The 56,431-nt window shown below is 71.7% G+C and carries 54 protein-coding genes (2 of these 54 running past the window's edge); 19 read left to right on the top strand and 35 right to left on the bottom strand.

The features are described from left to right. The 3 genes in view from ACIQPR_RS31375 to ACIQPR_RS31365 are tightly spaced (at most 39 nt apart) and all read right to left on the bottom strand, a layout consistent with a single transcriptional unit that may run on beyond the window. Positions 1-832: the 5' portion of an acetyl-CoA C-acetyltransferase gene (locus ACIQPR_RS31375; RefSeq protein ID WP_403655111.1), read on the bottom strand. It extends 326 nt beyond the left edge of the window; only the first 832 of its 1,158 coding nucleotides appear in the window; the start codon lies at positions 830-832; the stop codon falls past the left edge of the window. Between the two features lie 26 nt (positions 833-858). Next, positions 859-1,470, bottom strand: coding sequence for a TetR/AcrR family transcriptional regulator (locus ACIQPR_RS31370; RefSeq protein ID WP_403655109.1), 612 nt, complete (start codon positions 1,468-1,470; stop codon positions 859-861). 39 nt (positions 1,471-1,509) lie between these two features. Next, a complete protein-coding gene (locus ACIQPR_RS31365) occupies positions 1,510-2,298 on the bottom strand; it encodes an SDR family oxidoreductase (protein ID WP_403655107.1) in 789 nt (262 codons plus the stop codon). Between the two features lie 48 nt (positions 2,299-2,346). On the opposite strand from ACIQPR_RS31365, the gene ACIQPR_RS31360 reads away from it, so the two are divergent. Together ACIQPR_RS31360 and ACIQPR_RS31355 are read left to right on the top strand one after the other, a co-directional pair. Then, positions 2,347-3,486 carry an acyl-CoA dehydrogenase family protein gene (locus tag ACIQPR_RS31360; protein ID WP_403655105.1) on the top strand — a complete coding sequence of 380 codons (1,140 nt, stop codon included), beginning with the start codon at positions 2,347-2,349 and terminating at the stop codon, positions 3,484-3,486. After that, the gene (locus ACIQPR_RS31355) at positions 3,486-4,457 is read left to right on the top strand and encodes an acyl-CoA dehydrogenase family protein (protein WP_403655103.1); all 972 of its coding nucleotides are present in this window, start codon (positions 3,486-3,488) and stop codon (positions 4,455-4,457) included. Before ACIQPR_RS31360 ends, ACIQPR_RS31355 begins: the two co-directional genes overlap by 1 nt. Here the strand turns inward: ACIQPR_RS31355 and ACIQPR_RS31350 are convergent. Genes ACIQPR_RS31350 through ACIQPR_RS31340 form a run of 3 tightly spaced genes read right to left on the bottom strand, consistent with a single transcriptional unit; the run spans position 4,432 to position 7,410 of the window. Next, the gene (locus ACIQPR_RS31350; protein ID WP_403655101.1) at positions 4,432-6,081 is read right to left on the bottom strand and encodes a cytochrome bc complex cytochrome b subunit; all 1,650 of its coding nucleotides are present in this window, start codon (positions 6,079-6,081) and stop codon (positions 4,432-4,434) included. The genes ACIQPR_RS31355 and ACIQPR_RS31350 overlap by 26 nt on opposite strands. A gap of 52 nt (positions 6,082-6,133) precedes the next feature. Then, entirely contained in the window at positions 6,134-6,694 is a 561-nt protein-coding gene (locus tag ACIQPR_RS31345) for a HutD family protein (RefSeq protein WP_403655099.1), read from the bottom strand. Beyond that, the gene (locus ACIQPR_RS31340; protein WP_403655097.1) at positions 6,691-7,410 is read right to left on the bottom strand and encodes a vWA domain-containing protein; all 720 of its coding nucleotides are present in this window, start codon (positions 7,408-7,410) and stop codon (positions 6,691-6,693) included. Before ACIQPR_RS31340 ends, ACIQPR_RS31345 begins: the two co-directional genes overlap by 4 nt. A 115-nt stretch (positions 7,411-7,525) precedes the next feature. Here ACIQPR_RS31340 and ACIQPR_RS31335 point away from each other — a divergent pair, with 115 nt between their 5' ends. Further along, complete coding sequence (locus ACIQPR_RS31335; RefSeq protein ID WP_403655095.1) at positions 7,526-8,362, top strand: chitosanase; 837 nt, start codon at positions 7,526-7,528, stop codon at positions 8,360-8,362. Positions 8,363-8,457: 95 nt separating this feature from the next. On the opposite strand, the gene ACIQPR_RS31330 is transcribed toward ACIQPR_RS31335, so the two are convergent. From ACIQPR_RS31330 to ACIQPR_RS31320, 3 genes are all read right to left on the bottom strand, one after another. Beyond that, entirely contained in the window at positions 8,458-9,921 is a 1,464-nt protein-coding gene (locus tag ACIQPR_RS31330; RefSeq protein ID WP_403655093.1) for a glutamate synthase subunit beta, read from the bottom strand. Beyond that, a complete protein-coding gene (gene gltB, locus ACIQPR_RS31325; protein ID WP_403655091.1) occupies positions 9,914-14,509 on the bottom strand; it encodes a glutamate synthase large subunit in 4,596 nt (1,531 codons plus the stop codon). Before gltB ends, ACIQPR_RS31330 begins: the two co-directional genes overlap by 8 nt. A 366-nt stretch (positions 14,510-14,875) precedes the next feature. Further along, the gene (locus tag ACIQPR_RS31320; protein ID WP_403655089.1) at positions 14,876-15,607 is read right to left on the bottom strand and encodes a VIT1/CCC1 transporter family protein; all 732 of its coding nucleotides are present in this window, start codon (positions 15,605-15,607) and stop codon (positions 14,876-14,878) included. Positions 15,608-15,889: 282 nt separating this feature from the next. Between ACIQPR_RS31320 and ACIQPR_RS31315 the strand changes: the two genes are divergently transcribed. From ACIQPR_RS31315 to ACIQPR_RS31285, 7 genes are read left to right on the top strand one after another with little or no spacing between them, the layout of a single operon-like run. Further along, a complete protein-coding gene (locus tag ACIQPR_RS31315) occupies positions 15,890-16,939 on the top strand; it encodes an ADP-ribosylglycohydrolase family protein (protein WP_403655087.1) in 1,050 nt (349 codons plus the stop codon). Continuing rightward, positions 16,936-18,216 carry an ADP-ribosylglycohydrolase family protein gene (locus tag ACIQPR_RS31310; protein ID WP_403655085.1) on the top strand — a complete coding sequence of 427 codons (1,281 nt, stop codon included), beginning with the start codon at positions 16,936-16,938 and terminating at the stop codon, positions 18,214-18,216. Before ACIQPR_RS31315 ends, ACIQPR_RS31310 begins: the two co-directional genes overlap by 4 nt. Before the next feature lie 8 nt (positions 18,217-18,224). Then, positions 18,225-19,391: an ADP-ribosylglycohydrolase family protein gene (locus tag ACIQPR_RS31305; protein ID WP_403655083.1), complete on the top strand. Its 1,167-nt coding sequence runs from the start codon at positions 18,225-18,227 to the stop codon at positions 19,389-19,391. Beyond that, on the top strand, positions 19,379-20,740 hold the full coding sequence (locus ACIQPR_RS31300) for an ADP-ribosylglycohydrolase family protein (protein ID WP_403655081.1): 1,362 nt from the start codon (positions 19,379-19,381) through the stop codon (positions 20,738-20,740). Before ACIQPR_RS31305 ends, ACIQPR_RS31300 begins: the two co-directional genes overlap by 13 nt. Beyond that, complete coding sequence (gene rbsK, locus ACIQPR_RS31295; protein ID WP_403655079.1) at positions 20,737-21,630, top strand: ribokinase; 894 nt, start codon at positions 20,737-20,739, stop codon at positions 21,628-21,630. The genes ACIQPR_RS31300 and rbsK overlap by 4 nt, the downstream gene beginning before the upstream one ends. Continuing rightward, complete coding sequence (locus ACIQPR_RS31290) at positions 21,627-22,826, top strand: CaiB/BaiF CoA transferase family protein (protein WP_403655077.1); 1,200 nt, start codon at positions 21,627-21,629, stop codon at positions 22,824-22,826. Before rbsK ends, ACIQPR_RS31290 begins: the two co-directional genes overlap by 4 nt. Continuing rightward, positions 22,823-23,635: an HpcH/HpaI aldolase/citrate lyase family protein gene (locus ACIQPR_RS31285; RefSeq protein WP_403655075.1), complete on the top strand. Its 813-nt coding sequence runs from the start codon at positions 22,823-22,825 to the stop codon at positions 23,633-23,635. Before ACIQPR_RS31290 ends, ACIQPR_RS31285 begins: the two co-directional genes overlap by 4 nt. A gap of 58 nt (positions 23,636-23,693) precedes the next feature. Here ACIQPR_RS31285 and lgt read toward each other — a convergent pair whose 3' ends face one another. From lgt to hisI, 11 genes are all read right to left on the bottom strand, one after another. Next, a complete protein-coding gene (lgt, locus tag ACIQPR_RS31280) occupies positions 23,694-24,668 on the bottom strand; it encodes a prolipoprotein diacylglyceryl transferase (RefSeq protein WP_403655073.1) in 975 nt (324 codons plus the stop codon). A 103-nt stretch (positions 24,669-24,771) separates the two neighbouring features. Further along, positions 24,772-25,551, bottom strand: a complete 780-nt coding sequence (locus ACIQPR_RS31275; RefSeq protein ID WP_403655071.1) for a DsbA family protein — start codon at positions 25,549-25,551, stop codon at positions 24,772-24,774. Positions 25,552-25,673: 122 nt separating this feature from the next. Next, entirely contained in the window at positions 25,674-26,489 is an 816-nt protein-coding gene (gene trpA / locus ACIQPR_RS31270; protein WP_403655069.1) for a tryptophan synthase subunit alpha, read from the bottom strand. Continuing rightward, a complete protein-coding gene (gene trpB, locus ACIQPR_RS31265) occupies positions 26,486-27,775 on the bottom strand; it encodes a tryptophan synthase subunit beta (RefSeq protein ID WP_403655067.1) in 1,290 nt (429 codons plus the stop codon). The genes trpA and trpB overlap by 4 nt, the downstream gene beginning before the upstream one ends. Before the next feature lie 58 nt (positions 27,776-27,833). Next, complete coding sequence (gene trpM, locus ACIQPR_RS31260; protein ID WP_403655065.1) at positions 27,834-28,076, bottom strand: tryptophan biosynthesis modulator TrpM; 243 nt, start codon at positions 28,074-28,076, stop codon at positions 27,834-27,836. Positions 28,077-28,098: 22 nt separating this feature from the next. Continuing rightward, positions 28,099-28,908: an indole-3-glycerol phosphate synthase TrpC gene (trpC, locus tag ACIQPR_RS31255; RefSeq protein WP_352183724.1), complete on the bottom strand. Its 810-nt coding sequence runs from the start codon at positions 28,906-28,908 to the stop codon at positions 28,099-28,101. A gap of 126 nt (positions 28,909-29,034) precedes the next feature. Beyond that, a complete protein-coding gene (locus ACIQPR_RS31250; protein ID WP_403655063.1) occupies positions 29,035-29,490 on the bottom strand; it encodes a DUF2752 domain-containing protein in 456 nt (151 codons plus the stop codon). 100 nt (positions 29,491-29,590) lie between these two features. Further along, positions 29,591-29,839 (bottom strand): HGxxPAAW family protein, encoded by a 249-nt coding sequence (locus tag ACIQPR_RS31245; RefSeq protein WP_403655061.1) that lies wholly within the window; start codon positions 29,837-29,839, stop codon positions 29,591-29,593. Between the two features lie 133 nt (positions 29,840-29,972). Then, on the bottom strand, positions 29,973-30,614 hold the full coding sequence (locus ACIQPR_RS31240; RefSeq protein WP_403655059.1) for a TIGR02234 family membrane protein: 642 nt from the start codon (positions 30,612-30,614) through the stop codon (positions 29,973-29,975). A gap of 52 nt (positions 30,615-30,666) precedes the next feature. After that, positions 30,667-32,145 carry an anthranilate synthase component I gene (locus ACIQPR_RS31235; protein ID WP_403655057.1) on the bottom strand — a complete coding sequence of 493 codons (1,479 nt, stop codon included), beginning with the start codon at positions 32,143-32,145 and terminating at the stop codon, positions 30,667-30,669. Positions 32,146-32,156: 11 nt separating this feature from the next. After that, positions 32,157-32,567 (bottom strand): phosphoribosyl-AMP cyclohydrolase, encoded by a 411-nt coding sequence (gene hisI / locus ACIQPR_RS31230; protein WP_403655055.1) that lies wholly within the window; start codon positions 32,565-32,567, stop codon positions 32,157-32,159. An 82-nt stretch (positions 32,568-32,649) separates the two neighbouring features. On the opposite strand from hisI, the gene ACIQPR_RS31225 reads away from it, so the two are divergent. After that, positions 32,650-33,285: a TIGR03085 family metal-binding protein gene (locus ACIQPR_RS31225; RefSeq protein WP_317887796.1), complete on the top strand. Its 636-nt coding sequence runs from the start codon at positions 32,650-32,652 to the stop codon at positions 33,283-33,285. A 6-nt stretch (positions 33,286-33,291) separates the two neighbouring features. Here the strand turns inward: ACIQPR_RS31225 and ACIQPR_RS31220 are convergent, their stop codons facing one another. The 10 genes from ACIQPR_RS31220 to hisD form a co-directional block, all read right to left on the bottom strand. After that, complete coding sequence (locus tag ACIQPR_RS31220) at positions 33,292-34,530, bottom strand: MFS transporter (RefSeq protein ID WP_403655053.1); 1,239 nt, start codon at positions 34,528-34,530, stop codon at positions 33,292-33,294. 22 nt (positions 34,531-34,552) lie between these two features. Continuing rightward, positions 34,553-35,158, bottom strand: coding sequence for an ArsR/SmtB family transcription factor (locus tag ACIQPR_RS31215; protein ID WP_403655051.1), 606 nt, complete (start codon positions 35,156-35,158; stop codon positions 34,553-34,555). 125 nt (positions 35,159-35,283) lie between these two features. Further along, positions 35,284-36,039, bottom strand: coding sequence for an imidazole glycerol phosphate synthase subunit HisF (gene hisF / locus ACIQPR_RS31210; RefSeq protein ID WP_403655049.1), 756 nt, complete (start codon positions 36,037-36,039; stop codon positions 35,284-35,286). Further along, positions 36,036-36,434 carry a RidA family protein gene (locus ACIQPR_RS31205; protein WP_403655047.1) on the bottom strand — a complete coding sequence of 133 codons (399 nt, stop codon included), beginning with the start codon at positions 36,432-36,434 and terminating at the stop codon, positions 36,036-36,038. The genes hisF and ACIQPR_RS31205 overlap by 4 nt, the downstream gene beginning before the upstream one ends. Next, positions 36,431-37,156, bottom strand: a complete 726-nt coding sequence (priA, locus tag ACIQPR_RS31200; protein ID WP_403655045.1) for a bifunctional 1-(5-phosphoribosyl)-5-((5-phosphoribosylamino)methylideneamino)imidazole-4-carboxamide isomerase/phosphoribosylanthranilate isomerase PriA — start codon at positions 37,154-37,156, stop codon at positions 36,431-36,433. The genes ACIQPR_RS31205 and priA overlap by 4 nt, the downstream gene beginning before the upstream one ends. A gap of 3 nt (positions 37,157-37,159) precedes the next feature. Further along, complete coding sequence (gene hisH / locus ACIQPR_RS31195; protein WP_403655043.1) at positions 37,160-37,807, bottom strand: imidazole glycerol phosphate synthase subunit HisH; 648 nt, start codon at positions 37,805-37,807, stop codon at positions 37,160-37,162. Then, positions 37,798-37,962: a hypothetical protein gene (locus ACIQPR_RS31190; protein ID WP_403655041.1), complete on the bottom strand. Its 165-nt coding sequence runs from the start codon at positions 37,960-37,962 to the stop codon at positions 37,798-37,800. Before ACIQPR_RS31190 ends, hisH begins: the two co-directional genes overlap by 10 nt. Then, the gene (gene hisB / locus ACIQPR_RS31185; RefSeq protein ID WP_043675308.1) at positions 37,959-38,552 is read right to left on the bottom strand and encodes an imidazoleglycerol-phosphate dehydratase HisB; all 594 of its coding nucleotides are present in this window, start codon (positions 38,550-38,552) and stop codon (positions 37,959-37,961) included. Before hisB ends, ACIQPR_RS31190 begins: the two co-directional genes overlap by 4 nt. After that, on the bottom strand, positions 38,549-39,658 hold the full coding sequence (locus ACIQPR_RS31180; RefSeq protein WP_403655039.1) for a histidinol-phosphate transaminase: 1,110 nt from the start codon (positions 39,656-39,658) through the stop codon (positions 38,549-38,551). The genes hisB and ACIQPR_RS31180 overlap by 4 nt, the downstream gene beginning before the upstream one ends. Then, positions 39,655-40,977: a histidinol dehydrogenase gene (gene hisD / locus ACIQPR_RS31175; protein ID WP_403655037.1), complete on the bottom strand. Its 1,323-nt coding sequence runs from the start codon at positions 40,975-40,977 to the stop codon at positions 39,655-39,657. The genes ACIQPR_RS31180 and hisD overlap by 4 nt, the downstream gene beginning before the upstream one ends. A gap of 171 nt (positions 40,978-41,148) precedes the next feature. Between hisD and ACIQPR_RS31170 the strand changes: the two genes are divergently transcribed. From ACIQPR_RS31170 to ybaK, 4 genes are all read left to right on the top strand, one after another. Continuing rightward, positions 41,149-42,726 carry an oxidoreductase gene (locus ACIQPR_RS31170; RefSeq protein WP_403655035.1) on the top strand — a complete coding sequence of 526 codons (1,578 nt, stop codon included), beginning with the start codon at positions 41,149-41,151 and terminating at the stop codon, positions 42,724-42,726. Positions 42,727-42,865: 139 nt separating this feature from the next. Further along, the gene (locus ACIQPR_RS31165) at positions 42,866-43,987 is read left to right on the top strand and encodes a hypothetical protein (protein WP_403655033.1); all 1,122 of its coding nucleotides are present in this window, start codon (positions 42,866-42,868) and stop codon (positions 43,985-43,987) included. An 11-nt stretch (positions 43,988-43,998) separates the two neighbouring features. Then, a complete protein-coding gene (locus ACIQPR_RS31160; RefSeq protein ID WP_403655031.1) occupies positions 43,999-44,742 on the top strand; it encodes an LON peptidase substrate-binding domain-containing protein in 744 nt (247 codons plus the stop codon). A gap of 8 nt (positions 44,743-44,750) precedes the next feature. Beyond that, the gene (gene ybaK, locus ACIQPR_RS31155; RefSeq protein ID WP_403655029.1) at positions 44,751-45,257 is read left to right on the top strand and encodes a Cys-tRNA(Pro) deacylase; all 507 of its coding nucleotides are present in this window, start codon (positions 44,751-44,753) and stop codon (positions 45,255-45,257) included. Positions 45,258-45,510: 253 nt separating this feature from the next. Here ybaK and ACIQPR_RS31150 read toward each other — a convergent pair whose 3' ends face one another. The 4 genes from ACIQPR_RS31150 to ACIQPR_RS31135 all read right to left on the bottom strand — a co-directional run bounded on the left by ACIQPR_RS31150 (position 45,511) and on the right by ACIQPR_RS31135 (position 49,461). Beyond that, positions 45,511-46,215 (bottom strand): DUF2567 domain-containing protein, encoded by a 705-nt coding sequence (locus ACIQPR_RS31150; protein WP_403655027.1) that lies wholly within the window; start codon positions 46,213-46,215, stop codon positions 45,511-45,513. 34 nt (positions 46,216-46,249) lie between these two features. Beyond that, positions 46,250-47,077 (bottom strand): ABC transporter permease, encoded by an 828-nt coding sequence (locus tag ACIQPR_RS31145; RefSeq protein WP_403655025.1) that lies wholly within the window; start codon positions 47,075-47,077, stop codon positions 46,250-46,252. A 64-nt stretch (positions 47,078-47,141) separates the two neighbouring features. After that, entirely contained in the window at positions 47,142-48,113 is a 972-nt protein-coding gene (locus ACIQPR_RS31140; protein WP_403655634.1) for an ABC transporter ATP-binding protein, read from the bottom strand. A gap of 124 nt (positions 48,114-48,237) precedes the next feature. Further along, a complete protein-coding gene (locus ACIQPR_RS31135) occupies positions 48,238-49,461 on the bottom strand; it encodes an NYN domain-containing protein (RefSeq protein WP_403655023.1) in 1,224 nt (407 codons plus the stop codon). A gap of 225 nt (positions 49,462-49,686) precedes the next feature. Between ACIQPR_RS31135 and ACIQPR_RS31130 the strand changes: the two genes are divergently transcribed. Beyond that, a complete protein-coding gene (locus ACIQPR_RS31130; RefSeq protein WP_355912577.1) occupies positions 49,687-49,851 on the top strand; it encodes a hypothetical protein in 165 nt (54 codons plus the stop codon). An 84-nt stretch (positions 49,852-49,935) separates the two neighbouring features. Here ACIQPR_RS31130 and dnaE read toward each other — a convergent pair whose 3' ends face one another. Beyond that, the gene (dnaE, locus tag ACIQPR_RS31125) at positions 49,936-53,475 is read right to left on the bottom strand and encodes a DNA polymerase III subunit alpha (RefSeq protein ID WP_403655021.1); all 3,540 of its coding nucleotides are present in this window, start codon (positions 53,473-53,475) and stop codon (positions 49,936-49,938) included. 178 nt (positions 53,476-53,653) lie between these two features. On the opposite strand from dnaE, the gene ACIQPR_RS31120 reads away from it, so the two are divergent. From ACIQPR_RS31120 to ACIQPR_RS31110, 3 genes are all read left to right on the top strand, one after another. Beyond that, a complete protein-coding gene (locus ACIQPR_RS31120) occupies positions 53,654-54,979 on the top strand; it encodes a DUF2252 domain-containing protein (RefSeq protein ID WP_403655019.1) in 1,326 nt (441 codons plus the stop codon). A gap of 67 nt (positions 54,980-55,046) precedes the next feature. Next, entirely contained in the window at positions 55,047-55,736 is a 690-nt protein-coding gene (locus ACIQPR_RS31115; RefSeq protein WP_403655017.1) for a hypothetical protein, read from the top strand. Positions 55,737-55,832: 96 nt separating this feature from the next. Next, positions 55,833-56,431 carry the 5' portion of a DsbA family protein gene (locus ACIQPR_RS31110; RefSeq protein ID WP_403655016.1) on the top strand. 220 nt of this gene lie beyond the right edge of the window, so the window shows 599 of its 819 coding nt (coding positions 1-599); the start codon lies at positions 55,833-55,835; the stop codon falls past the right edge of the window.

Here is a 56,431-nt window from a genome sequence, read left to right as displayed (position 1 = left end):
GGTCCTCGCCCCGGACCGAGAGGTGGTGGATGCGGGCGCGGGGCGTCAACCCGTGCTCGCGCACGGCCCGTTCGGAGGCGAGCAGCAGGGCCGCCGCGCCGTCGGAGACCTGGGAGGAGCAGGCGGCGGTGATGGTGCCGCCCTCGACGACCGGTTTCAGAGCGGCCATCTTCTCCAGCGAGGTGTCCCGGCGCGGGCCCTCGTCGACCGCGACCGGGCCGTAGGCGACCGTCTCGCGTTCGAAGCGGCCCTCGTCGATGGCGCGCAGGGCCCGCCGGTGGGAGCGCAGTGCGAACTCCTCCTGGTCCTGCCGGCTGATCCCCCACTTCGCGGCGATCATCTCGGCCCCGGCGAACTGGTTGACGGGCTGGGTGCCGTAGCGGGCGCGCCAGCCCTCGCTGCCCGCGAAGGGGCCGTCCGTGAGGCCGAGCGGGAGGGCGGCCTGCCGGGAGGCGAAGGCGATGGGGATGAGCGACATGTTCTGGGCCCCGCCCGCGACGACCAGGTCCTGGGTGCCGGAGAGCACGCCCTGGGCCGCGAAGTGCACGGCCTGCTGGGAGGACCCGCACTGCCGGTCCACCGTCACGCCCGGCACCTCCTCGGGCAGCCCGGCCGCCAGCCAGGCGGTCCGCGCGATGTCCCCGGCCTGCGGCCCCACCGCGTCCAGACACCCGAAGACGACGTCCTCGACGGCGGCGGGGTCGATCCCCGAGCGGGCGACCAGCTCCGTGAGCACATGCGCTCCGAGGTCGGCCGGATGGACCCCGCTCAGCCCTCCCTTGCGCCGCCCGACGGGTGTCCGGACCGCTTCGACGATGTAGGCCTCGGCCATGCCAACTCCCCAGACTCACGCTTCGGTTACGTGCGTACGGCGATCCCGTCCAGCACCATCGACAGGTACTGCCGGGCGATCTCCTCGGCGCTGTGCTGTCCGCCGGGCCGGTACCAGGACGCGGCGACCCACACCGTGTCGCGGACGAACCGGTAGGTGAGCCGGACGTCGAGGTCGGCCCGGAAGACCTGGGCGGCGACCCCGCGCTCCAGCGTGGACAGCCACGCCTTCTCGAACTTGCGCTGCGACTCGGCGAGGAACGCGAACCGCTCCTGCGCGACCAGGTGCTTGCTCTCCTTCTGGTAGATCGCGACGGCGGCGCGGTGCCGGTCGATCTCCCGGAACGACTCGGTGACCAGGGCCTCCAGGGTCTCGCGCGGCCCGAACCCGGCGTCCAGGACGGTGTCGTAGCCGCCCCAGAGCTCGTCGAGGAAGGTGCGCAGGATCTCCTCCAGCATCGATTCCTTGGAGTCGAAGTGGTAGTAGAGGCTGCCCGCGAGCATGCCCGCGTGGTCGGCGATCTTCCGTACGGTGGTGGCGTTGTAGCCCTGCTCGGCGAAGACCTCGGCCGCCGTGTCGAGGAGTTCACGGCGGCGGGCCGGGGCGGCGGTCACCGGGGGTTTCTTCTTGGTCGGCACGGATCCATTGTCGGGCCCCTCGGGCGGCTTCCTTCGCCGCTACGCACGCTGGCTGCTCACGGAGACGACCTCGCCGGTCATGTACGAGGAGTAGTCCGAGGCCAGGAACACGATCACGTTGGCCACCTCCCAGGGCTCCGCGTACCGCCCGAAGGCCTCGCGCGCGGTGAGGTCCGCGAGCAGTTCGGGGGTCGTCACCTTCACCAGGTGCGGGTGCATGGCGAGGCTCGGCGCGACCGCGTTGACCCGCACGCCGTACTCGGCGGCCTCGATCGCCGCGCACCGGGTCAGCGCCATCACGCCCGCCTTGGCCGCCGCGTAGTGCGCCTGTCCGGCCTGGGCGCGCCAGCCGACGACGGAGGCGTTGTTGACGATCACCCCGCCGCCCGCTCCGCGCATCGCGCGCAGGGCCGCCCGGGTGCAGCGGAAGGTGCCGTTCAACGTCACGTCCAGCACCTTCGACCACTGCTCGTCCGTCATGTCGACGAGGTCCGAAGTGCCGCCCAGACCGGCGTTGTTGACGACGACGTCCAGCCGTCCGTGGGCCGCGACGGCCGCGTCGAACAGCGCCCGCACCTGCGCCTCGTCGGTGACGTCGCACGGCAGCGCGGCGACCGCGTCCGCGCCGAACTCCCCGGCCAGCTCGGCCTCGTACTCCTTGAGCCGGCGCGCGTGCGCGTCGCTGATCAGCACGCGGGCGCCCTCCTGGAGGAAGCGGCGCGCGGTGGCGCCGCCGATCCCCGCGCCCGCGGCGGCGGTGACGACGGCGGTGCGCCCCGTCAGCAGCCCGTGCCCGGGGACGTATACCGGACTCTCGACGCCTGTCATACGGCCACGCTAACCTACCAAACACTTGTTAGGGAAGGACGGTTGCCGATGGACCTCGACTTCACTCCCGCCGAGGAGGCGTTCCGCGCCGAGGCCCGCGCCTGGCTGCGCGCGCAGGTGCCGGCCGTGCCGCTCCCCTCCCTGGAGACGAAGGAGGGCTTCGCCGCGCACCGCGCGTGGGAGGCGCGACTCGCCGCGGAGCGCTGGTCGGTGGTGTCCTGGCCCGAGGAGTACGGCGGGCGGGGCGCGGACATCGTGCGGTGGCTGCTGTTCGAGGAGGAGTACTACGCGGCGGGCGCGCCGGGCCGGGTCGGGCAGAACGGCATCAACCTGCTCGCCCCGACCCTCTTCGACCACGGCACACGGGAGCAACGCGCGCGCGTGCTGCCGGAGATGGCGACCGGCGAGGTGGTGTGGGCGCAGGCCTGGTCGGAGCCGGAGGCGGGTTCGGATCTGGCGTCGCTGACCTCGCGGGCGGTGCGCACGGGCGGGGGCTGGCTGCTGAGCGGGCAGAAGACCTGGTCCTCGCGGGCGGCCTTCGCGGACCGCGCGTTCGGCCTGTTCCGCAGCGAGCCGGACACCCCGAAGCCCCATCAGGGCCTGACCTACCTGATGTTCGACCTGCGCGCACCGGGCGTCACGGTCCGCCCGATCGGCCGCCTCGACGGCAGACCGGCCTTCGCGGAACTCTTCCTGGACGAGGTGTTCGTCCCCGACGAGGACGTGATCGGCGAACCGGGCCAGGGCTGGCGGGTGGCCATGTCGACCGCCGGAAACGAACGCGGTCTCACCCTCCGCTCCCCCGGCCGCTTCCTCGCCGCCGCCGACCGCCTCCTCAACCTCTGGCGGGCACAGGGCGGTTCACCGTCGACCCGGGACCGGGTGGCGGACGCGCTGATCGGGGCCCGCGCCTATCAGTTGTTCACCTACGCCAACGCGTCCCGTTTCCTCGACGGCGAGTCCATCGGCCCGGAGTCCAGCCCGAACAAGGTCTTCTGGTCCGAGTACGACATCGCCCTGCACGAGACGGCCCTCGAACTGCTCGGCCCGGACGGCGAGTCGGCGGACACCGACTGGGCCGAGGGATACGTCTTCGCCCTCGCGGGGCCCATCTACGCCGGTACGAACGAGATCCAGCGCGACATCATCGCCGAGCGCCTGCTCGGCCTGCCGAAGGGCCGCCGCTGATGCGTTTCCTCCTCGACCCCGAACAGCGGGCGTTCGCCGCCTCGTTGAACGCCATGCTGACCGCCGCGGACACCCCGTCGGTCGTACGGTCCTGGAGCCGCGGCGAGCACACGGGCGGGCGCGCGCTGTGGCGCCGTATCGCGGGGGCCGGGGTGTTCGCGCTCGCGGTGCCCGAAGCGTACGAGGGACTCGGTCCCCGGCCGGTCGAACTCGCCGTCGCGTTCGTGGAGTTGGGGCGGCACGCGGTCCCGGGACCGCTGGTGGAGACGGTGGCGGCAGCCGCGCTGCTGGGCGAACCCGGCCCGGCCAAGCGCCTGTTGCCCGCGCTGGCGGCGGGCGGGGCGATGGCCACGGCGGCGCCCGCCGGGTCGTACGCGCTGGACGGGGACGTGGCGACGGTCCGGCTGAGCTGGGACGGTGACGGGCTGCGGCTGGCGCCCGGCCACGACGGACCGGTACGGGCCTCCCTCGACCCCGCGCGCCGCCTCACCCGGCTGCTCCCCGGCGGTGAACTCCTCACCCCCGAGCCGCCGTTGGCGCACGCCCTCGTCTGGGCGCGGCTGGCCACCGCCGCCCAGGCCCTCGGTGTGGGCCTGGCACTGCTCGACAAGACCGTCGCCTACGTCAAGCAGCGGACCCAGTTCGGCGTGCCCATAGGCTCGTTCCAGGCCGTGAAGCACCAACTGGCCGACGCGAAGATCGCGTTGGAGTTCGCGCGTCCGCTGGTCCTCGGTGCCGCGCTGACCATGACGGAGGCGGACGTGGCCGCCGCGAAGGTCGCCGCGTGCGAGGCGGCGTACGCGACGGCCCGTACGGCGCTCCAGCTGCACGGCGCGATCGGCTACACCGCGGAGTACGACCTGTCCCTGTGGCTGACCAAGGCCCGTTGCCTGCTGGCGAGTTGGGGCGACCCGGGCGAGTGCCGGGCCGCCGTGCTCGCGGGGTTCAGTGGTGGTGATCGCCGCTGGTGAGTTCCCGGTACTCCTCCACCGTCGGTTTCGGGATGCGGGTCTCGGGGCCGAACATCGCCCTGGCGAGCCGGGCCCGCACCCGCTGACCGCCCTTGACCTGGCGCCGCACCCCGTTCCCGTCGACGAGCGGACCGATGGAGTACGGCGGTTCCTGCTCGTGCTGGGTGAGCCTGAACAGCTCGTCCCGCGCGAGGGGTTCGTGGACCTCGACGTACTCGCCGTGCGGCAGCATCTTGATGAGGCCGGACTCGCGGCCGTGCAGCACCTTGTCCCGGTCGCGGCGCTGGAGTCCCATGCAGACGCGTTTGGTGACGAGGAACGCGACCACCGGCATCACGAAGAACGAGATCCGTACGAACCACGTGATCGCGTTGATCGAGAGATGGAGGTGGGTGGCGACCACGTCGTTGCCGCCGCCGATCAGCAGCACGCCGTACAGGCTCAGCCAGGCCACGCCGAGTCCGGTGCGCACGGGCATGTTGCGCGGCCGGTCCAGGATGTGGTGTTCGCGCTTGTCGTCGGTGATCCACGCCTCGATGAACGGGTAGGCGCCGATGGCGGCGAGGATCAGCGGGAAGAGCGTGAAGGGGATGAAGACGCCCAACTCCAGTGTGTGGCCCCAGGCGTTGATCTCCCATCCCGGCATCACGCGGACGAGCCCCTCGGAGAAGCCGAGATACCAGTCGGGCTGCGCGCCGGTCGTCACCAGGTCGGGCCGGTACGGTCCGAAGGCCCACACGGGGTTGATGCTGGCGATCCCGCCCATGATGGCGAGCACCCCGAAGACGAGGAAGAAGAAGCCGCCCGCCTTGGCCATGTAGACGGGCAGGAAGGGCATGCCGACCACGGTCTTCTGGTCGCGGCCGGGCCCGGGGTACTGCGTGTGCTTGTGGTAGAAGACCAGGATCAGATGCGCGACGACCAGTCCCAGCATGATCCCCGGCAGCAGCAGGACATGGACGGGGAAGAGCCGCGAGATGATGTCGTGGCCCGGGAACTCCCCGCCGAACAGGAACATCGAGAGGTACGTCCCGACGATCGGCACGGACAGGATCGCGCCGTCCGCGAAGCGGATGCCGGTGCCGGACAGCAGGTCGTCTGGGAGCGAGTAGCCGGTCAGACCGGTGATGATGCCGAGGAACAACAGGGTCCAGCCGAACACCCAGTTGAGCTCGCGCGGCTTGCGGTAGGCGCCGGTGAAGAACACCCGCATCATGTGGATGAGCATGCCCGCGATGAAGACCACGGCCGCCCAGTGGTGGATCTGCCGGATCAGCAGTCCACCGCGCACGTCGAAGCTGATGTCGAGCGTGGACTCGAACGCCCGGGTCATCGGGATGCCGTTCAACGGCGTGTACGAGCCGTGGTAGATGACCTCGACACCGCTCGGCTCGAAGAACAGGGTGAGATAGATGCCGGTGAGGATCAGGACGATGAAGCTGTAGAGACAGATCTCCCCCAGCATGAAGGACCAGTGGTCCGGGAAGACCTTGCGCATATTGGCCTTGGCCAGCCCGTACAGGCCGAGCCGTCCGTCCGCCCAGTCGGCGAGCTTCTCTCCCTTGCCGGCCTCGCGCGGCCGTCCGGTGCCCACCGCTCCGTTCACCGATCGTGCGCCGTCCATATGGTGGCCGCCCTCCCGTCGGATCACCCAACAGGGTGTCACGGGGGCCGGGTTAAGCCAACGGTGCGTCAGCGGACGGCGACCATCCGATCACGGCGGCGCGGCCCCGGGCGTGCAGCACGGCCTCCTCGCCCAGCCACAGGGCGTCGTACGGCCCGAGGGTCGCTCCGGCCAGCTCCGCGGTTCCGTCCAGGGCCACGACCAGGGTGTCCGGGCGCAGCGGCAGCCGGCCCCGGACGACGGCGACCGTGGGGGCGGCGGCGACCGCGCCCCTGCGCCACATGACGTTGAGGTTGATGACCGGGCCGTCCAGCAGCCGGCAGTCGGTCGGCACATCGCCTCTGAAGTCCCGTGGCGCGTAACGGGTGTCGACGAGCTGCCGGGTGCCGTCGACGGTGAGGTCCATGCCCGCGCCCTCGACCACGGTCAAGGTCCGGTCGACGTCGGGGAAGGCGGAGAACGGCCCGTCCGCGCCGACCTCGGCGAGGCTCACCCGCCAGGCGAAGTCGTCCATGCCCGAGCCCTCGGGCCGGGCGGCGATCTCGCGCGTCACACCGCCACCGTTCTTCCAGGGCACGGCGGTTCGGGCCGAGGCGGGCAGCGGACGGGTCACTGGACGATCCCCCGCTCGCGGGCCGCCGACAGCCACTGCGGGAACTCGCCCACGAGCCGGTCGTAGAGTTCCGCGTCGGACATCCGCAGCGGGTCCGAACCGGCGTGGAAGAAGCCCGCGTTGTCGACCGCCCGCTTCTGCGGCACCGCCAACTCGTCGAGTTTGCGAAGGAATTCGAACTGCTTGCTCCTGGCGTCGCCGAACCCGACGAACTGCCAGAACATCGGCAGCCTCGCGGCCTTGCACACATACCGTTCCGCGGCGAGCTTGTTGATCGGGCCGCCGTCCGTCTGGAAGACGACGAGCGCGGGCGCCTTGGAGCCGCTGTCGAGGTAGTGGTCGATGACCGCGTCCATGGCCAGGTGGTAACTCGTCTTGCCCATGTGCCCAAGTCCCGCCACCACGCGGTCGATCCGGCCCGCGTGGTCGGCGAGGGCGATGTCCGTGACGGCGTCGACCTCGGTCGAGAAGAACACCACCGGCACGGTCCCGTCGTCGTCCAGGTGCGCCGACAGGCCGAGCACCCGGTCGGCGAGGGCCTGCACGCTGCCGTCCTTGTAGTACGGCTTCATGGAGCCCGAGTAGTCCACGACCAGATAGACGGCCGCCCGCTGCCCGTCCAGCCCGTGCTTGCGGAGCGAGACCCCGGCGCTCTTGTACAGGCTGACCAGCGCGGGCGCGGTCTCCTCGACCTTGCTGAGCGAGATCGCGGCCACAGGGACTCCCTTCGGATCACGGCGAAAGGACCGAGATTACGCCACGGAGGTCCGGCAGGTTCAATGTCCCCCCAACCCCCGGAATATCGGACGTAACCGCCCCTACTCTGGCCCCATGAAACGCGCCGGCGTCCTGATGCTCGCCGCCGTACCCGTCGCCATCGCCGCGACGGCCTACGGCTCCTCACTCACCGCCCACACCGAACCGCGGCCCGCGCGCCCGTCCGCCGCGACCCACCCCAGAACACCCGAGGGACTGGCCGCGCCGGCCATGAAGAACCTCGCGCAGGAGCTGGTGGCCAGCGCCGAGAACTCGACGCTCGACTGGCGCAGCGCGTACGGATATGTGCAGGACATCGGTGACGGCCAGGGCTACACGGCGGGCATCATCGGCTTCTGCACCGGCACCCACGACCTGCTCGTCCTCGTCGAGCGCTACACCGCCGAACACCCCGGCAACGGCCTCGCCCGCTACCTCACGGCCCTGCGCAAGGTCGACGGCACCGACTCCCACCAGGGCCTGGACCCGGGCTTCCCGGCCGCCTGGCGCGCCGAGGCCAAGGTCCCCGCCTTCCAGGCGGCCCAGGACGCGGAACGCGACCGGGTCTACTTCGACCCGGCGGTCGACGCGGCCAAACGCGACGGCCTGGGCCCGCTCGGGCAGTTCATCTACTACGACGCGATGGTCTTCCACGGTCCGGGCACGGACGGCTTCTACGGCATCCGGGAGCGCGCGCTGCGACAGGCCCGGCCCCCGGCCCAAGGCGGCGACGAGAAAGCCTACTTGAGCGTCTTCCTCGACATCCGCCGCGCCGCGATGCGGACCATGCACCCCGGCATCGACACCTCCCGCGTCGACACGGCCCAGCGAAAGTTCCTGGACGAGGGGAACCTGGAGCTGCGGACACCGCTGGTGTGGAAGGTGTACGGCGAGACGTACCGGGTGCCGTGACAGTGCTGCGGCGCCTGCCCGGGTCCGGTCGGGGACGGGGCAGGCGCCGCGATGTGTTCCGTACGCCTTTGTACGGGACGCTTATTGATGAACCGTCAGACCAGCAGGGAACGGTCCGTCGGGCGGATCGGGGCCGGGAGTTCGCTGGCGCCCGTGAGGAAGCGGTCGACGCCGCGGGCGGCCGAGCGGCCCTCGGCGATGGCCCACACGATGAGGGACTGGCCGCGGCCCGCGTCACCGGCGACGAACACGCCGGGGACGTTGGTGTGGAAGTCGGCGTCGCGGGCGATGTTGCCGCGCTCGTCGAGGTCCAGGGCGAACTGGTCGACCAGGCCGTTCTCGCGGTCGGTGCCGGTGAACCCCATGGCCAGGGTGACCAGTTGGGCGGGGATCTTGCGCTCGGTGCCCGGCTTCTGGGTCAGCTTGCCCTCGACGAACTCGACCTCGACGAGGTGCAGCCACTGGACGTTGCCGTCCTCGTCGCCCTCGAAGTGGGTGGTGTTGACGGAGTAGACCCGCTCACCGCCCTCCTCGTGCGCGGAGGTCACCTTGTAGAGCATCGGGAAGGTCGGCCAGGGCTGGGAGACCGGGTTCCGCTCGTCGCCGGGGCGCGGCATGATCTCCAACTGCGTGACGGAGGCGGCGCCCTGGCGGTGGGCCGTACCGACGCAGTCCGCGCCGGTGTCGCCGCCGCCGATCACGACGACGTGCTTGCCCGCGGCCGAGACCGGGGCGGTGACGTAGTCGCCCTCCTGCACCTTGTTGGACAGGGGCAGGTACTCCATCGCCTGGTAGACACCGGTCAACTCCCGCCCGGGGACGGGGAGATCGCGGGCGGTGGTGGCACCGGCGGCGATGACGACCGCGTCGTAGCGCTTGCGCAGGTCGGTGGCCTTGAGGTCGACGCCGATCTCGATGCCGGTGCGGAAGCGGGTACCCTCCGCGCGCATCTGCTCGATGCGGCGGTTGATGTGCCGCTTCTCCATCTTGAACTCGGGGATGCCGTAGCGCAGGAGGCCGCCGATGCGGTCCGCGCGCTCGTAGACGGCGACCGTGTGGCCGGCCCGGGTCAGCTGCTGGGCGGCGGCCAGGCCCGCCGGGCCCGAGCCGACGACCGCGACGGTCTTGCCGGAGAGGCGCTCCGGGGCCTGCGGGGCGACGTCGCCCGTCTCCCAGGCCTTGTCGATGATGGAGACCTCGACGTTCTTGATGGTCACCGGCGGCTGGTTGATGCCCAGCACGCACGCCGACTCGCAGGGAGCCGGGCACAACCGGCCCGTGAACTCGGGGAAGTTGTTCGTCGCGTGCAGGCGCTCGGAGGCGGCCGTCCAGTCGCCCCGGTAGGCGTAGTCGTTCCACTCGGGGATCAGGTTCCCCAGCGGACAGCCGTTGTGGCAGAACGGGATGCCGCAGTCCATGCAGCGGCCGGCCTGCTTGCCGATGATCGGGAGCAGCGAACCGGGGACGTAGACCTCGTTCCAGTCCTTCAACCGGACGTCCACGGGACGGGACTTGGCGACCTCGCGCCCGTGGTTCAGAAAGCCCTTCGGGTCAGCCATTGGTCGCCGCCTCCATCATCTTCTCGGTGATCTCGGTCTCGGAGAGACCCGCTCGCTCGGCGGCGTCCTTGGCGGCGAGCACTGCCTTGTAGGCACTGGGGATGATCTTGCTGAAGCGGTCCACGGCGACGGCCCACTCGGCGAGCAGCTTCTCGGCGACCGTGGAGCCGGTCTCCTCGGCGTGGCGGCGCACCACGTCGTGCAGCCACTGCTTGTCGGTGTCGTCCAACTCCTCGACGGCGCCCACGTTTCCGACGTTCACGTTGTCGGGGTTCAGGTCGACGACGTAGGCGATGCCGCCGGACATGCCCGCCGCGAAGTTGCGGCCGGTCTCGCCGAGCACGACGGCCCGGCCGCCGGTCATGTACTCGCAGCCGTGGTCGCCCACGCCCTCGGAGACCACGGTGGCACCGGAGTTGCGGACGCAGAAGCGCTCACCGGTCCGGCCGCGCAGGAACAGTTCGCCGCCGGTCGCGCCGTAGGCGATCGTGTTGCCCGCGATGGTGGAGTACTCGGCGAGGTGGTCGGCGCCCCGGTCGGGGCGGACGATCACCCGGCCGCCCGAAAGGCCCTTGCCGACATAGTCGTTGGCGTCGCCCTCCAGGCGCAGGGTGACTCCGCGCGGGAGGAAGGCGCCGAAGGACTGGCCGGCCGAGCCGGTGAAGGTGATGTCGATGGTGTCGTCGGGCAGGCCCGCGCCACCGAACTTCTTCGTCACCTCGTGGCCGAGCATGGTGCCGACCGTGCGGTTGATGTTGCGGATCGCGATCTGGGCGCGGACCGGCTGGGCGTCGGTGGCGCTGGACGCGGCGAGGGCGTCGGCGGCGAGCTTGATCAGCTCGTTGTCGAGCGCCTTCTCCAGGCCGTGGTCCTGCACGATGACCTGGTGGCGGGCGGCGCCCTCGGGGAGTTCGGGCACGTGGAAGAGCGGGGCCAGGTCCAGGCCCTGTGCCTTCCAGTGGTCCACCGCGCGCTCGACGTCGAGCGTGCCGGCCTGGCCGACGGCCTCCTCGATGGTGCGGAAGCCCAGCTCGGCGAGGATCTCGCGGACCTCCTCGGCGATGAACTGGAAGAAGTTCACGACGTATTCGGCCTTGCCCGCGAACCGGTCGCGCAGCACCGGGTTCTGGGTGGCGATGCCGACCGGGCAGGTGTCGAGGTGGCAGACGCGCATCATGACGCAGCCGGAGACGACGAGCGGCGCGGTCGCGAAACCGAACTCCTCGGCGCCGAGCAGCGCGGCGATGACGACGTCACGGCCGGTCTTGAGCTGGCCGTCGGTCTGGACGACGATCCGGTCCCGAAGTCCGTTGAGCAGCAAGGTCTGCTGGGTCTCGGCGAGGCCCAACTCCCAAGGTCCACCCGCGTGCTTGAGGGAGGTGAGCGGCGAAGCACCCGTACCGCCGTCGTGGCCGGAGATGAGGACGACGTCCGCGTGCGCCTTGGACACACCGGCGGCGACCGTGCCGACGCCGACCTCGGAGACCAGCTTCACGTGGATACGTGCCGCCGGGTTGGCGTTCTTGAGGTCGTGGATCAGCTGAGCCAGGTCCTCGATGGAGTAGATGTCGTGGTGCGGCGGCGGGGAGATCAGACCGACACCGGGGGTGCTGTGCCGGGTCTTGGCGACCCACGGGTAGACCTTGTGGCCGGGCAGCTGGCCGCCCTCGCCGGGCTTGGCGCCCTGGGCCATCTTGATCTGGATGTCGTCCGCGTTGACCAGGTACTCGCTCGTCACGCCGAAGCGGCCGGAGGCGACCTGCTTGATGGCGGACCGCCGCGCGGGGTCGTAGAGCCGGTCCGGGTCCTCGCCGCCCTCACCGGTGTTGGACTTGCCGCCCAGCTGGTTCATGGCGATGGCGAGGGTCTCGTGCGCCTCCAGGGAGATGGAGCCGTACGACATGGCGCCGGTGGAGAAGCGCTTGACGATCTCGGAGACGGGCTCGACCTCGTCGATGGAGATCGACGGGCGGTCCGACTTGAAGCCGAAGAGCCCGCGCAGCGTCATCAGGCGCTCGGACTGCTCGTTCACGCGGTCCGTGTACTTCTTGAAGATGTCGTAGCGCTTGGTGCGGGTGGAGTGCTGGAGGCGGAAGACCGTCTCCGGGTCAAACAGGTGCGGCTCGCCCTCGCGGCGCCACTGGTACTCGCCGCCTATGTCGAGGGCGCGGTGGGCGGGCGCGATGCCGGAGGCGGGGTACGCCTTGGCGTGCCGGGCGGCGACCTCCTTGGCGATGACGTCGATGCCGACGCCGCCGATCTTGGTGGCCGTGCCGCTGAAGTAGGCGCCCACGAACCGCTCGTCCAGGCCGACCGCTTCGAAGACCTGGGCGCCCCGGTAGGAGGCGACCGTCGAGATGCCCATCTTGGACATGACCTTGAGGACGCCCTTGCCGAGCGCGTAGATCAGGTTGCGGATGGCCTGCTCGGCCTCGATGCCGGTGAGGAAGGTGCCCGCGCGGACGAGGTCCTCGACGGACTCCATCGCCAGGTACGGGTTGACGGCGGCGGCGCCGAAGCCGATGAGCAGGGCGACGTGGTGGACCTCGCGGACGTCACCGGCCTCGACCAGCAGGCCCACCTGGGTGCGCTGCTTGGTGCGGATGAGGTGGTGGTGGACGGCGGCGGTGAGCAGCAGCGAGGGGATCGGCGCGTGCTCGGCGTCGGAGTGCCGGTCCGAGAGGACGATCAGCCGGGCGCCGTTCTCGATGGCCGCGTCGGCCTCGGCGCAGATCTCGGTGAGGCGGGCGGCGAGGGCGTCGCCGCCGCCGGAGACCCGGTACAGGCCGGAGAGGGTCGCGGCCTTCATGCCGGGCATGTCGCCGTCGGCGTTGATGTGGATGAGCTTGGCCAGCTCGTCGTTGTCGATCACCGGGAAGGGCAGGGTGACGCTACGACAGGACGCGGCCGTCGGCTCCAGCAGGTTGCTCGCCGGGCCGAGCGAGGAACGGAGGCTGGTGACCAGCTCCTCGCGGATCGCGTCCAGCGGCGGGTTGGTGACCTGCGCGAACAGCTGCGTGAAGTAGTCGAAGAGCAGTCGCGGGCGCGAGGACAGCGCGGCGATCGGCGAGTCGGTGCCCATCGAACCGATCGGCTCGGCACCGGCCTTGGCCATCGGCGCGAGGATGACGCGCAGCTCCTCCTCGGTGTAGCCGAAGGTCTGCTGGCGGCGGGTGACCGAGGCGTGGGTGTGCACGATGTGCTCGCGCTCGGGCAGGTCGGACAGCTCGATCTCGCCGGCTTCCAGCCATTCCGCGTACGGCTTCTCGGCGGCGAGGGCGGCCTTGATCTCGTCGTCCTCGATGATGCGGTGCTCGGCGGTGTCCACGAGGAACATCCGGCCGGGCTGGAGGCGGCCCTTGCGGACGACCTTCGCGGGGTCGATGTCGAGGACGCCGACCTCGGAGCCGAGGACGACGAGGCCGTCGTCGGTGACCCAGTAGCGGCCGGGGCGCAGGCCGTTGCGGTCGAGGACCGCGCCGACCTGGGTGCCGTCGGTGAAGGTGACGCAGGCCGGGCCGTCCCAGGGCTCCATCATCGTGGAGTGGAACTGGTAGAAGGCGCGCCGGGCCGGGTCCATGGAGTCGTGGTTCTCCCACGCCTCCGGGATCATCATCAGCACCGAGTGCGGCAGCGAACGCCCGCCGAGGTGGAGGAGTTCCAGCACCTCGTCGAAGGACGCGGAGTCGGAGGCGTCGGGCGTGCAGATCGGGAAGACGCGGTCGAGCTTGTCCTGGTCGCCGAAGAGGTCGGAGACGAGCTGGGACTCGCGGGCCGCCATCCAGTTGCGGTTGCCCTTGACCGTGTTGATCTCGCCGTTGTGCGCGACGAAGCGGTACGGGTGGGCCAGCGGCCACGACGGGAAGGTGTTGGTGGAGAACCGGGAGTGCACGAGGGAGATCGCGGAGGCGAAGCGCCGGTCGGACAGGTCCGGGAAGAAGGGCTCCAGCTGACCGGTGGTGAGCATGCCCTTGTAGACGATGGTCCGCGCGGACAGCGACGGGAAGTAGACGCCGGCCTCGCGCTCGGCGCGCTTGCGCAGCGCGAAGGCCTTGCGGTCGAGGTCGATGCCCTGGGTCTCGCCGTCGCTCACGAAGACCTGCCGGAAGAGCGGCATGGTGGAGCGGGCGGTGGCGCCGAGGAGTTCGGGGGCGACCGGGACCTCGCGCCAGCCGAGGACGGTGAGGCCCTCGTCGGCGGCGATCGTCTCGATCTGTGAGACGGCGGAGTCGGTGCCGTCCTTCGGCAGGAAGGCGATGCCGACCGCGTATCCACCGGCGGCGGGGAGGTCGAATCCGGCCACCTCACGGAAGAAGGCGTCCGGCACCTGGGACAGGATGCCCGCGCCGTCGCCCGAGTCGGGCTCGGCACCGGTCGCACCGCGGTGCTCCAGGTTGCGCAGCACCGTGAGCGCCTGCTCGACCAGCGCGTGGCTCGCCTCGCCGGTGAGGGTGGCCACGAAGCCGACGCCACAGGCGTCGTGCTCGTTGCGGGGGTCGTACATACCCTGCGCGGCAGGGCGAGCATCCATGAAGGACCAGTTCTGGCCATTCGTGGGCTGCTGGGACGGCTGGCGCGGCGTACGCATCGGCTCTCCCGTCGTCGTCGTGGCATATGCAAGTGCATAGGGACGACGTTGGCCCTCTGCGGGGTAAGCGCAAAATTTCGTGCAGGTTACATGATGGAGCGGCTCTCGGGAACCGGATACTCCGTTCCAACATGCGGACGCCGCAGGGTGGCGGCGCGGCACCGCACAGGCGGTGGAGGTCAAGGGGACCGAAGCGGACAGATCGGTGTCCACCGGTCCAGGGCAGAGGGAGCGTCGTCGCCCGTCCCGCGGGTGCGCCCCAGGCGTCATTGCCTGCGGCGCTTACGGCTCATGCCCAGTGGTTAAGCGTTCGAAACCAGCGAGTAACGGCTACTTATGCAGACCTCCGCATAAGTGCGCGTCGAGCTATCCTACGACCGTTCCGAACAGGGTGCCCAGGGCGTACGTCACACCGGCCGCCGCACCGCCCAGCGCGAGCTGCCGCAGCCCGCTGAACCACCAGGTCCGCGCGGTCACCCGGGCCACCACCGCACCGCAGCCGAACAGCCCGAGGAACGCGAGCAGCAGCGCCGGCAACAGCGCGGTCGCCCCGAGCAGGAACGGCAGCACGGGAAGCAGCGCGCCCAGCGCGAACGAGCCGAAGGACGACACGGCGGCCACGAGCGGCGAGGGCAGGTCGCCCGGGTCGATCCCCAGCTCCTCCCGGGCATGTATCTCCAGGGCCTGCTCGGGATCGCGCGAGAGCTGCCGGGCGACCTCACGGGCCAGATCGGCCTCGACCCCGCGACTTTCGTAGAGGGCGGCCAGCTCGCCCTCCTCGTCCTCCGGGTGCTTGCGCAACTCCCGCCGCTCGACGTCGAGTTCGGCCTCGACCAGCTCGCGCTGGGAGGCGACGGAGGTGTACTCGCCGGCCGCCATGGAGAAGGCGCCGGCGGCGAGTCCGGCCAGTCCGGTGATGACGACGGTCTGATGACCCACGGCGCCGCCGACGACTCCGGTCATCAGGGCGAGGTTGGAGACGAGACCGTCCATCGCGCCGAACACCGCGGGGCGCAGCCAGCCGCCGTTCACATCGCGGTGGGTGTGGTTGTCGCGGTGCGCCTCGTGGAGCGTCGCCCCGGTCTCGATGACGGCCATGCGGTGATCCCCCAGAAAGCTAAGGCTAGGCTAAGTTTAGACAGATTCCATTGTTCGACAACACCGAACATACGCCTTTCATTTCCCGCCCACCAGCAAGGAAAGGCTGGGCTAACCTGCACGTTTACCCTCGAACGCTCATCCGAGCCAGCTACCCATCAGATGTCGACCGGGTGATGCTGCGCTCCGTCAGGCTCTGCCGAAGGCCTCCCGTGGCAGACATCCGCAAAGGGTTCCGCGCCCCGAGGCGCTCTGAGGGAACCCCGTAGGGAGAGGCCGCGCATGGCATCGATCGCCCGCATTCCCCCGGTCCCGGCGCCCGAGAAGGCCACCGCACTCCGCGAACGGGCGCGCGGCGCGCTGCTCGGCCTCGCGGTCGGGGACGCCCTGGGGGCACCCGCCGAGAACATGAAGCCCTCGGAGATCCGCGCCCGCTGGGGCCGCATCGAGGGATACGTGGCGGAGCACCCGGCGGGCACGGACGACACCGAGTACGCGATCTTCTCCGGCCTGCTCCTGGCCCGCCACGGTTCGGCCCTGACGCCCTCCCATGTGGAAGCGGCCTGGCACGAGTGGATCGCGGACCGCGACGAGGGCCCCTTCCGGGGCGCGGGCTTCAGCGAACGCGGCACCCTGGAGAACCTCCGCCGGGGCCTCGCCGCCCCCATCTCCGCCCAGCACCGGCACGCCTGGAGCGACGGCCTGGCCATGCGGGCGGCCCCCTTCGGCGTCTTCGCGGCCGGCCGCCCCGCCGAGGCCGCCCGCCTGGTCGCGATCGACGGTTCGGTCAGCCACGACGGCGAGGGCATCTACGGCGGCCAGGCGGTCGCGGCGGGAGTGGCCGCGGCGATGGCGGGAGCGCCGACGATCGCGGTGGTCGCCTCGGCACTCGCGGTCGTCCCGGACGACTCCTGGACGGCCCGCTCGCTGCGCCGGGCGGTGGCGGTCGCCCACCGCGGCGAACGCGCGGTCCGCTCCGCGGTCGTCATCGGCGGGTACCCCTGGACCGACCTGGCCCCCGAGGCGGTCGCCCTGGCCTTCGGCGCGTACGCGGCGGCGGACGGCGACTTCGTGGACTCCGTCCTCACGGCGGTCAACATGGGCCGCGACGCGGACACGACGGCGGCGGTGGCCGGCGCGCTGGCGGGCGCCACGCGAGGCGTCTCCTCGATCCCCGCCGACTGGGCGTCGGCGATCGGCCCGGCCCGGGGCAGCTGCCTGCCGGCGATGGCGGGCCATCACGTCCTGGACATCGCGGAGTTGCTGGTACCGGGAGAGGACACCAAGTGGGGTGGCGCGGTGCGACGCGACCAGGACGAGGTGCGGGTATGAGGACGGCCCACGGCGACGGGCTCGCCGCCGGGGACGCGAACACCCCGCAGTATCCGGTGGACACGGAAGCGGGAGGGGACCTGAGCATGGGAGGGAACGTGGGCGTGGGAGCGGCCGAGCGCGGTCGCCCGGCGGCGGGGCCGCTCGCCGCCGTCGAGGGCGAGGTGCGCCGGGTGGAGGGGCTGCTGCTCGGGCTCGCCGCGGGGGATGCCGCCGGCTGGCCCGCCGCACGGCACCGCGCCGCCCGGATGCCGGAGTGGACCCGCCGGCTGACCCGGGAACTCGACACCTTCGCCGAGCAGAACGCGACCACGACACTCCCCGTCCCCATCGCCCTGAACCAACCGCCCGAGCCGCTCCGCCTGGGCCCCTCCGACGACGCCGAGTGGGCGGCGTTCACCGCGGAGGCCGTACTGCGGGCCGGCGACGACACCGTCCTCGGCGACCTCAGCAGGGAACGCCGGACCCGCGCCGCCATCGACCTCGGCTGGAACGCCGTGGCCAGCGAAGTGGCCGCGGCGGCTGACCGCGCCCCCGAGGTCGAGTCCGCCGTGCTCCCCCTGCGCGCCCGTATCTCGGTACGCGCCGGGCTCGGCAACCTCGCCGCCGGTCTGCGGCCACCCGCCACCGGCCACGACAACCCCCACTACTTCGACGACGCGGCCTGCGTCAGGGCCTGCGTGCTGGCCGTGGCCCACCCCGGCGACCCCCAACGCGCCGCCGCCCTCGCCGAGTTCGACGCCCGCTACACCCAGGACGGCGACGGGGTGCACGGCGCGCGAGCCATGGCGGCGGCCCTCGCCCTCGCGCTCGTCGGCGCGACCGTGGACGACTGCGCGGCGGCGGCCCTGGCCGAACTGCCCGAAGCCACCGAGATCGGCCGCAACGCACGCCACGCACTGGAGTTGGCCCGGGGCTGCGACAACGCGTTCGCGCTGATCCCCCTCTTGGAACACCAGATCGTGGACCACGTCTACAGCTACGGCATCGCCGCCGCCGAAACCGTCCCGGTCGCCCTCGCGCTCGCCATCGCGGCCCGGGGCCGTATCGCGGAAGCGGTCCCCGCCGCTGCCTGTCTCTCCCGCGTCGCCGACTCCGCGCCCGCCCTCGCGGGCGCTCTCACCGGCGCGTTGAGCGGCGGCCGGGCGATCCCGTCCGCCTGGCGGGACGCCTGCCGCACCCTCTCCGGCTGCGCCCTCCCCCGCCTCACCGGCACCGACCTGGTGGAACTCGCCGAACTCCTGGTAGCGACACAACCGCCCCCGCCAGGAGGATGATTCGGTGCATGACGCCCAAAGAACCAGAAAGCAGCCTTGAGGAGAGGATCGCCGGAGCCCTCGTGGGCGCCGCGGTCGGCGACGCCCTCGGCGGTCCCGTCGAGGGCTACTCCCCCGACCAGATCCTCGAACGCCACGGCGGTCGTGTGCACGGCGTCGTCGGCCCCTGGAACGGCGACGCGTGGCGCACCGCCCGCCCCATCGCGCCGTACCACAAGGGCGACGGCCACGTCACCGACGACACCTTGATGACCCATGCTCTGGTACGGGTCTACGCGACCGTCCGCGACCACCTCGACGCCTACTCCGTCGCCGACCACCTGGTCCCCGACCTGATCACGAACCCGCGCTGGATCCCGGAGTTGGAGGCGGAGGCCATCCCGCTCCAGCGGATCTTCCTGGCCGAGAAGTGGCTCGCGACCCGGCTCCACTACGGCCATGTCGACCCCCGCGAGGCCGGCGTCGGCAACATCGTCAACTGCGGTGCCGCGATGTACATGGCGCCGGTCGGCCTGGTCAACGCGGCGCATCCCGCCGGGGCTTACGCCGAGGCCATCGACATCGCGGGCGCCCACCAGTCGTCGTACGGCCGTGAGGCGGCCGGTGTCTTTGCGGCGGCCGTCGCCGCGGCCTGCGCACCGGGCGCGACCCCCGACTCGGTGGTGACGGCCTGTCTCGCCCTGGCGAAGGACGGCACCCGCACCGCCATCGAGAAGGTCTGCGAAGTGGCCGCCCGGTACTCGGACTTCGAGTCGGCGCTGGCTCCGCTGCGGGAGGCGGTCGCGCCGTACGACACGGTGGGCCCCGTCTACCGCTCCCCCTCCCTGGACGCCCGCCGCCCGTCCCGCACCCGGGCGATCGAGGAACTCCCGGTCGCGCTGGGCATGTTGGTGGTCTCCGGCGGCGACTACCGGCACGCGGTGCTGGGTTCGGTGAACTACGGCCGGGACTGCGACTCGATCGCGACGATGGCGGGCGCGGTGGCCGGGGCCCTCGGTTCGCCGGTTCCACAGGACTGGTCGAAGACGGTCGCCGAGGCCAGCCGCCTGGACCTGTGGGAACCCGCGGCCACGCTCACCGCCGTGACCCGCGAGGTGTTCGCACGCGACGTCCGCCGACGCCGGGCGCACGAGGCCGCGTTCACCGGGATCGGAGGGGAGCGGTGCTCCGACTGACCTGGGTCCAGCCGGAGGACCTGCTCGGCCACGAACTGCGCCAGGCCGTCCAGGACGGGCGCGAGCCCTCGGCCATCGCGGCCCGCTGGCGGGCGGCGGGCGGTGCGCAGGCCCCGGACCGGACCGGCGCGTCCGCGCGACCGGCCTCCCGCTACCTCCGGCTGCTCGCCGAGGACCTGCTCGACGAACTCGCCGACCTGCCCAGCCGGTTGGCGGACCAGGAGCCGACGGACCTCGCGAGGATCAGGGCCCTGTGCCCCGACTGGCCCGCCCCGCAGGCCGCTTCCCCGCCCCGCCCGGCCACCCTTCAGGCCGCCTGGCTGGGCCGGGCCGTGGGCTGTCTCCTCGGCAAACCGGTCGAGAAGATCACCCTGGACGGCATCCGCCGACTCGCCCAGGTGACGGGCAACTGGCCCCTGGACGGCTACTTCACCGCCCGGGGCGTCCCCGCCGAACTCCTCGCCGCCCACCCCTGGAACCGCCGCTCCGCCCCCACCTCCCTCGCCGAGAACATCGACGGCATGCCCGAGGACGACGACCTCAACTACCCTTTACTGAACCTTCTGTTGCTGCAACGCCACGGCAAGGACTTCACCACCGACGACGTGGCGAAGCTCTGGCTGGACGAACTCCCCGCGGGCCGCACCTTCACCGCCGAACGCGTCGCCTACCGCAATCTGCTCTCCGGCCTCGAACCCCCGCGAACGGCCCGCCACCGCAACCCGTTCCGCGAGTGGATCGGCGCCCTGATCCGCGCCGACGTGCACGGCTGGACCAACCCCGGGGACCCGGGCGCGGCGGCCGAACAGGCCCACCGCGACGCCACCCTCACCCACACCGCGAACGGCGTCTACGCGGCGATGTTCACGGCGGCCGTCATCGCGGTCGCGGCCACCGGCACCCAGGACGTCCACGGCTGTCTGCGCACCGGCCTGACGGTCGTACCGCCCGCCTCCCGCCTCGCCGGGGCCGTCCGGCACGCCCTCCAACTGGCCCGGAGACACCGGGACTTCGACACCGTCGTGGACGAACTGCACGCCACCCACGCCCGCACCCACCACTGGGTCCACGCGATCCCCAACACCGCGCTGATCGTCGCCGCCCTCACCCACGCGGACGGCGACTTCACCGGCTCCGTCTGCCGTGCGGTCTCCGGCGGCCTCGACACCGACTCCAACGGCGCCACGGCCGGCTCGGTCTCCGCCCTGCTCGCGGGCACCCCGGCCGCGCTCCCCGACCGCTGGACGGCCCCCCTCAAGAACCGACTCGCCACCTCCGTAGGCGACTTCAACGGCATCGGCTTCGACACCCTCGCCCGGCTCACCCACCAGGAGACCGCCCGCCCATGACCCTCATCGCCGTGCTCGGCAGCACGAACATGGACCTCGTCGCCTACGTCACGAAGGCCCCGGGGCGCGGAGAGACCGTGACGGGACGGGAGTTCCGCACGATCCCCGGCGGCAAGGGCGCCAACCAGGCCATCGCCGCGGCCCACGCGGGCGCCGACGTGACCATCGTCGGAGCGGTCGGCGACGACGCCTACGGGGCACAACTCCGGTCCACCTTCGAGCACTCCGGCGTCGACACCGACCATCTGCGCACCGTCCGGGGCCCGTCCGGGACCGCGCACATCGTGGTGGACGACGAGGGCGGCAACGCGATCGTGGTGATCCCCGCCGCCAACGGCACCGTCGACCATCTCGCCCCCGGCGACGAGGCCCTGATCGCCTCCGCCGACGCCCTCCTCCTCCAACTGGAGATCCCCCTCGCCGCGGTCGTCGCGGGCGCCGAGGCGGCCCGCCGGCACGGTGTGCGGACCATCCTCACCCCCGCACCCGCGCAACCCCTGCCACCCGAACTCCTCGCCGCCACCGACCTGTTGGTGCCCAACGAGCACGAGGCCCGCGCCCTCACCGGCCGCGCCGACCCGCGCGAGGCGGCGGCCGTCCTGCTCGGCCAGGTGCCCGAGGTGATCGTCACCCTGGGCGCGGCGGGCAGTCTGTACGCGGCCCGGGGCGCCGAGCCGTTCACCGTCCCCGCGCCGCGGGTGACCGCCGTGGACTCGACGGGCGCGGGCGACACCTTCGTCGGCGCGCTCGCGGTCGCCCTCGCCGAGGGGCGCCCGACACGGGACGCGCTGGGCTGGGCGGCAGCGGCGGCGGCCCTCTCCGTCCAGCGGCCGGGGGCGACGGCCTCGATGCCCTACCGCGCGGAGATCGACAAGCAGTACGCCTCATGACCGAGCCGACCACAACTCCCCTGTCCGGCCTGCGCGTTCTCGACCTGGCGACACTCTTCGCCGGGCCGCTGGCCGCCACCATGCTCGGCGACTTCGGCGCCGAGGTCATCAAGGTCGAGCACCCGGCGAAGCCCGACCCGTCCCGGGGCCACGGCCCCTCCAAGGACGGTGTCGGCCTGTGGTGGAAGCTGCTGGGCCGCAACAAGCGGGCCATCACGCTCGATCTGTCGAAGCCGGGCGGGCGCGCCACCCTGCTCCGCCTCGCGGCCACCGCCGACGTCGTCATCGAGAACTTCCGTCCCGGCACCCTGGAGAAATGGGACCTCGGCTGGGCCGAACTCTCCGCCGCCAACCCGAGGTTGGTGCTCGCCCGGGTCACCGCGTTCGGCCAGTTCGGGCCCTACGCGCATCGTCCCGGCTTCGGCACCCTCGCCGAGGCGATGAGCGGCTTCGCCGCGATCACCGGCGAACCGGACACACCCCCGACGCTCCCGCCGTTCGGCCTCGCCGACTCGATCGCGGGCCTGGCGACGGCGTACGCGGTGATGACGGCCCTCGCGGCCCGGGACCGCACGGGCGAAGGCCAGGTGGTGGACATGGCGATCATCGAGCCCATCCTGACCGCGCTCGGCCCCCAGCCCCTCTGGTACGACCAGCTCGGTCACGTCCAGCCGCGCACCGGCAACCGCTCGCAGAACAACGCCCCGCGCAACACCTACCGTACGGCGGACGGCAGTTGGGTCGCCGTCTCCACCTCGGCGCAGTCGATCGCCGAGCGCGTGATGCGCCTGGTGGGCCGCCCGGAGCTGATCGACGAACCGTGGTTCGCGACGGGCGCGGACCGGGCCCGGCACGCCGACGTCCTCGACGCGGCGGTCGGGGACTGGATCGCACGGCACACCCGCGCGGAGGTCCTGGCCGCCTTCGAGAAGGCGGAGGCGGCCGTGGCCCCGATCCAGGACGTACGGGACGTGATGACGGACCCGCAGTACCAGGCCCTGGACACGATCACCACCGTCGACGACCCCGAACTCGGCCCGCTGCGCATGCAGAACGTCCTCTTCCGTCTCTCCGCCACCCCCGGCGCCATTCGCTGGCCGGGCCGTCCGCACGGCGCCGACACGGACACCGTGCTGACCGAACTCGGCCTGACCGAGGCCGAGTTGACCGCTCTGCGAGAGGCGGGCGCCCTGTGACTCCGTACCCGCTGACCTGGCTGTACGTCCCCGGCGACCGGCCTCAGGTGGTCGCCAAGGCCCTCGTCGCGGGCGCCGACGTGGTCGTGATCGACCTGGAGGACGCCGTCGCCCCCGGCCGCAAGGAGTACGCCCGCGCGGCCACCGCCGAGCTGCTGTCGGAGCCCCGGCCCGGTGTCCACGTCCGCGTGAACGCCCCGGACAGCCCCTGGGCGGCGGACGACCTCAAGGCCCTGACCCCCCTCCCGGGCGTGTCCGGCCTGCGACTGCCGAAGGTGACGTCCGCCGAGGAGGTCGCGGCCGTGGCGGAGAGCACGGGCGGCCTCCCCCTGTTCGCCCTCCTGGAGACGGCCCTCGGCATCGAACGGGCCTTCTCGATCGCCTCCGCGCACCCCGCCCTGCGCGGCATCTCGCTCGGCGAGGCGGATCTACGGGCCGACCTGGGCGTGCGCGAGGACGCGGGGCTCGACTGGTCCCGGTCGCGGGTGGTCGTCGCCGCGCGGGCGGCCGGGCTGGCCCCGCCGCCCCAGTCGGTCCACCCGGACATCCGCGACCTGGAGGGGCTGGCCGCCTCCTGCGCGCACGGCCGGGCCCTGGGCTTCCTGGGGCGGGCGGCGATCCATCCCCGTCAACTCCCGGTCATCGAGCGCGCGTTCCTGCCGACCGACCGTGAACTCGAAGAGGCCGAGACGATCGTCGAGGCGGCCGTGCGGGAGGAGGGCGCCCAGGCGCTGCCGTGCGGGCGGTTCGTCGACGCGGCGATCGTGGCCGCGGCGCGGCGCACGCTCACGTCGGCCCGCCGGACCTGACACACGGCGAGGGCGCCCCGTCGAGCCCGGGGCGCCCTCGTCGTCGTAGAACCGGTCGTCAGCTCTTCTTCGCCGACTCGGGCTCGTCCTTCTTCGTGTCCGCGACCGCCTCTTCGGTTTCCGGGGCGTCTTCCTCGGTCTCCGGGGCGTCGGCCTTGTCGGTCTTCGGGGCCTCCGCCGTGGCCGAGTCGTCGCCGTCGTCCGTGTCCGTCGGCGCTTCCGGCTCGACGACCTCCTCGCGGCCCGGGCGCTTCTTCGCCGAGATGACCATGTAGACCACCGCGAGGACGAAGACGATCATCGCGGTCCAGTCGTTCAACCGCAGGCCCAGGAAGTGGTGGGCGTCGTCGACGCGCATGTACTCGATCCAGCCGCGGCCCACGCAGTACGAGGCGACGTAGAGCGCGAACGCCCGGCCGTGGCCCAGCGTGAAGCGGCGGTCGGCCCAGATGACGAGGAAGCCGACACCGACGCACCACAAAGACTCGTACAGGAAGGTCGGGTGGTAGTAGCCCGGGACCCGGCCGTCCGTCGAGGACGTGATGTGCAGCGCCCAGGGGAGGTGGGTCTCGCGGCCGTACAACTCCTGGTTGAACCAGTTGCCCCAGCGGCCGATGGCCTGGGCGAAGGCGATGCCCGGGGCGAGGGCGTCGGCCCAGGCGGGCAGCGGGATGCCACGGCGGCGGCAGCCGATCCACGCGCCCACCGCGCCGAGCGCGATGGCGCCCCAGATGCCGAGGCCGCCCTGCCACACCTTGAAGGCGTCCACCCAGTCGCGGCCCTCGCTGAAGTACAGCTCGTAGTCCGTGATCACGTGGTACAGGCGACCGCCGACGAGGCCGAACGGCACGGCCCAGACAGCGATGTCGGCCACCGTCCCGACCCTGCCGCCGCGGGCGACCCAGCGTTTGTTGCCGAGCCAGACGGCGACGAAGACGCCGATGATGATGCAGAAGGCGTAGCCGCGCAGCGGAATGGGACCGAGGTGGATCACTCCGCGCGAAGGGCTGGGAATGTAGGCAAGTGTTTCCATGGCAGGGTCGACGCTACCGTGCCGGACCGTGACCGCGGCAAGCGGCCCGGCTACGGCTCCATAACGGGCCGGTGTGAAAACCGGCCCGCCCGCTTACCCCCTGTCATCCCTTGTCGGCGGCCTGGACCAGTTGCTTCAGCTTCGCGGGGGTCATCGTCTGGTCCGCGTAGATGTTCTTGCCGTCGAAGAGGACGGTCGGGGTGCCGGTGAAGCCGCCGGCCGAGAACGCGGCGGCGGACTTGGTGACCCAGCTGTCGTGCGTACCGCTGTTGACGCACTTCTGGAAGGCGGGCGTGTCGAGGCCGCTCACCTTGCCCGCCAGCTCGATCAGCTTGGCGTTGCTGGAGTAGGCGTCGTTGGTCTCCTCGGGCTGGTTCTCGTACAGCACGTCGTGGAAGTCGCGGAACTTTCCGGCGTCCTGGGCGCAGGCCGCCGCGTTGGCCGCGCGCTTGGAGCCGGTGCCGCCGAGGTTGCCGTCGATGATCGTGACCAGGTGGTACTGCACCTTGAGCTGCCCGGAGTCGGTCAGCTCGTGGAGCGTGGAGCGGTACGCCGTCTCGAAGGCCTGGCAGGCCGGGCAGCGGAAGTCCTCCCACACCGTGAGCGTCGGCTTGGCGCTGTCCTTGCCGACCTGGATCGCCAGGCTGTCCTTGCCGGTCGCCCCGGAGGGGGCCACGACCGGGCCCGCGGTCTTGCTGCCGCTGTCGTCCTTGCCGTGGTTCGCGGCGAGCACGCCGATCACCGAGGCCAGGCCCAGCACGCAGACGACGCTCGCGGCCACGATCAGCGTGCGCCGCCGCCGCTCCGCGGACTTCTGCTTCTCACGCTCTGCCGCCAGCCGCTCGCGGGCGGTGCGCTTTCCGTCACGGTTCTTCTCGCTCACACCCCGCAGAACGAACCGGGGAGGCGCAGCGCGCCTCCCCGGTCCCAGGTCCACCCATACGAGGGACGGTTGTTCCTTTGCCCGACTGTTCCTTTGCCCGACTGTTCCTTCGCGCCGGTGCGCTACGCCTGGCCGCGCACGCCCTTCGCCAGCTCGCCCGCGAGGGCGCGGACCGCCTCGACCCCGGCCGCGTCGTCGGGCGCGTCCAGCATCCGCTTGACGAAGGCCGAGCCGACGATCACGCCGTCCGCGAAGCGGGCCACCTCGGCGGCCTGCCGGGCGTCGGAGACACCGAGGCCGACGCACACGGGCGTGTCGGTGGTGGCCCGGGTACGCTCGACGAGGTCCTGCGCCTGCGCGCCCACCGACTCACGGGTGCCGGTGACGCCCATCAGCGAGGCGGCGTAGACGAAGCCGGTGCCGACCTTGGTGATCTCGGCGAGGCGGGCGTCCTTGCTGCTGGGCGCGACCACGAAGACCGTGGCGAGCCCGTGCTTCTCCGCGTGCTCCCTCCACAGCCCCGCCTCCTGCACCGGCAGGTCGGGCAGGATGCAGCCGGCACCGCCCGCCTCGGCGAGTTCGGCGGTGAAGCGCTCGACGCCGTAGCGGTCGATGGGGTTCCAGTACGTCATGACGAGCACCGGCTTCCCGGTCGCCGCGTGGGCCTCGCGGACCGTGCGCATGACGTCCGCGATCTTGACTCCGCCGCGCAGGGCGATGTCGTCGGCGGTCTGGATGACGGGACCGTCGAGGACGGGGTCGCTGTGCGGCAGGCCCACCTCGACGATGTCGGCGCCGCCGTCGAACACGGCCTTGATCGCCTCGATGCCGCCGTCCACGGTCGGGAACCCGGCCGGGAGGTAGGCGATGAGCGCGGCGCGTCCCTCGGCCCTGGCGGCGGCGAGGGTGTCGCTCAACAGCTGGATGTTGCCGCTCACTTGGCGTCCCCCTCGATCTCGGCGGTGTCGGCCGCGTTGGCCGCGACGGTGGCGTCGGCTTCGGTTTCGTACAGGCCGAAGTAGCGTGCGGCGGTGTCCATGTCCTTGTCGCCGCGCCCGGAGAGGTTGACGACGATCAGGCCGTCCTTGCCCAGCTCCCGGCCGACCTCCAGCGCGCCCGCGAGCGCGTGGGCGCTCTCGATGGCCGGGATGATGCCCTCGGTGCGGGACAGCAGGCGCAGGGCCTGCATGGCCGCGTCGTCGGTGACCGCGCGGTACTCGCCGCGTCCGCTGTCCTTGAGGTAGGAGTGCTCGGGGCCGATGCCGGGGTAGTCCAGTCCGGCCGAGATCGAGTACGGCTCGGTGATCTGGCCCTCCTCGTCCTGGAGGACGTAGGACCGCGAACCGTGCAGGATGCCGGGCTCGCCCGCGGTGAGGGTGGCCGCGTGCTCGCCGGTCTCGACGCCGTGGCCGGCCGGTTCGCAGCCGATGAGGCGTACGCCGGCGTCGGGGATGAAGGCGTGGAACAGGCCGATGGCGTTCGAGCCGCCGCCGACGCAGGCGATGGCCGCGTCGGGCAGGCGTCCGGCGCGCTCCAGGATCTGGCGGCGGGCCTCGACGCCGATCACGCGGTGGAAGTCGCGGACCATGGCGGGGAAGGGGTGCGGGCCGGCGACCGTGCCGAAGAGGTAGTGGGTGCGGTCGACGTTGGCGACCCAGTCGCGGAACGCCTCGTTGATGGCGTCCTTGAGGGTGCGGCTGCCGGACTTCACGGCGATGACCTCGGCGCCGAGCATGCGCATCCGGGCGACGTTCAGCGCCTGGCGCTGGGTGTCGATCTCGCCCATGTAGATGGTGCATTCGAGGCCGAACAGGGCGCAGGCGGTGGCGGTCGCTACGCCGTGCTGGCCGGCGCCGGTCTCCGCGATGACCCGGGTCTTGCCCATGCGCTTGGTGAGCAGGGCCTGACCGAGGACGTTGTTGATCTTGTGGGAGCCGGTGTGGTTCAGGTCCTCGCGCTTGAGGAAGATCCGGGCGCCGCCCGCGTGTTCCGCGAAGCGGGGGACCTCGGTGAACGCGCTGGGCCTGCCGGTGTAGTTGACCAGGAGGTCGTCCAACTCGCGGGCGAACTCGGGGTCGTGCTTGGCCTTGTCGTACTCGACGGCGACCTCGTCCACGGCGGCGACCAGGGCCTCCGGGATGAACTTGCCGCCGAAGGCGCCGAAGTAGCCTTCGGCGGTGGGGACTTGACCCTCGGGGTCGGGAATGAAGAACTCGCTGGGCATGCGGAAACCTCACGGTGGGTTTGTGGAAAAGCACTAAACGCCGTGGGGGCAGGGGGAGTTAGTCGACTGCGCGCCCGTTGGTGCTCGTCGCGCCCGCGCGGCGGTAGCCGCACATCAGATACAGCCCCGCGCCCCTGGTGGGCCGCTGCCATCGCATGCCGTTCACTTGCCCCGGCTCATCTCCGATGACGTACCGCACTCTGCGGCCGTGCACCCGGCGTGCGGGCGCACGGCAACCCCTCGGACGGCAGCCGCGCGCCAGGCGGGCGTACCGGTCCGTGGGAGAGGTCGTCGGAGTCATCGCGGGGAACTCTACCGGGTGATCAGCCGCGGCCGTGGCGCAGTGCCGGGTGTTCGCCCGCCGCCACCAGGTCCGACACCGCGGACTTGGGGTCGCGGCCGGTGACCAGGGACTCGCCGACCAGGACCGCGTCGGCGCCGGCGTTGGCGTAGGCGATGAGGTCGTGGGGGCCGCGGACCCCGGACTCGGCGATCTTGACGATGTGCGCCGGGATCTCGGGGGCCACGCGCTCGAAGGTGCCGCGGTCGACCTCAAGGGTCTTGAGGTTGCGGGCGTTGACGCCGATGATCTTCGCGCCGGCGTCGACCGCGCGGTCGACCTCGTCCTCGTCGTGGACCTCGACGATCGGCGTGAGGCCGATCGACTCGGCGCGCTCGATGAGGGACTCCAGGGCGGGCTGGTCCAGGGCCGCGACGATCAGCAGGGCGAGGTCGGCGCCGTAGGCACGGGCTTCCCAGAGCTGGTACGACGTGACGATGAAGTCCTTGCGCAGGACCGGGATGTCCACCCGCGCGCGGACGGCCTCCAGGTCGGCCAGCGAGCCGCCGAAGCGGCGCTGCTCGGTGAGGACGGAGATGACGGCGGCGCCGCCCGCCTCGTAGTCCGCCGCGAGGCCCGCCGGGTCGGCGATCGCCGCGAGCGCGCCCTTGGAGGGGCTGGAGCGCTTGACCTCGCAGATGACCTTGACGCCGTCGCCGCGCAGGGCCGCGACGCCGTCCTTGGCCGCGGGTGCCTTCGCCGCGCGCTCCTTGAGCTCGTCGAGGCTGACCCGCGCCTGTCGTTCCGCCAGGTCGGCACGGACTCCGTCGATGATCTCGTCGAGCACACTCACGCGAGCGGCCCCCTTCCGGACGGTGGAAAAGCAATGGTCACATCTGACCTCGATGGTATCCGGAGGAAGGCGTAGCCCTCGCATCCGGTTGACGCCGGTCCCACTACCTGGACATCCGCCGGTCGATCAAGGATGTAGCCAGCCACCGAACGGCAGGTTCCGGACAACCGTGAAGACCAGCACCAATGCGCCCAGCGCCCAGAGCGAGCCGCTGCCGAGATCGAGCCGCACCGGCCGGCCGCGCGCCGCGCGGACCACCCAGACGGTCCAAAGGACCATGAAGGCCAGATAGCCCACCACGGCGAGCGCGTTGTCCTGGAGGGCGGCCAGGAAGTCGCCGTGGACGAACTCGTGCGCGCTGCGCAGTCCGCCGCAGCCGGGGCAGTACAGGCCGGTGAAGCGGTACAGGGGGCAGACGGGGTAGTGGCCGGGCTGGTTGGGGTCGACCGTGCCGACGTAGGCGAAGGCTCCGGCGACGGCCGCCAGGACGCCCGCGGGGACGGCCACGCGATTCAGCGCGGAGGCGGAACCGGGGGCGCGGGTGTTCGGTGTGGTCCGGCTGTCGGCGTTCACGTCTCGCATTGTGCCCCCTGGGCCCTCGGTGCGGCACGCGCGCGTGAGGGGCGGTCCCCGGTGGATCCGGGACCGCCCCTCCACGAAGTGGTGACCGACAGCGGCAGGTTCAGCTGTCGGCGTGCGCGGTCTTGCCGAGCAGCTCGGTCAGGTCCTGGGGACGGTCCTTGGGCATGCCCATACCCATCGAGCTCATGACCCAGCCGACGATGCCGCCGATGACCACGATGCCCATACCGGCCCAGAAGCCGGCCGGCTGCGCCATGACCATGAAGGCGCCCGCGACCAAGAACCCGATGAAGACAATGGTGGTACCGGTCCAGGCGGCCAAAGTGTGACCGTGGCTGTTGCCCGCCATGACGTGCTCCTCGTTGCTGTGTGCGTGTGTGAGCAGACGCTCACGGTTCATTGTTCCGCACGCGTGCGGATGCGGTGCTTCGGGGTGGGGCACTCGCGCGTCGGCGGAGCCCTCGGTGGCGCCCTCGGTGGGGCTACGCCCCTGTGGGGTCCTCGCCGCGGTCGAGGGCCTTCCAGATGTCCTCGGGGCGGTCGGGGTCGACCACGGGGGCGCGGCGGGGACGGGGCGCGCCGTTGCGCTCGTAGCGGCCGGACATCGCGGGCCAGCGGCGGCCGTAGAACAGGGCGAGCAGGCCGGCCAGCAGGATCAGGGCGCCGCCGACCGCGGCCACGTAGGGCCAGGCGGTGTGGTCGAAGGCGTGCACGGCGGACGAGGTGCCGCCGGAGGCCTGGGTGGCCTTGTCGTCGAGCGCGGAGCTGTCTCCGGCGCCCAGCAGGGCGGCGACGACGATGCCCGCGCCGGAGAGCGCGAGGAGGGCGGAGACCGCGAAGCGGCCCGTCCGGCGGACCGCGAAGACGGCGACGAGCGCGGCGAGTCCCACTATGGCGAGCGCCGCGGGCACGCCCGTGACGTCGCTGCCCTTGGCGGACAGCGGGAACGGGTCGCCCGCCACCGTCGCGATCCCCTCCGACCAGCGCTGACGGGTGGCCAGCAGCGCCACGGCCGCGCCGAGCGCACCGCTCATCAGCGCCACGGCGAGGCTGCGGCGGCCGGCGCGCGCGGGGCCGTCGCCTTCGGAACGGGGGTGCGGAACAGCAGCAGTCACGTGGTCCACTATCGCTCGAACCCCGGGCGAACCGTCACCCGGGGTTCATATGACCCTCGTCCTATTGCCCGAGCCGGTTCGCCGTGTGCACCGCGCGCAGGACCGCCGCCGCCTTGTTGCGGCACTCCTGGTCCTCCAGGTCCGGGTCCGAGTCGGCGACGATCCCCGCGCCCGCCTGGACGTAGGCCGTGCCGCCGCGCAGGAGGGCCGTACGGATGGCGATGGCGGTGTCGGAGTCGCCCGCGAAGTCGAGGTAGCCGACGCAGCCGCCGTACAACCCCCTTCTGGAGGGCTCCAGTTCGTCGATGATCTGCATCGCGCGGGGCTTGGGCGCGCCGGAGAGGGTGCCGGCCGGGAAGCAGGCCGTGAGGACGTCGAAGGCGGTGCGGCCGGGGGCGACGCGGCCGGTGACCGTGGAGACGATGTGCATCACGTGGGAGTAGCGCTCGACCGACATGAAGTCGACGACCTCGACCGAGCCGGGCTCGCAGACGCGTCCCAGATCGTTACGGCCGAGGTCGACCAGCATGAGGTGTTCGGCGCGCTCCTTGGGGTCGGCGAGGAGTTCGTCGGCGAGGGCCTGGTCCTCCTGCGGGCCGGCGCCGCGGTGCCGGGTGCCGGCGATGGGGTGGACCATCGCGCGGCCGTCCTCGACCTTGACGAGCGCCTCGGGGGACGAGCCGACCACGTCGAAGCCGTCGAAGCGGAACAGGTACATGTACGGCGACGGGTTGGTCGCCCGCAGCACCCGGTACACGTCCAACGCGCTTGCCGTGCACGGGGTTTCGAAGCGCTGGGAGGGGACGACCTGGAAGGCCTCGCCCGCGCGGATGCGCTCCTTGATGTCCTCGACGGCCTCCTTGAAGTCGGGGCCGCCCCACAGCGCGGTGTACTCGGGGAGTTCGGAGGGCGGGAGCTGGGCGGGCGGCTGGGCGACCGCGCGGGAGAGGTCCGCCTCCATGGCGTCGAGGCGGGCCACCGCGTCGGCGTGGGCCTCGTCGACGCCGGTGTCGAGGTCGTTGTGGTTGATCGCGTTGGCGATCAGCAGGACCGAGCCCTCCCAGTGGTCCATCACGGCGAGGTCGCTGGTGAGGAGCATGGTCAGCTCGGGCAGCCGGAGGTCGTCCCGCTCCCCCGCGCCGATCTTCTCCAGGCGGCGCACGATGTCGTAGCCGAGATAGCCGACCATGCCGCCGGTGAAGGGCGGCAGGCCCTCCTGGTGCGGGGTGTGCAGGGTCTCGACGGTGGCGCGCAGGGCGGCGAGGGGGTCGCCGTCGACCGGGACGCCGACGGGCGGGGTGCCGAGCCAGTGGGCCCGGCCGTCGCGGGCGGTGAGGGTCGCGGCGCTGCGGACTCCCACGAACGAGTACCTGGACCAGGAGCGGCCGTTCTCCGCGGACTCCAGGAGGAAGGTGCCGGGGCGCTCCGCGGCGAGCTTGCGGTAGAGCGCGACCGGGGTGTCGCCGTCGGCGAGGAGCTTGCGGGTGACCGGGATGACGCGACGGTCGGTGGCCAGCTTGCGGAACGTGTCGAGGTCCATGGCGGCTGACCCTACTGATCCGAGGCGGCGGTGCCGGAACCGGCGCCGTCCTTGAGGTGCGCCTCTTCGAGGAGCACGTCCGCGTCGAAGCAGGTGCGGGCGCCGGTGTGGCAGGCGGCGCCGATCTGGTCGACCTTCACCAGGACCGTGTCGGCGTCGCAGTCCAGGGCGACGGACCTGACGTGCTGGAAGTGGCCGGAGGTGTCGCCCTTGACCCAGTACTCCCGGCGGCTGCGGGACCAGTAGGTGCAGCGGCCCGTCGTCAGGGTGCGGTGCAGCGCCTCGTCGTCCATCCAGCCGAGCATCAGCACCTCACCGGTGTCGTACTGCTGGGCGATGGCGGGGACGAGCCCGTCGGCGCTCCGCTTGAGGCGGGCGGCGATCTCGGGGTCGAGGCGGTCGGACTGGGGAGCGCTGGTCATGGGGCCATTGTGCCGCGCGGCACCGACAGTCCCGGCCGGTCGTCCACTGTGCGGACCGGACGGGCGGTCGTAGGCTGACGGTATGTCGACCTTCGCCAAGCGTGAACGACTTCTTCTCGCCGACCTGCTGGAGACGACGGGCCCGGACGCCCCGACCCTCTGCGAGGGCTGGCGGACCCGTGATCTGGCCGCGCACGTGGTGGTGCGCGAGCGCCGCGCGGACGCCGCCGGGGGCATCATGATCAAGCAGCTCGCACCGCGCCTGGACCGGGTGATGGCGGAGTTCGCGGCGAAGCCGTACGAGGAGCTGATCCAGCTCATCCGCACCGGCCCGCCGCGCTTCTCGCCGTTCCAGCTCAAGCAGCTCGACGAGGCGTCCAACACGGTCGAGTTCTACGTCCACACCGAGGACGTCCGCCGGGCGCAGGAGGAGTGGACGCCGCGCGAGCTGGACCCGGTGTTCCAGGACGCGCTGTGGTCGCGGCTGGAGCGCATGGCCCGGCTGGTGGGCCGCTCCGCGCCGACCGGGCTGGTGCTGCGCCGGCCGGACGGGCAGACGGCGGTCGCCCACAAGGGGGCGCCGGTGGTGACGGTGACCGGTGAGCCCTCGGAGCTGCTGCTGTTCGCGCACGGGCGGCAGAGCGTGGCCAAGGTGGAGCTGGACGGCGACGAGAACGCGATCGCCAAGCTCCAGGAGGCCAAGCAGCTGGGGATCTGAGCGGGGTCAACCGGGCAGTTCGGCCCGGCGCAGGTCCCGTACGCCGAGAGCGACGACCCCGCCGAGCCCGCAGACCGCCGCGCTGACCACGAACACCGGGCCGGTGCCCCACGCGCCGATCGCCGCCGCCGACAGCGGCATGGTGAGCGGGGCGAGGCCCAGGCTGACCAGGCTGGAGACGGCGGTGACGCGGCCGAGGCAGGCGGGGTCGGAGTGGGTCTGGAGCAGCGCGCCGCACAGCACACCGCTGAGCCCGGCGAGCAGTCCGATGAGCAGGGCGATGCCCACGGCCGCGAGGACTCCCGGGACGTAGGCGAGGGCACCGATGGCGACGCAGCCCGCGACGAGCGAGCCGCCGGCCGACCGCCCGGCGTGCGGAAGCCGGCCCCGGACGGTCAGCACCGTCGAGGCGGTCCCCGCGCCGACTCCGAACCCGGCGAGCACCCATCCCATCCCGGCCGCTCCCCAGCCCCGCTCGTCGGCGAGGAGGGTCAGTCCCACGTTGAGCGGGCCGGTGAACCCCAGGTCGCCGAGGGCGATGGCCAGCATCAGGGGCGCGAGGACCCGGTGGCGGCGGATGTAGTGAAGCCCGGCGGCGAGGTCGCGCCACGGGGTGGTCGTGCCGTCGGCGGCCCTGTCGTCGGGCGGGAGTTCCCGGACCCGTACCGAGATCAGCAGGGGTATCGACACGGCGATCAGGAGCCCGGCGGTCCCGAACGCGGCCACCGCGCCCCCGAACGCCACCGCGAGACCGCCGAGCGGGGCGCCGAGGATCACGGCGAACCGGTACGCGAGGCCTCGCATGCCCTGCACGCGCGCGAGCTGTGCCTTGTCGGTGATCCGCGCGGGCAGCGCGCCCACCGCGGGGACGAAGACGGCGTCCACGGTGCCGAAGACCAGGGCGAGCGCGGCGAGCGGCCACAGCCCGAGGCCGGTGACGAACAGCAGCGCGGCCACGGCGAGTACGGCCGCGCAGCGCACGGCGTCGCTGCCGATGACGACCCGGCGCGGACCGAGGCGGTCGGCGATCACCCCGCCGCCCAGCATGAGCACCGCGCGCGGGAGGGCACTGGCCGACATCACCAGACCGGCCTGCGCCGGGGTGCCGGCCTGTACGGCGGCCCAGGACAGGGCGATGTAGTAGACGCCGTCTCCGGCCATCGACGCCGCGTAGGCGGCCAGCCAGCGCAGGAGGTTGGGGTCGCGGTGAGCGGGTCTGTCAGGGGCTACGAGCGCGGTGGTCAAGGGAGTTGGCCCTCTCGGAGACTCAGACGCGGAACGGGAAGCCGTACGTGTGCACCGCGACGTTCTCGCGGCCCTCGGTGTCACCGGCGGCGACGGCGGCCCGGCTGTTCTCCTGGAACCGGCGCACGACATCGCCCAACTCGGCTGACAGCGCGGCCAGTTCGGCCGGGGTGAGGCGCAGCAGCCACTCGGAGTTGTCGGCGGCCGAGGTCCACGCGTCGCCCCAGTGGGCCCGCTCGTCGAGGTGGCGCCGGTACATGTCGACGCGCTGGTCGAAGAACAGGCGGCTGGCGGCGGTGTGCGCGGCGGCCTTCTCCGGGGCGTCCCGGAAGTCCTCGTCGTGGACGCTCAGGCCGTCCGAGGCGGGCTGCCACCACCGCTCCCGGCCGTCCCCGCTGCGCGGCTCGGCCGCCTCGATCAGGCCGTGCTCGGCGAGCTTGCGCAGGTGGTAGCTGACCAGTGAGACGGCCTCGTCGACCTGGTCGGCGAGCTGGGAGGCGGTCGCCACCTGGGCGATGATCAGCAGCCGGTACAGCTGGGCCCGCAGCGGGTGGGCGATGGCCTTGAGCGTGCCCACGTCCTTGATGCGACGGTCCCTGTCCCTGTGGTCCCTGTCTTTGTCGGTCACTCCTCCAGGCTAGATACGAAAGAAAAGTTGCGCAATATCCCTTGCGTAATATTCCTTGTGCATCTCCGCATGAGTAAGCCCCGACCGCCAGGCGATCGGGGCTTACAGCGCCTCCACGGGAGGGATCACCGCACCGGATGTCCCGCTTCCCGCAACGCCTGCTTGACCTCGCCGATCCGCAGGTCGCCGAAGTGGAAGACGGAGGCCGCCAGCACCGCGTCCGCGCCCGCCGCCACCGCCGGCGCGAAGTCGGCGAGCCTGCCCGCGCCGCCGGAGGCGATCACCGGCACGGTCACGTGCTTGCGGACCGCCGCGATCATCTCCAGGTCGTAGCCGTCCTTGGTGCCGTCCGCGTCCATCGAGTTGAGCAGGATCTCCCCGGCGCCCAACTCGGCGGCCCGGTGCGCCCATTCGACGGCGTCGATGCCGGTGCCCTTACGACCGCCGTGGGTGGTCACCTCGAAGGAGCCGCTCTCGGTCCTGCGCGCGTCCACCGACAGGACCAGCACCTGCCGGCCGAACCGCTCCGCGATCTCCTTGATCAGCTCCGGCCGGTCGATCGCCGCCGTGTTGACGCCGACCTTGTCCGCGCCCGCCCGCAGCAGCTTGTCCACGTCCTCGGCCGTACGGACGCCGCCGCCGACCGTGAGCGGGATGAAGACCTGCTCGGCGGTGCGGCGGACCACGTCGTACGTCGTCTCGCGGTTGCCGGAGGACGCGGTGATGTCCAGGAAGGTCAACTCGTCGGCGCCCTCGGCGTCGTAGACCTTGGCCATCTCGACGGGGTCGCCCGCGTCGCGCAGGTTCTGGAAGTTGACGCCCTTGACGACCCGGCCGTTGTCGACGTCGAGGCAGGGGATCACCCGTACGGCGAGAGTCATGAGGAGCCCTCCGCCCGGTAGGCCTCCACCTCGACCTCGACGACCAGGCTGGGGTCGACGAAGCCGGACACGATGATCATCGAGGCGGCGGGGCGGATCGCGTCGAAGAGTTCCTTGTGCGCGCGGCCCACGTCCTCGACGTCCCGGGCGTGGGTGATGTACATCCGGGTGCGCACCACGTCGGCAGGGCCCAGGCCCAGTCGTCCCAGGGCCGCGAACGCGACGTTGAACGCGTTGACCGTCTGCTCGTAGGGACCGCCCTCGGCGATCTCGCCGTCCACGACGGACGTGCACCCGGAGACCAGCACCAGGCCGTTCGGCAGCTCCACCGCGCGGGAGTAGCCGAAGGCCTCCTCCCAGGGGGCGCCGGTCGTGACGCGTCGTAGCTCGGTCACCGGGCCACCGCCTCCAAGGCCTCTTCCAGGGTGAACGCCTTCGCGTAGAGGGCCTTCCCGACGATGGAGCCCTCGACACCGAGGGGCACCAGTTCGGCGATGGCGCGGAGGTCGTCGAGCGAGGACACCCCGCCGGAGGCCACCACCGGGCGGTCGGTGGCCGCGCAGACGTTGCGCAGCAGCTCCAGGTTGGGGCCCTGAAGGGTGCCGTCCTTGGCGATGTCGGTGACGACGTAGCGGGCGCAGCCCTCGGAGTTGAGGCGCTCCAGCGTCTCGTAGAGGTCGCCGCCGTCGCGGGTCCAGCCGCGGCCCCGGAGGGTCGTGCCGCGTACGTCGAGGCCGACGGCGATCTTGTCGCCGTGCTGGGCGATCACCTTGGCGACCCACTCGGGGGTCTCCAGGGCGGCGGTGCCGAGGTTCACCCGGGTGCAGCCGGTGGCGAGGGCGGCGGCGAGGGTGTCGTCGTCGCGGATGCCGCCGGACAGCTCGACCTTGATGTCCATGGCGCCCGCGACCTCGGCGATGAGCTTGCGGTTGTCGCCGGTGCCGAACGCGGCGTCCAGGTCGACGAGGTGCAGCCACTCGGCGCCGGAGCGCTGCCAGGCGAGGGCGGCCTCCAGGGGGGAGCCGTAGGAGGTCTCGGTCCCGGACTCGCCGTGGACGAGGCGGACGGCCTGGCCGTCGCGGACGTCGACGGCGGGGAGGAGTTCGAGCTTGGCCATGGTCTACAGGGTTCCGATCCAGTTGGTGAGCAGCTGCGCTCCGGCGTCGCCGGACTTCTCGGGGTGGAACTGCGTGGCCCACAGGGCGCCGTTCTCCACGGCGGCCACGAAGGGCTTGCCGTGGGTCGACCAGGTCACCAGGGGGGCGCGCAGCGCCGGGTTGGTGACTTCGAGGGACCAGTCGTGGACGGCGTAGGAGTGCACGAAGTAGAAGCGGGCGTCGGCGTCCAGGCCCGCGAAGAGCCGGGAGCCCGCCGGGGTCTCGACGGTGTTCCAGCCCATGTGGGGCACGATCTCGGCCTGCAAGGGCTCGACCGAGCCGGGCCATTCGTCGAGGCCCTCGGTCTCCACGCCGTGCTCGATGCCGCGCGCGAAGAGGATCTGCATGCCGACGCAGATGCCCATCACGGGGCGTCCGCCGGACAGCCGGCGGCCGACGATCCAGTCGCCGCGCGCCGCGCGCAGGCCCTCCATGCAGGCGGCGAAGGCGCCGACGCCGGGCACCAGCAGCCCGTCCGCGTTCATGGCCTTGTCGTAGTCACGCGTGATCTCGACCTCGGCTCCCGCGCGCGCGAGGGCCCGCTCGGCGGAGCGGACGTTGCCGAAGCCGTAGTCGAAGACGACCACTTTCCTCGCCGGGCTCAATTCCACACCTCCAGCCTCATGACGCCGGCGACCAGGCACAGCGCGGCGGCGATGGAGATCAGCACGATGAGCTGGCGGGGCATCTTCTGCTTGACGAAGGAGTAGACCCCGCCGAGCAGGAAGAGCCCGACGACGATGAGGAGGGTCGACAGGCCGGTCACAGCGCGCCCTTCGTGGAGGGGAGGATGCCGGCCGCGCGCGGGTCGCGCTCGGAGGCGTAGCGCAGGGCGCGCGCGAGGGCCTTGAACTGGCACTCGACGATGTGGTGCGCGTTGCGCCCGTAGGGCACGTGCACGTGCAGCGCGATCTGCGCCTGGGCGACGAAGGACTCCAGGATGTGCCGGGTCATCGTCGTGTCGTACTCGCCGATCATCGGCGCCATGTTCTCGGGCTCGGTGTGCACGAGGTAGGGGCGGCCGGACAGGTCGACGGTCACCTGGGCCAGGGACTCGTCCAGCGGGACCGTGCAGTTGCCGAAGCGGTAGATGCCGACCTTGTCGCCGAGCGCCTGCTTGAAGGCGGCGCCGAGGGCGAGGGCGGTGTCCTCGATGGTGTGGTGCGAGTCGATGTGCAGATCGCCCTCGGTCTTCACGGTGAGGTCGAACAGACCGTGCCGGCCGAGCTGGTCGAGCATGTGGTCGTAGAAGCCGACCCCGGTCGACACGTCGACCTTGCCGTGGCCGTCGAGATCGATCTCGACGAGGACCGACGTCTCCTTGGTCGTCCGCTCCACCCGTCCTACGCGGTTCATGTGCTCTGCTCCTTCATCAACTCACGGACCGCGTCGAGGAACGCGTCGTTCTCTTCGGGGGTTCCGGCGGAGACCCGCAGCCACCCCGGGATGCCGTTGTCCCGGACCAGGACGCCCCGGTCGAGGATCTGCCGCCACGCGGTGTGGGAGTCCGCGAACCGGCCGAACTGCACGAAGTTGGCGTCGGACTCGACGACTTCGCAGCCCAGTGCCCGCAACTCGCCCACCAGCCGGTCCCGTTCGGACTTCAGCTGCTCGACGTACCCGAGGAGGGTGTCGGTGTGCTCCAGGGCGGCCAGCGCGGTCGCCTGGGTGACGGCCGACAAGTGGTAGGGCAGCCGGACGAGTTGGACGGCGTCGACGACCGCCGGGTGCGCGGCGAGATAGCCGAGGCGCAGACCGGCCGCGCCGAACGCCTTCGACATCGTGCGGGAGACGACGAGATTCGGCCGGTCTTCGAGCAGCGGCAGCAGCGAGTCGCCGTGGCTGAACTCGATGTAGGCCTCGTCGACCACGACCATCGAGGGCTTGGCGGCCTGGGCGGCCTCGTACAGCGCGAGGACCGTCCCGGGCGGAACGGCGTTGCCCGTGGGGTTGTTGGGGGTCGTGACGAAGACGACGTCGGGCTTGTGCTCGGCGATCCAGCGCTCGGCGGCCGGCAGGTCGATCGTGAAGTCCGCGTGGCGCGGACCGGAGATCCAGCCCGTCCCGGTGCCGCGCGCGATGAGCGCGTGCATCGAGTACGAGGGCTCGAAGCCGATGGCGGTGCGGCCGGGCCCGCCGAAGGTCTGGAGCAGCTGCTGGAGGACCTCGTTGGAGCCGTTGGCGGCCCAGACGTTGGCCATCCCGACGTGGTGACCCGTCGTGTCCGTCAGGTACTTGGCGAGCTGGGTGCGCAACTCGACCGCGTCCCGGTCCGGGTAGCGGTTGAGGTCGCGGGCGGCCTCGCGGACCCGCTCGGCGATCCGCTCGACCAGGGCCTCGGGCAGCGGGTAGGGGTTCTCGTTGGTGTTCAGCCGTACGGGGACGTCCAACTGGGGCGCGCCGTAAGGGGACTTGCCGCGCAGCTCGTCCCGTACGGGGAGATCGTCGATTCCGAAGCTCACTTGCCGGGCACCTTCCAGCCGAACCTTGCCTTGACCGCCGCGCCGTGCGCGGGCAGGTCCTCCGCCTCCGCCAGCGTCACCACGTGATGCGCCACGTCGGCCAGGGCGTCCTTCGTGTAGTCGACGATGTGGATGCCCCGGAGGAAGGACTGCACGGACAGCCCGGAGGAGTGGCAGGCGCAACCGCCGGTCGGCAGCACGTGGTTGGAGCCGGCCGCGTAGTCGCCGAGGGAGACCGGCGCCCAGGGGCCGACGAAGACCGCGCCCGCGTTCCGCACCCGTTCGGCGACCGCCGTCGCGTCCGCGGTCTGGATCTCCAGGTGCTCGGCGCCGTAGGCGTTCACGACCCGCAGCCCCTCCTCGACACCGTCGACGAGGACGATCGCGGACTGCCGGCCCGCGAGCGCCGGGACGATCCGGTCCTCGATGTGCTTGGTGGCCGCGACCTGCGGTTCGAGTTCCTTCTCGACCGCGTCGGCGAGCGTCACGGAGTCGGTGACCAGGACGGCGGCGGCCAGCGGGTCGTGCTCGGCCTGGCTGATCAGGTCGGCGGCGACGTGCGCCGGGTCGGCGGTCTCGTCGGCGAGGACCGCGATCTCGGTCGGGCCGGCCTCGGTGTCGATGCCGATCTTCCCGGTGAAGTAGCGCTTGGCGGCGGCGACCCAGATGTTGCCGGGGCCGGTGACCATGTCGGCGGGCGCGCAGGACTCGGTGCCGTGGGCGAACATCGCGACGGCGGTGGCGCCACCGGCCGCGTACACCTCGTCGACGCCGAGCAGCGCGCAGGCGGCGAGGATCGTCGGGTGCGGCAGGCCGTCGAACTCGGCCTGCGCGGGCGAGGCGAGCGCGATCGAGGGGACGCCGGCCTCCTGGGCGGGGACCACGTTCATGATCACGGAGGAGGGGTAGACGGAGCGTCCGCCGGGCGCGTAGAGCCCCACCCGGTCCACCGGCACCCACTTCTCGGTGACCGAGCCGCCGGGCACGACCTGCGTCGTGTGCGTCGTACGGCGCTGCTCGCGGTGGACGAGGCGGGCGCGCCGGACGGACTCCTCCAGGGCCGCGCGGACGGCCGGGTCGAGCTGTTCCAGCGCCTGGGCGAGCGCCTCGGCCGGGACGCGTACCGATTCCAGCCGCACCCCGTCGAACTTCTCGGCGAAGTCGATCAGCGCCGCGTCGCCCCGATGATGCACGGCCTCGCAGATCGGCCGCACCTTCTCCAGGGCGGCCGAGACGTCGAAGTCGGCTCGGGGCAGCAGGTCGCGCAGGGCGGGCCCGTCGGGGAGGGCGTCGCCGCGCAGATCGATTCGGGAGATCACAGGGCCAATTCTCTCAGACGGCGATCGAGGCCTGCTCACGCATATCAATGGCTGATACAGACCGTGGCCGGAACCCGGAAGATCCCCTTCACGTCTAGTGTTCCGGGCGTTACGGAGCGGGCATGAACAGCTGTGCGAAACCCGTGAGTAGTCGAGAGGGATGAAACAGCAGTGACCGAGGGTGCCGGCATCCGCGCGGGGGATGTGCCGGACGACGCGAGCGCCGCCGAGGCCGGTATGTGGCAGGCCTTCCGCAACGGCAGCGTGTACGACCTGAGCAGCGGCGACGCCGTCGTCGACGATCCGCACGGCGGACATCCGTGGGGCCCGGAGCGGACGGTACGGGCCCGGTTCGTGTGCTGGCTGCTGCTGGACGGGCCGCCCGCGCTGTCGGGCCGGGTGGCCTCGCTGAAACTGACCGGGGTGCAGATCAGCGGCACCCTGGACCTGGCGGGCGGCACGATCGCCCCGTTCGTCGAGCTGAAGGGCTGCCGCTTCGAGCGGGACGTGCTGCTCCCGGAGGCCCGCTTCCAGACCGTACGGCTGGTGAACTGCTCGGTGCCGCGGCTGGAGGCGGCGCGGGTGCACACGGAGGGCGACCTGCATCTGCCGCGCTGCCGCTTCCACCACGGGGTCCGGCTGACCGACGCGCACATCGGCACCGATCTGCTGCTCAACCAGGCGATCGTCCACCGGGACCGCACGGGCCGCTCCATCGCCGCCGACGGCATGACCGTGGGGCAGGATCTCCAGGCGGAACTCCTCGAATCGCACGGCGAGTTGAGCCTGCGCAGCGCCAAGGTCGGGGTCTCGCTGAGTCTGCGCGGCGCCCGGCTGGCGAACCCGTACTCACGGCTCGCCCTGAACGCGCCGCAGCTGACCGTGGGCCGCACCCTGTACCTCACCCCGGCGGGCGTCGGCGGTCCCTGGCTGAGCGGCACCACGCCCGCGCGCGGGACCCGCATCCAGCGCTTCACGTGCCAGGGCGGGGTGCGCCTGGACGACGGGCGGTTCGGGGACGCGGTGGACCTGGAGCGGGCCCGCTTCACCTTCACCGATGACCAGGAGCTGTCGCTGCTGCGCATCCAGGCGCCCGAACTGCGCTTCCTCGGGGAGCGACCGCAGCGCGGCAAGGTGGTGCTGTCGGGGGCGCGGATCGTCAACCTCATCGACGGCAAGGACAGCTGGCCGGGGCCGGGCAACCTCCACATGGGCGGCTTCGGGTACGAGAACCTCGTACCGCAGGGTCCGTTCCCGCTGGACGCCCGCCTCGACTGGGTGGCCGCCGCGACCGCCGAGTACAACCCGGAGCCGTACGAGCGGCTGGCGACCGTGCTGCGCAACGCCGGGGAGGACGAGGACGCGCGCGAGGTGCTGCTGGCCAAGCAGCGGCGGCGCCGGGAGAGCCTGCCGGTGGCGGCCAAGCTGTGGGGGTTCGCGCAGGACTGGACGGTCGCCTACGGGTACCGGCCGGGCCGGGCCGCCGTATGGATGGCGGTGCTGTGGGCGGCCGGTTCACTGGCCTTCGCGCACGCGGAGCATGTGCCGGTGAACAGCGGCGGGCATCCGCCGTGGAGTCCCGCCCTGTTCGCGCTGGATCTGCTGCTGCCGGTGATCGACCTGGGGCAGGTGGGGCAGTGGCAGTTGCACGGGGGCTGGCAGTGGCTGTCGGTGGTGCTGATCCTGCTGGGCTGGATCCTGGCGACGACGGTGGCGGCGGGCGCGACCCGGCTGCTCAGGCGGGGATAGGCGCCGGTCGCGTACAGCACTCGAACAGGTGAGCAAAAGTCACCTTTTACCTGGGCTTGACCGAGGGTCGTACAACTTTCCGCGGGCTGCCCAAACGGTCTGGCGCACTCCGGATCGCGGTTCTTCAATGGTCGGCACCATGGCTCTGCTGCGCGCGTTCATCCGCACCGCCCGGATGGCAAGGAACACCTCGCGGCTCGGCGCCGGACTGCCGGCCGACGACGAGGTTCTCCTCGACGCGCCCGACGGTCGGCTCGGCCCCGTGCTGGTCGCGGCCGGCCGCGGCGAGTACGGGCCGGCCGCCGAGCTGCTGGCCACCACCCGCGCCGCCGCCGAGTGGGAGGACCGCGACCGCTGCGCCCGCAGGCTCGCGGCCTTCGCCCGCTGCCGCCCGGAGTGGCTGGCCGACTGGCGGGCCGCCGCCCCGGACGACCCGGACGCGCTGCTGATCGGCGCCCAGCTGGCGGTGGACCGCTGCTGGGAGTCGCCCGCCCGCGCCGAACTGCTCCGCGAGATCGGCCCGTTGATCACGGCGGCGGCCGAGGCCGAACCCCGCGACCCGGTGCCCTGGCGGATCGCCCTGGACCACGCGCGGGGCACACACGCCGGGCACGCCCGCTTCGAAGAGCTGTGGGGCGAGGCGGTCCGCCGCTCCCCGCACCACTACGGCTGCCATGTCGCCGCCCTCCAGTACCTCTCGGCCGCCTGCTGCGCCCAGTGGGGCGACACGCCCCACCCCGCGCGGCCCTCCCACCGCGAGTGCTTCGACTTCGCCGAACGGGCCGCGCAGGACGCCCTGCCCGGCTCCCTCGTCCAGGCGCTGCCCGTGCGGGCAGCCTTCGCCTGTCTGACCGACGGCTGCCCGACGACCGTGCCGCGCGCCCGGCTGGACGCGGCGGCCGACCGCGCGCTCGCCCTCTCGGCCCGTTACCCGGCGGCCGACCCCTGGCCCGCCGAGGTCCGCAACCTGCTGGCCTACGTCCTGATCCGCCTCGAACGCTGGCCGGACGCCCTCGACCAGCTGCGCCTGATCGGCCCGTACGCCACGTCCTTCCCCTGGGACCGGATCTCCGACGACCCGCTCGGGCAGTTCCTGGAGGTGCGCGACGGGGTGCGGATCGCGGTGGCCTCGCAGCTGCCGCTGGGCGGGCCGGTTCCGCCCGCTCTCTCGGCGATTCCGAGGCAGCCGTGGGGCTTCGAGGACACGCCGCCGTATCCACGGAGTGAGCACGGCGGTCGCGCCCGCTCCGGCGACCACTAGGCTTTTGCGCCGTGACCACCGTCCGGCTGCCGCTCTTCCCCCTGAACTCGGTTCTGTTCCCGGGGCTCGTGCTTCCTCTGAACATTTTCGAGGAGCGCTATCGCGCCATGATGCGCGAACTGCTCAAGACCCCCGAGGAGGAACCGCGCCGATTCGCCGTCGTCGCCATCCGCGACGGCCACGAGGTGGCCCCGACCGCCCAGGGCATGCCGGACCGGACGGCCGTGCCCGAGCGCGGGCCCGCGGCCGGCTTCGGCCCCGACCCGCTGAAGGCCTTCCACTCGGTGGGCTGCGTCGCCGACGCGGCCACCGTCCGGGAGCGCGCGGACGGCACCTTCGAGGTGCTGGCGACGGGCACCACCCGGATGCGGCTGCTCACCGTGGACGCCTCGGGCCCGTTCCTGACGGCCGAGCTGGAGGAGCTGCCCGAGGAGAAGGGCGACGAGGCGGGCGCGCTGGCGGAGGGCGTGCTACGCGCGTTCCGCCAGTACCAGAAGCGGCTGGCCGGCGCCCGCGAGCGCTCCCTGTCGACCGGCGAGGCCGAACTCCCCGACGAGCCGGCCGTCGTCTCCTACCTGGTGGCCGCCGCGATGATGCTCGACACGGCGACGAAGCAGCGCCTGCTCCAGGCCCCCGACACTGCCTCCCGCCTGCGCGACGAGCTGAAACTCCTGCGCTCCGAGACGGCCATCATCCGCAATCTGCCGTCCCTGCCCGCCTCGGACCTGACGCGCAACCCGACGAGCCTGAACTGAGACCCACGATGGCGAAGAAGCCCAGGAAACAGCAGCCCCAGTCCGGCGGCACCCCGGCGACCGTGGCCCTGACGGCCGCCGGGGTGCCGTACGAGGTGCACGCCTACGACCACGACCCCGCCCACCCGTCCTACGGCGAGGAGGCGGCCGAGGCGATGGGCGTGTCCCCCGACCGGGTCTTCAAGACGCTCGTCGCGGACGTGGACGGCGCGCTGACGGTGGCCGTCGTCCCGGTGGCGGGCCAACTGGACCTGAAGGCCCTCGCGGCGGCCGTCGGCGGCAAGCGCGCCGCGATGGCCGACCCGACCCTCGCCGAACGCACCACGGGCTACGTCCGCGGCGGCATCTCGCCCCTGGGCCAGCGCAAGCGGCTCCGCACGGTCGTCGACGACTCGGCCTCGGCCCACGCCACGATCTGTGTCTCGGCCGGCCGCCGCGGCCTAGAGGTGGAACTCTCCCCCCAGGACCTGGCCACCCTCACGGAAGCGGTACTGGCCCCCATCGGCCGTGCGTGACCCCTCGACGGCGCCCCCGTCCTCGGTTAAGCACAAGGGGCATGTCGAAGAAAACCAGGAAACGGAAGTGGCGCATCAAGAAGCGCCGCTCGAATCACGGACACCGGCCCGCGTAGGAGAGAAGGGGCGGGTGCGGTCAGCCCGTCCGGCGTTCGAGGACGAGGCCCCTTCAGGACCGAAGCCGGGGTCTGGGGGCGGCAGCCCCCAGGGACGGGACGGGTAGGGGCGGCGGGGGCGAGGAAATCCCCCGCCCCTACGACAGCGGCGCCCCGTAGCCGTCCGTCGCCGGAACGCCCTGCTGCGCGTACGGCGGTTCCGGGTCCCGCGGCCCGAACAGCGCGGTCAGCCCGAGGTGGACGACCAGCGCGGCCACCGACCAGGCCAGCAGCGCCCCCTTCGCGCCCAGCTTCAGCGGCGCGGAGAACGTGACGCCCTTGCCGACGGACTTGGCGTGCGCGAGCACGTCCTTCGTCGGGCCCATCCACATCCCCAGCCGCCAGGCGAGGAACGACGCGAGCAGCCCGCCCACGGTCAGCGCGACCACCAGCGGCACTCCCCCACGGCGCCGCAGCAGGAACGCGGCGAGAGCGCTCAGCACCCCGAAACCGACCGCGAGCAGAGTGAACGTTCCGTCCACCCCCACGGCCTGCTCGCCCTCGGAGTCCTTGAGGTAGACGACCCAGCTCTTGTCGACCACGTCCCCGACCAGCGGCACATGCGGCGCGAGCCACCACCACAGCAGTCCGAGCACGATCCCGGTGAGCGCCACACCGACCATGACGACCAGGGCCTCGATCAGTTCGGTCTTCATGCCGGGCCCGTCCGCGCCGTAGGACACGTCCTGCGGGGCGGGCCCGGGATACCCGGCGCCCGGGGCGCTCTGGTCACCCGGCGGCTGCCACGGGTCGTGCGGGGACTGGTCGCGCGGCGGCGGGGGCGGAGTCAGCGGTGCGGTCACTCTGCCATCGTGCCAGGCCCGGCTGTGCGGCGCGTCACCGGACGGCGGCCCGACGGTAGGCCCAGGCGGCGACGGCCAGCGAAACGACGCCGACCGCGGCGCATACGGCGAGGTCACCGAGGACCAGCGCCCAGTCGGGGTGCGCGGCGAAGGTCTGCGCGAAGGCCTCCACGCCGTACGTCGAGGGCACCAGATCGCGCAGGAAACGCACCGCGTCCGGCATCCGGTCGGCCGGCAGCACACCCAGCAGCAGCGCCGCCGACATGCCCAACTGGCCGAGCAGCGTGGCGAGTTCGGGCCGGGGCGCGAGCAGCCCGAGGGCGGCGCCCAGTCCGGCGAGGGCGGCCCCGGCGAGCGGGACCACCGCCGCCAGGATCCAGAGGTTGCCCATCGGCAGCCCGAACAGCACGCATCCGAAGACGGCGGTGATCGCGGTCCCCGGCACGGTGAAGGAGGCGTAGGCCCCGGCGGCGCCGAGCACGACGGCGGCGGGCGGCACCGGCAGGGTGGCGTAGTGGTCGAGCCCGCCGCTGCCGCGCAGCTGGCCGAAGTACTGCGCGAGGAGGTTCAGTCCGACGTAGGCGACGACCAGCACGGACGAGCCCGCGACCACGAACCGGGCGTCGTGGCTCCCGCCGTCGACGACCCCGCGCATCATGATCAGGATGCCGACCGACTGGAAGGTCGCCACGAACAGCAGCGGGATCCGCGCGACCCGCGCCCGGGACAGCTGCGCCCGGTACACGGCGGCCAGCGAGGGCCACAGCCGCGCCTTCGGCCCGAGCTCGGCGGCGCCCGCCCCGGCGGCCTCCGGCACGGCCAGCGGGCCACTGGGCAGAACATCGGCGGATACGACACTCACGTCGCGCTGCTCCTCTCGACGCCGGCAGTCGCGCTGTCCCATACGGATACGACGGCCCGTGTACTCATGCCTTCACCAGCCCCTGTCCGTTGCCGCCCAGCGTCAGATACACGTCCTCCAGGCTGGGCGTGGCCAGGGTGAAGTCGTCCAGGGCGGCGAAGGCGGCCCCACCGGTGACGGTGGCGACGGCCACCCGGGCCTCCTCGGGGGCCAGCCGGAGCGTCCAGCGGCGGCCGGACTCGACGGCCCGGTCCCGCAGCGCGGCGACCTCCGGGACGTCCAGCGGCGGTCTCTCCCGCCACACCAGCTCGACCCGGACCTCTCCGGCGACCTGTTCCTTGAGCCCGGCGGGGCTGTCGCAGGCGATGACCCGGCCCTGGTCGAGGACGGCGACCCGGTCGAGGACGGTCTCGGCCTCGATGACGTTGTGGGTGACGAGCAGCACGGTGGAGCCGCGCTCGGCCCGGCGCCGGTCGACGGCGGACCACACGGCCCTGCGCGCGACGGGATCCATTCCGGTGGTCGGCTCGTCGAGCACCAGCAGCGGGCGCTCCCCGACCAGCGCGGCGGCCACGCACGCCAGCCGCCGCTGCCCGCCGGACAGCTTCTTCAGCGGCCGTCCGGCGATGGCCGTGAGCCCCAACTCGTCCAGTACGGCGTCCCGTTCGGCCCGTGCCTCGCGCAGGTCCAGGCCGCGCAGCCGTGCGGTGGTCTCGGCGGCGAGCGACACGGTCAGCTCGTCGAGCGCGGAGGACTCCTGGCCGAGGTGGGCGAGGATCCGGGCGGCCCGCTCCGGGTGGCGCACGATGTCGTGCCCGAGGATCTCGACGCTGCCCGCGTCGGGCCGCATGAGCCCGGTGAGCTGGCGTACGAGGGTGGACTTGCCGGCGCCGTTCGGTCCGAGCAGTCCGAAGATCTCGCCGCGGTGGATGTCGAGGGTCACCCCGTCGGTGGCCCGTACCTCGGGGGTGCCGGGCGCTCCGCGCCGGCCGCGCACCGCCGGATAGGTCTTGCTGAGTCCGCGCACCGCGCACACGACATCCCCGGCGTGTCGAAGTGCCTGTCCCGCGCGCGTACTCACAAGGGACGAGACTACGGGGTCCGCGGCCCCCGCCCGCCCGCGGGTGGGTCGAGAACCGCAAATACCCCGGTAAAGAGCGTCAATCCCCCGCGGGGGCGTGCTCGGCCGCCGTCCGTACGTCGATCTCGCGCCAGAACCCGGCCCGGATCGCGTACCGGTCGTGCTCGTCGATCTGGTCGTCCTTGTGGGCGAGCAGGCCGAAGCGGGCCGCGTAGCGCAGCAGCTCCCCGTCGATGCGGTGCGGGACGCGGGGATACATTCCGGAGAGTTTTTGCAGGTGGCCGCCCTGGTCGCCGAGGCGGCCCATCCACCGGCGGGCGAAGACCTGGCCCACTTCGAAGGGGTCGCCACCGACCGTGGTGATGTCCTCCTCGCGGTCGGCCCAGCGCTGCTCGGCCGTGGTCAGCTGCGCCAGCGTCGGCATGGAGGCGACCTCGGGCGGTTCGGTGGCGCCGCCCGGCCGGTCGACCCAGCCCTTGTCGGAGGACCAGCGCAGGGTGGCGCTCGCGGGATGCGGCGCGGGCGCGGCGGCCCCCGGGGCCTTGAGGCCGGCCAGGTCCTTCGGGGTGGGCACGCCCTTGGGCGCGGGCACGCGTTCCTGCGTGCCGTTCGCCGAGCCGGCCTCGGCCGCCGCGTGCTCGCCGTCCTCGACGGGCCGCTCGCGCGTCGCCGGCGCGGACTCGGGCAGCGGCGCGGACAGGATCGCCGCGATCTCCGGCCGGGGCACGGGCTGCGGCGCGCACACCCCACCGAGATCCTTCGCCCGTACGGCCTTGGTGATCCAGGTCCGGTCGAGCACCCGCCGCTCGTCGGCCTCGGCGACCAGGTCCTCGGACTGGTTGTAGTCCCCGTCCGCGGCCTGTACGGCCCACAGGTGTACGGCGACGCCATGCTCCTTGGCGGCCATCATGCCGGGCAGCAGGTCGCCGTCGCCGGTGACGAGGACGACGTCGGAGCAGGCGCGGTTGCGGGCCAGTTCGGTCAGTTCGGCGTGCATGGCGGCGTCGACGCCCTTCTGCGCCCAGCGGCCGTCGCTGCGGGTCAGGGCGCCGAGGCGGACGGTGACCCGGGGCATCACGCGCAGCCTGCGGTGCTCGGGCTGCGGGACGCGGTCGGGGGCGCCGTCGAACCAGTAGATGCGCAGCAGGGGCCGTTCCGTGTCGGACTCGGCGCGCTCGCGCAGGCCCTGGATGAGGGCGGCGTGATCGACGGTGATGCGGGAACGCGAGGGCTCTCCGGCAAGGAGACTGGCCGCCGCCCCCAGCAGATACCCGGCGTCCACCAGGACGATGCAGCGGTCCACGCGACTCACCCTCTTCCCGGTCGGTTTGCTTCGGGCTCGCTTCGAGTCTGCCCGACCGCACTGGGGTTAACGGCCCGAAACTCGATCTTCGGCGTGGCGTTTCGGCGCTTCCCTCGCGCACCGACCATGTCACACACGGTAATTATCCGAAATGCGTTCTTTGCCAGCCTATGTGAATCTGGTCGCGGCCCTGGCCCCTAGATCCCCCTCAGGAGGCAGATCACCATGGCCAAGAACAAGAACCGTGACCGTAAGCAGTCGCAGTCGGAACGCGCCCAGGAGCAGGCCACGTCGTCCTCGATGGAGGCACAGGCCGAACAGCGCATATCCCAGGCCACGCCCAGCGACATGGCCCGCAAGGGCAAACAGAAGCGCTTCGGCCACAACTGAGGCCCGCTTCAAGGGTTGTTGAACGACTGAGGGGCGCGTCCGCCGGCGGACGCGCCCCTCATGTCGGCTCGGGGTTCTGGTCGTTCAGCCCGCGAGGCAGGCCGGGCCGAGCAGCACCTTCAGGTCGCCGAACAGGGCCGGGTCGGGCTTGACCCGGTGCCGGTCCAGGCGCAGCACGGTGGTCTTGGTCGGGCCCTGGAGCCTGATGCGGACCTCGCTGTCGCCCCGGTGGTGGCTGAGGATCTCGCCGAGCCTGCTCACCATCGGCGGGGTGACCCTGGTCGCCGGGATGGTGAGGATCACCGGCGCGTTGGTGCCCGCGTTCGACAGGTCCGGGACCTGCATCTCCATCGCGACCAGGCGGGGCACGTCCTCGCGCTTGTCGAGGCGGCCCTTGACGAACACGATGGTGTCCTCGACGAGTTGGGTCGAGATCAGCTGGTAGGTCGCCGGGAAGAACATGCACTCGATGGAGCCCGCGAGGTCCTCGACGGTGGCGATGGCCCAGGCGTTGCCCTGCTTGGTCATCTTGCGCTGGAGGCCCGAGATGATGCCGCCGATGGTGACGACCGCGCCGTCCCCGTGCTCACCTCCGGTGAGCTGGGCGATGCCCGCGTCGGCCTTGTCGGTCAGCACGTGCTCCAGGCCGAACAGCGGGTGGTCGGAGACGTAGAGACCGAGCATCTCCCGCTCCTGGGCGAGGAGATAGGTCTTCTCCCACTCGTCGGTGGTGAACTCCACGTCCAGGCCGAAGCCGGGCTCGCTGGTGTCCTCCTCGCCCATGCCGCCGAAGAGGTCGAACTGCCCCTCGGCCTCCTTGCGCTTGACCGCCACCACGTTGTCGATCATCGGCTCGAAGTGCGCGGTGAGGCCCTTGCGGGTGTGCCCGAGGGTGTCGAACGCCCCTGCCTTGATGAGGGATTCCGTGGTGCGCTTGTTGCAGGCGGCGGCCTCGACCTTGTCCAGGTAGTCGGGGAAGGAGGCGTACTTCCCCTTCGCCTTGCGGGAGCGGATGATCGAGTCGACCACGTTCGTACCGACGTTGCGCACGGCCTCCAGGCCGAAGAGGATCACGTCGTCGCCCTGGGCGGCGAAGTTGTGCACCGACTCGTTGACGTTCGGCGGGAGCACCTTGATCTTCATGCGCCGGCACTCGTTCAGGTAGATCGCGGACTTGTCCTTGTCGTCCTTGACCGAGGTGAGCAGCGCCGCCATGTACTCGGCCGGGTAGTTGGCCTTGAGGTAGGCGGTCCAGTACGAGACCAGGCCGTACGCGGCGGAGTGCGCCTTGTTGAACGCGTAGCCGGCGAAGGGCACCAGGACGTCCCACAGGGCCTGGATCGCCTCGTCGCTGTAGTCGTTCTTCCGGGCGCCCTCCTGGAAGATGGTGAAGTTCTTGGCCAGTTCGTCGGGCTTCTTCTTGCCCATCACGCGGCGCAGGATGTCGGCCTCGCCGAGCGAGTAGCCGGCGACGATCTGGGCGGCCTTCTGCACCTGCTCCTGGTAGACGATCAGGCCGTAGGTGACCGCGAGGACCTCTTCGAGGGGCTGCTCCAGCTCCTTGTGGATCGGCGTGATCTCCTGGCGCTTGTTCTTGCGCTCGGCGTAGTTGATGTGCGAGTTCATGCCCATCGGGCCCGGCCGGTAGAGGGCCGACACGGCGGAGATGTCCTCGAAGTTGTCGGGCTGCATCTGGCGCAGCAGCGAACGCATCGGGCCGCCGTCGAACTGGAACACGCCCAACGTGTCGCCGCGGCACAGCAGTTCATAGGTCTTGGGGTCGTCCAGCGCGACGTCGAGGAGCTGGAGCTTGACGCCCTTGTTGCTCTCCACCATCTTCACGGCGTCGTCCATGATGGTGAGGTTGCGCAGGCCCAGGAAGTCCATCTTGATCAGGCCGAGCGACTCGCACTGCGGGTAGTCCCACTGTGTGATGGTCACGCCGTCGGTGTGCCGCACCCAGATCGGGGCGTGGTCGACGATGGGCTCGCTGGACATGATGACGCCGGCCGCGTGCACGCCCATCTGCCGGACCAGGCCCTCGACGCCCTTGGCGGTGTCGATGACCTTCTTGACGTCCGCCTCGTTCTCGTACATCCCGCGGATCTCGCCCGCCTCGCCGTAGCGGGGGTGCGAGGGGTTGGTGATGCCGTCGAGGTCGATGCCCTTGCCGAGGACGTCGGCGGGCATCGCCTTGGTGAGGCGGTCGCCCATCGCGTACGGGTAGCCCAGCACGCGCGCGGAGTCCTTGATCGCGTTCTTGGCCTTGATCTTGCCGTAGGTGCCGATCATGGCGACCTTGTCGGCGCCGTACTTCTCCGTCACGTACCGGATGACCTCGACGCGCCGGCGCTCGTCGAAGTCGATGTCGACATCGGGCATGGAGACGCGCTCGGGGTTGAGGAACCGCTCGAAGATCAGGCCGTGCGGGATCGGGTCGAGGTCGGTGATGCCCAGGGCGTACGCGACGATCGAGCCGGCCGCGGAGCCTCGGCCGGGGCCGACCGCGATGCCGTTGTTCTTGGCCCACATGATGAAGTCGGCGACCACGAGGAAGTAGCCCGGGAAGCCCATCTGGATGATGACGTCCAGCTCGTACTCGACCTGCTTCTGGCGGTCCTCGGGGACACCGCCCGGGAAGCGGCGCTCCATGCCCAGGCGCACCTCCTCCTTGAACCAGGTGACCTCGGTGTAGCCGTCGGGGATGTCGAACTTCGGCATGAGGTTCTTCGCCTCGAACATGCCGGTGGTGTCGATCTGTTCGGCGACCAGGAGGGTGTTGCGGCAGCCCTCCTGCCAGGCGTCCGAGGAGTCCACGGCGTACATCTCGTCCGTCGACTTCAGGTAGTAGCCGGTGCCGTCGAAGCGGAAGCGGTCGGGGTCGGAGAGGTTCTTGCCGGTCTGGATGCACAGCAGGGCGTCGTGGGCGGTCGCCTCGTGCGCGTAGGTGTAGTGCGAGTCGTTGGTCACCAGGGGCGGGATGCCGAGCTTCCTGCCGATGTCCAACAGGCCGTCACGGACCCGGCGTTCGATCTCGATGCCGTGGTCCATCAGCTCCAGGAAGTAGCGGTCCTTGCCGAAGATGTCCTGGTACTCGGCCGCCGCCTTCAGGGCCTCCTCCTCCTGGCCCAGGCGCAGCCTGGTCTGGAGTTCGCCGGAGGGGCAGCCGGTGGAGGCGATGAGCCCCTCGGACCACTGGGAGATGGTCTCCTTGTCCATGCGCGGCCACTTCTGGAGCCAGCCCTCGGCGTACGCGTCCGAGGACAGCTTGAAGAGGTTGTGCAGGCCCGTCTTGTTCGCCGCCCAGATCGTCTTGTGGGTGTAACCACCGGAACCGGACACGTCGTCGCGCTTCTGGTGCGGCTGGCCCCACTGGATCTTGCGCTTGTTGCGCCGGGACTCGGGGGCGACGTACGCCTCGATGCCGATGATCGGGGTGACGCCCGCCTTCTTGGCCGTGTGGAAGAAGTCGTAGGCCCCGTGGAGGTTGCCGTGGTCGGACATCGCGATATGGGTCATGCCCATCTCGTTGCACGCGTTGAACATGTCCTTGAGCCGCGCGGCACCGTCCAGGAGCGAGTACTGGGTGTGGACGTGCAGGTGCGTGAACGGCGGCTTTGACACGGCTTGGCCTCCAGGGAAAACGAGGGACGACGGACAGCGGGCGGTCTGGGGGGACGAGACCGAATCCTATGCCTCGCCACTGACAGGACGCGGGCACTCCCACGTACCGTCGAGCGTTGGAAGGTGACGACAGACCCGTCACATGTCACGTACCACCCGTACCAGGAGGCACAGAGCGATGTCGGTTCCGCAGCTCAACGACGAGCACCGCGGCGAGGAGATCCTCGCCGTCTTCGACACCGCCTTCGGCGAGCTCCTGGCCGCCGACCCGGCCGCGTTCCGGGTGAAGTTCCGGAAGATGGCGGCCTCCGCCTTCGCCTTCTACCGGGGCACCGCGGCCCTCTTCTACCACGACCTAGACGCGGAGAAGCGGGGCGGCCCCTACCTGGACGACCGCACCTCGCGCGTGTGGATCCACGGCGACCTGCACGCCGAGAACTTCGGCACGTACATGGACTCCAACGGCCGGCTGGTCTTCAACGTCAACGACTTCGACGAGGCCTACGTCGGCCCGTTCACCTGGGACCTGAAGCGCTTCGCCGGCTCCGTCGCGCTCCTCGGGTACGCGAAGGCGCTCAGCGACGAGCAGATCACCGAGCTGGTGAGGATCTACGCGGGCGCGTACCGCGAGCGGATCCACGCCCTGGCGACCGGCGCGAAGAGCGACGAGGTGCCGCCGTTCACCCTGGACACGGCCGACGGCCCGCTGCTGGGGGCGCTGCGCACGGCCCGTTCGCTGACCCGGTTCGAGCTGCTGGACTCGATGACGGAGATCCGTGACTTCGAGCGCCGCTTCGCCTCCGGCGGCGGCTCCATCGAGCTGGACGCGGCGACCCGCTACAAGGTCCTCGCGGCCTTCGACGGCTACCTGGAGACGCTTCCGGAATCCTCCCTGGACCGCCCGGACTCGTACCGCGTGAAGGACGTCGTCGGCCGCCGGGGCATCGGCATCGGTTCGGCCGGGCTGCCGTCGTACAACATCCTTCTTGAGGGCAACAGCGACGCCCTGGAGAACGACGTGGTGATCTACATCAAGCAGGCCCAGACGCCGGCCGTCTCGCGGCACATCACGGACGCGGCGATCCGGGACTACTTCCAGCACGAGGGCCACCGCACGGTGATCTCGCAGCGCGCCCTCCAGGCGCACGCGGACCCGTGGCTGGGCTGGACCGAGCTGGACGGCTCGGGGCAGCTGGTCGCCGAGGTGTCGCCGTACGCGGTGGACCTGGACTGGAGCGACATCGACGACCCGGAGGAGATCGCCGCCGTCGTCGCCGACCTGGGACGGGCCACGGCCACCATGCACGCGGCGGCCGACGACCAGTCCGGCGAGTCCCTGGTGCCGTTCTCCACCGAGCGGGCCATCGACGCGGCCATCGCGGCCGACGAGGACGGCTTCGCGGGCGTCCTGGTCGACTTCGCGCACGACTACGGCGCCCGCGCGCGCGGGGACCACCAGATCTTCGTCGACCTGTTCCGCAACGGCCGGATTCCGGGTCTGTAACCATCCGCACGCCCACAGGAACCCTTTAGGGGTCCCCTACAGGAGCACGTGGCAGACTCTCTCCGCTATGGACATATCCGGGATCCAGCTCAGGGCCGTACGCGCGGCGCTGTTCACGGCACTGGTCGTGACGCTCAGCACCGCGTCGCACGTGCTGCTGTCCCGGGTCCCCCTGCCCTTCGGCACGGTGGCGGCCATCGCCGCCGCCGTGTTCGTCCTCGCCTACGCGCTGGCGGGCCGCGAGCGCGGCTTCGGCCGCATCGCCGCCCTGCTGATCCCGCTCGAACTGGCCGCCGACACGGTCTTCACCACCGGCCAGCACGCCTGCTACGGCCGGGCGGGCGGCCCGGTCGCCGGGCCGCTGCGCGCGGTCGGCCTGGACGTGCTGTGCAGCGGCGGCAGCGTGGGCACCCCGCTGGCCCGGATGACCGACGATCCCCAGCAGGCGGCGGCCCTGCTCGCGCACACCGACGCCACCGCCGCCTGGCTGCTGCTCGGCGCGCACATCGGCGTCGGGCTGCTGGCCGCCGCGTATCTGCGCCGCGGCGAGCGCGCGCTGACCGAACTGCTGCGCGCGGCGACGGCGGTGGGCTTCCGGCCGCTGCTGCTCGCCGTCACCGCGGTGACCGGCCGGCGCACCGCCGCGGTCCGCCGGCTGCCGCGCACCACGCACCGCACGGCCGCCGTCCGCGAGCGGCTGCTGGTGCACTCCCTGGGACGGCGTGGACCGCCGCGCTCGCTCCTCCTCGCGGCCTGAACAAGGCCGCGCACCGGCACCCGAGCACATTCCTGCGCAGTCCCCCATACGTATTCCGCGCACACGACGTGCGCGTCCTTGATGGAGATCACCGACATGAGCAAGCGAAACAGCGCGGCGGCGAAGACGGCGGCCCGTGAGCGGCTGCGCGCCGAGCGCGAGCGTCAGGCCAAGCGGGCCAAGGTCAAGCGGCAGATCATCGTGGCCGGTTCGGTCGTCGGTGTCCTGGCGATAGCCGGCGGCATAGGTTACGCCGTGGTGCAGAACAACAAGCCCAGCTACTGGGAGGGCCTGAAGGACGCCAAGGTCACCGCCCCGGCGAACACCTCGGGCACCAAGGGCACGACGGTCGTCATCGGCAAGGCGTCCGCCAAGAAGACGCTCAAGGAGTACGAGGACCCGCGCTGCCCCGTCTGCGCGCAGTTCGAGCAGACCGTCGGTTCGACCGTCATCAAGGACATCGACGACGGCAAGTTCAAGATCCAGTACATCGGCGGCACGTTCATCGACAACAAGGACAACGGCGTCGGCTCGAAGAACGCGCTGAGCGCCCTGGGCGCCGCGCTGAACGTCAGCCCCACCGCGTTCCTGGAGTACAAGTCCGCGCTGTACTCGACGAAGTACCACCCGGACGAGACGACCGACAAGTTCAAGGACGACAGCTACCTCATCAAGGTCGCCAACACGGTCTCCGC

The organism is Streptomyces sp. NPDC091280 (genome assembly GCF_044768565.1).
GTDB lineage: Bacteria > Actinomycetota > Actinomycetes > Streptomycetales > Streptomycetaceae > Streptomyces.
Note: the sequence above shows the minus strand (reverse complement) of the source record. Positions and strands in the feature narration are given on the sequence as shown.

Excerpts from the sequence above, each read along its gene's own strand:
- ACIQPR_RS31130 (WP_355912577.1), top strand. The coding sequence starts at position 49,687 with ATGGCCAAGAACAAGAACCGTGACCGTAAGCAGTCGCAGTCGGAACGC.
- ACIQPR_RS31120 (WP_403655019.1), top strand. The coding sequence starts at position 53,654 with ATGTCGGTTCCGCAGCTCAACGACGAGCACCGCGGCGAGGAGATCCTC.
- ACIQPR_RS31310 (WP_403655085.1), top strand. The coding sequence starts at position 16,936 with ATGAGGACGGCCCACGGCGACGGGCTCGCCGCCGGGGACGCGAACACC.
- gltB (WP_403655091.1), bottom strand. The coding sequence starts at position 14,509 with ATGCGTACGCCGCGCCAGCCGTCCCAGCAGCCCACGAATGGCCAGAAC.
- ACIQPR_RS31305 (WP_403655083.1), top strand. The coding sequence starts at position 18,225 with ATGACGCCCAAAGAACCAGAAAGCAGCCTTGAGGAGAGGATCGCCGGA.
- ACIQPR_RS31365 (WP_403655107.1), bottom strand. The coding sequence starts at position 2,298 with ATGACAGGCGTCGAGAGTCCGGTATACGTCCCCGGGCACGGGCTGCTG.
- ACIQPR_RS31225 (WP_317887796.1), top strand. The coding sequence starts at position 32,650 with ATGTCGACCTTCGCCAAGCGTGAACGACTTCTTCTCGCCGACCTGCTG.
- trpM (WP_403655065.1), bottom strand. The coding sequence starts at position 28,076 with ATGACTCCGACGACCTCTCCCACGGACCGGTACGCCCGCCTGGCGCGC.
- ACIQPR_RS31320 (WP_403655089.1), bottom strand. The coding sequence starts at position 15,607 with ATGGCCGTCATCGAGACCGGGGCGACGCTCCACGAGGCGCACCGCGAC.
- ACIQPR_RS31355 (WP_403655103.1), top strand. The coding sequence starts at position 3,486 with ATGCGTTTCCTCCTCGACCCCGAACAGCGGGCGTTCGCCGCCTCGTTG.
- ACIQPR_RS31290 (WP_403655077.1), top strand. The coding sequence starts at position 21,627 with ATGACCGAGCCGACCACAACTCCCCTGTCCGGCCTGCGCGTTCTCGAC.
- ACIQPR_RS31335 (WP_403655095.1), top strand. The coding sequence starts at position 7,526 with ATGAAACGCGCCGGCGTCCTGATGCTCGCCGCCGTACCCGTCGCCATC.
- ACIQPR_RS31350 (WP_403655101.1), bottom strand. The coding sequence starts at position 6,081 with ATGGACGGCGCACGATCGGTGAACGGAGCGGTGGGCACCGGACGGCCG.
- ACIQPR_RS31250 (WP_403655063.1), bottom strand. The coding sequence starts at position 29,490 with ATGCGAGACGTGAACGCCGACAGCCGGACCACACCGAACACCCGCGCC.
- ybaK (WP_403655029.1), top strand. The coding sequence starts at position 44,751 with ATGGCGAAGAAGCCCAGGAAACAGCAGCCCCAGTCCGGCGGCACCCCG.
- hisB (WP_043675308.1), bottom strand. The coding sequence starts at position 38,552 with ATGAACCGCGTAGGACGGGTGGAGCGGACGACCAAGGAGACGTCGGTC.
- hisF (WP_403655049.1), bottom strand. The coding sequence starts at position 36,039 with ATGACTCTCGCCGTACGGGTGATCCCCTGCCTCGACGTCGACAACGGC.
- priA (WP_403655045.1), bottom strand. The coding sequence starts at position 37,156 with ATGGCCAAGCTCGAACTCCTCCCCGCCGTCGACGTCCGCGACGGCCAG.
- ACIQPR_RS31235 (WP_403655057.1), bottom strand. The coding sequence starts at position 32,145 with ATGGACCTCGACACGTTCCGCAAGCTGGCCACCGACCGTCGCGTCATC.
- ACIQPR_RS31360 (WP_403655105.1), top strand. The coding sequence starts at position 2,347 with ATGGACCTCGACTTCACTCCCGCCGAGGAGGCGTTCCGCGCCGAGGCC.
- ACIQPR_RS31330 (WP_403655093.1), bottom strand. The coding sequence starts at position 9,921 with ATGGCTGACCCGAAGGGCTTTCTGAACCACGGGCGCGAGGTCGCCAAG.
- lgt (WP_403655073.1), bottom strand. The coding sequence starts at position 24,668 with ATGGAAACACTTGCCTACATTCCCAGCCCTTCGCGCGGAGTGATCCAC.
- hisI (WP_403655055.1), bottom strand. The coding sequence starts at position 32,567 with ATGACCAGCGCTCCCCAGTCCGACCGCCTCGACCCCGAGATCGCCGCC.
- ACIQPR_RS31165 (WP_403655033.1), top strand. The coding sequence starts at position 42,866 with ATGGCTCTGCTGCGCGCGTTCATCCGCACCGCCCGGATGGCAAGGAAC.
- ACIQPR_RS31245 (WP_403655061.1), bottom strand. The coding sequence starts at position 29,839 with ATGGCGGGCAACAGCCACGGTCACACTTTGGCCGCCTGGACCGGTACC.
- trpB (WP_403655067.1), bottom strand. The coding sequence starts at position 27,775 with ATGCCCAGCGAGTTCTTCATTCCCGACCCCGAGGGTCAAGTCCCCACC.
- ACIQPR_RS31115 (WP_403655017.1), top strand. The coding sequence starts at position 55,047 with ATGGACATATCCGGGATCCAGCTCAGGGCCGTACGCGCGGCGCTGTTC.
- ACIQPR_RS31315 (WP_403655087.1), top strand. The coding sequence starts at position 15,890 with ATGGCATCGATCGCCCGCATTCCCCCGGTCCCGGCGCCCGAGAAGGCC.
- rbsK (WP_403655079.1), top strand. The coding sequence starts at position 20,737 with ATGACCCTCATCGCCGTGCTCGGCAGCACGAACATGGACCTCGTCGCC.